The organism is Klebsiella sp. 10 (assembly GCF_018223925.1).
GTDB classification, from domain to species: domain Bacteria; phylum Pseudomonadota; class Gammaproteobacteria; order Enterobacterales; family Enterobacteriaceae; genus Klebsiella; species Klebsiella pneumoniae.
On the sequence record NZ_JAGRRB010000013.1, the window covers coordinates 57,672 to 99,662 of the forward strand.

The following is a 41,991-nucleotide window of genomic DNA, read 5'->3' on the forward strand; positions in this document are numbered from 1 at the left end:
CCATCAGCCTGGCGCCACCCATAATCTGCCGCACGGGGTATGCAACGCCATCCTGCTGCCGATCATCGAAAACTTTAACCGCCCGAACGCGGTGGCGCGCTTTGCCCGCGTGGCGCAGGCGATGGGCGTCGATACTCGCGGCATGAGCGATGAAGCTGCCAGCATGGAGGCCATCAATGCCATCCGCACGCTGAGCAAACGCGTAGGGATCCCCCAGGGTTTTAGCCAGCTTGGCGTCAGCAAAGCCGATATCGAAGGCTGGCTGGATAAAGCGCTGGCCGACCCATGCGCGCCGTGTAACCCGCGCCCCGCCAGCCGCGATGAGGTTCGCGAGCTCTATCTGGAGGCCTTATGATCCGTAAAGCCTTCGTCATGCAGGTGAACCCCGACGCGCACGAGGAGTACCAGCGCCGCCATAACCCCATCTGGCCGGAGCTGGAAGCAGTGCTGAAAGCGCACGGCGCGCACCACTACGCCATCTATCTCGATAAAGAACGCCATCTCCTGTTCGCGACGGTGGAGATTGAATCGGAAGCCCGCTGGGAAGCGGTCGCCAGCACGGAGGTATGCCAGCGTTGGTGGAAATACATGCGCGAGGTGATGCCCAGCAACCCGGACAACAGCCCGCTGAGCGAGGAGCTCAAAGAAGTGTTTTATCTGGCGTAAAAATAACTGGCCTCCCTCCAGACGGGAGGCCGGTCGATTAAACGGTCATTGCATTATCGCGCAGCGGCTCGGTTTTCGCCTTACCCGCTAACGTAAACGCGGAGATTAAGGTAACCGTCAGAGCAATACCGCCGAGGATCATATAGGTCTCCTGGAAACCGATCCGATCGTACATATTGCCGGCGAAGGCGGAGAGGAAGATCGCCGCCACCTGCTTGGCGAACTGGAAGCCCACCAGGTAAATGGTCGCCGACAGCCGGACGTCAAACACGCCGGTGATGTATTTAAAGGCGCCCACCAGCAGGAACGGCACCTCCAGCGCATGGAGCATTTTCAACGCTACGACTTCCGCGGCGGTGGTGGCGAAGGAAGAGCCAATCATTCTTGCCGCCATCACCATCCCGGCGATCAGCAGGGTATTCTTCGCTCCGATACGGTTAATAATCCACGGCGAGCTGAACATAATGATGGCGTTACATATTTCTCCCGCGGTGGTGGCGAAACCAAAGGCGCGGGTGCCCGCTTCCGGGGTCGCGAAGAACGATTTGAAGAAGGTGGCGAACTGCTGATCGAAAACGTCATACACGCAGGCCACGCCGATAACATACAGAATAAACATCCACATCTTACGCTGGCGGAACATGCGCACCGCCGTTTTTAAATCGATCGCCGGGCGATTGGCGCCGAGCGAATCCATCACCTGCGCGGACTGACTGGCCTGCGGTTTGGCGATGGCCACCAGCACCACCAGCAGCAGCGCGGCGGCTGACCCCATCCAGAACACCCATTCGGGATTAATGCTGAACAGCATTCCGGCGGTAGTCGCGCACAGCGCCCATCCCAGGCAGCCAAAGGTGCGCGCCTTGCCGTATTCAAACCCGCTGTTGCGGCTTACCCGTTCGATATAGGCCTCCATCGCGCCGGCGCCTGCGGAGAATGCAAAGCCGATATAGGCGCCGCCGCTCAGCGCCCCGAGCCAGATATTGGTTTTCAGCAGCGGAGCGAAAACATAAAGGAAGAAGGGAGCAATCAGCACCAGCAGAACGGTCACGATCCACATCAGGTGTTTTTTCAGCCCCAGCTTGTCAGAGATCACTCCGAGGATCGGCTGGAAACAGATGGCGAACAGCGACAGGCTGGAGAAAACGAGGCCGGTTTCGGTTTTATTCAGGCCGATGACGTCCGACAGCCAGATCGGCAGAAACGGAAAGCAGGTGGCCATGATGAAGAAGTAGAGAAAGAAGAACAGCCCGAAAATCCAGAAGTTGGGGTTGTTTTTGTGGGTACAGACGGTCGGGTTCATTATATTTTCCTCAAGAAGGGCCGCAGCGCGGCCCGATACCATCACACGCGTTGCAGACCAATCAGAATGGCGCTTTCCGGGTCGAGGATGGGTAGCGCCAGCCCCGCCTGCTGCAGCCACTCACCGCTCACCGTCTGCGGCGTCGTCATCCATGCCGGCAGCTTCCGCATGGTGTGGCCGCCCTCGCCGGTGATCTGAATGTTCGGATGATCGAGGAGCGTCACCTGATAGCGGGCGCTCGCCTCCAGGCCCGCCAGGCGCAGCGGCGCCATCAGGGTGTAGTCCGGCATCGCCAGCTGGCTAACGAGGAAGATCGCCTGCGCTTTATCCGGGCTAACGACGCCATGGGCAAGGGTGGTGGCGTCCGGCATATCTATTCGCCACTGCACGCCGTGATGGATCACGTCGCGCCACTGTTTATGCAGGGCTGCATATTTTCGGTATCCGGCGCGCTCTTCTTCATCGGCGCTCACCGGATCCAGCTCAAGGCCCATATGACCGAACAGCGCCGTCAGGCCGCGAAAGGCGATACTATGCTGGCGGAAGGTGGCATGACAGTGGCGATTGCCAATGTGCGCGCCCATTACCTCGGGTGGAAAGAAGTAGCTCATGCCGCGCTGGATGGTGTTGCGCTCAAGGGCGTCATTGTTGTCAGACGCCCAGAAGCGATGGCTGCGTTTGAGGACTTCATAATCGATCCGTCCGCCGCCGGAGGAGCAGGATTCAAATTCAATGTGCGGGAAACGGGCCACCAGCGTATCCAGCAGGCGGTAGAACTGGCGCGTTTGCGCGTCCGCAGCGGCGCGTCCCTGATGCCCAGGCTGCACCAGCTCGCGGTTCATATCCCACTTCACGTAGTCCACCGCATGCTCGCCCAGCAGCCAGCTCATCCGCTCCAGCAGATAATCAAACGCTTCGGGAATGTTGAGGTTCAGGACAAACTGATGGCGGCCGGTCAGCGGGGTATAGCCCGGCAGCGCCAGCACCCAGTCCGGGTGCGCCCGGTACAGATCGGAATCCGGGTTAATCATTTCCGGCTCCACCCAGATACCGAATTCCATACCCAGAGACTTCACGTGATCGATAACCGGCGTCAGGCCGTAGGGGTATTTTTTCTCATCGAGATACCAGTCGCCAAGCGCCGCCCAGTCGTCGTTGCGCCCTTTAAACCAGCCGTCATCGATAATAAAGCGCTCGACGCCCAGGGCCGCCGCTTCGTCGGCCATACGCATGATGTAGTCCGGGTCGTGGTCGAAATAGATCCCCTCCCAGGTGTTGAGATGCACCGGGCGCGGTTTGTTGCCCGGGAAACGAATAATCCGTTCGCGCAGATAACGATGGAACTGCTGGCTCATGCCGTTCAGCCCATTCGCCGAGTAGCTGGCATACAGGTACGGCGTCCACAAGGTTTCCCCTTCCGCCAGCGCCATTTCGCCCGGCAGATAGAGCGCCTCGGCCTGCAGATAGCGACGGCCATCGGTTTTCACCTCCGCCCGCAGGCGATGGTTACCGCTCCAGGCCAGATGCACGCCCCAGACTTCACCCTGCATCTCGCTAAAGGCGCGGCTGCCGGTGATCAGGGCCGGGAAATGTTCGTGAGAGGTGCGCCCGCGGCGGTTCTCCAGCACAAAGCTGTCGTGCTCAAGCGTCAGGCGGTGAGGCTGAAACTCGCGGATCCAGCGGCCATGGAAAGCCATCACCTCGCGAGCGCGTTCGGCGACCGGCAGCGTGACCGCCAGGCGATCCACCTGCCATGGGCTGGCGCGCAGATTGGTCACGCCATGGCGCACGCTCAGCACGCCGCTGGCATCCAACGCGATCTCGCTCTGCAGGCGCAGGCCGGCCTGCGGATCTTCGCTGACCAGGGTCAGCGTCTGGCCCTCGTGCCGCACTTCGCTGGTGGTGAACAGCGGAGAGGCATCCAGCCCCTGACGATGGCCTTCAATGCCCGGCGCGCCAAACAGACCATGGCCCAGCTCCGCCATTAAGGTCACTGGCGAATCAACATCCAGTCTGCCGTTGGCGACCGGGCGCGTCAGGCTGTCGGCATCCTGCGGCGAAAAGTGGCTTAAATGCGGTCCCCAGTAGACAATTTCGGCGAAAGGGCGGGTTTTAATCACAACATCGGCACCGGCGCTTTGCAGGTGAATCAGCGAATCAGACATCAGACATCTCCATTACAAGGAATGTCTTACTGTTGATCCGAAACGTTTCGGATGCCAACCAAAACGTTTCGGATCCGTGATCGGCTTCAGAATTACGGGTTAAAAAGGGGTAAGATCAGGCGGTTTCACCTGGGAAAAATTCCGGCTGCCATAGCACCTGCAGCGTGGCGAGATCCTCCCCGGCGATTAAGCGACGCACCATATCAGCAATCTGCCGTCCCACGCCCTGGCGCGTGGACTGGATCACCGCGGCGACATCGGTCTCAATGATGCTGTCCTGCGGCAACCCGTCGTACACCACCAGGGCGACGCGGTTGTCGCCGGTTAAACGCCCCAGGTGGGCGAGCGCCATCGCGGCGCCATCGCCATGGGTGTTGCAGTCGGTGATAATCGCGGTAGGCGGCTCAGGCAGACGCAGCAGCTCCAGCGTGGCCTGATAGCCGCCGCGGCGCGTCGCCGGCACGCTACGCAGCCATGCATCGGATAACCCCGCCTCGCGCAGGGCATCGAGGTAGCCGTTACGCCGTTGCAAAATAAACGCCTGATTGTTGTTCTCGCCCAGCAGAGCGATACGCTGGTGGCCCTGTTGAATCAGATGGCGGGTGGCGCGGCAGGTGCCGGCATAGTTATCGAAATCAAACCAGGCGTAGGGCTGCGCCAGGCGGCTACGGCCGAGCGCCAGAAACGGAAAGCCGGAGGCCTGCAGCTGCGCCAGCCGCGGATCGTCATCCAGAGTATGGGCCACGATTAATGCATCGACGCGACGGCCCTGCACCATGCGCATATAGCCATGTTTATCCGCCTGCTCATCATCGGCGATCAGCAACAAATCAATGTCATGGCGCGCCAGCTCATGGCTGATCTCCCCGACCATCTCGAGAAAAACGTTATTGTTGAGCGGCGCGGGGCGGACAGGAAAGACGAGACCAACGGCATCGATGGTGCCCATTTTCAGACGGCGGGCGAAAGTGTTGGGGCGATAGCCCCGGCGCTGCGCTTCAGCCTCAACCCGGGCGCGGGTCTCCTGCGACACATCGTCGTAGCCGTTCAACGCCCGGCTGACGGTCGTGACGGAGATCCCAAGTTGTTTGGCAATGGCTTTCAGCGACATAAAAATCCCTGTTTTCGCATAGGAAAGCTAGTTTCCCGCAATATGGCTATGACGTCCAGCGAGCGCGCGTCCCCCGCCGACGCGATGTCAGTTTTGCTCAGCGATCAGCAGGGCCTGCGTATCCGGCTCCAGCGCCTGAAAAACATGCTCCTGATCCGCCGGGTAGCAGATATAGTCGCCCTCGCCGAGCTCTTCCGGCGCCGACGTCAGCCCTACCCGCGCCCGCCCCTGGGTGACGATAATATGTTCCACCGAGCCTGGCGGATGCGGATGCGAAATGCGGTCGGCGCCGGGCTGGGTGAGCAGCAAATAGATGTCCCGACGCGCGCCGGGCGGACAGGCGGCCAGCAAAATGGCCTGATAGTTCGCCTGCTCTGCCACCACTTTGGTCCCCTCGCCGCGGCGGATCACCTGCGTTTTGTTCACCTGCGGCTCAAGCAGCCTGGCAAATGGAATATCCAGCGCTACGCAGAGCGACCACAGCGTTTCCAGACTCGGGTTGCCGTTGCCGGACTCCAGTTGCGATAGCGTGGATTTTGCGATACCCGCCCGACGCGCGACTTCCGCCAGCGAAAGCCCGGTCCGCGCCCGCTCCCGCACCAGACTTTTGGCGATAACGCTGATTGGCTGTGTCATACCCGCCCCTTGTTTTTTATATCGAACAATTCGTTCGCCTTGAAAAACGATCATTATGTGTTCATTATAATGGAAATTCGTTCGATATGGCTAAGTGATATGAAACAAACTCTCTCCAGTCTCAGCGGAGACACGATAAAAGCGATTGTTTTGGTCTGCCTTGCCGTCGGGGTGGTGGGCATGTCCTATGGGTCGCTGGCGGTGGCTTACGGCTTCCCTTTATGGGTGCCGCTCTTGCTTTCGGTGTCGGTGCTGGCGGGCGCCTCTGAATTTATGTTTATCGGCATTGTCGCCAGCGGCGGTAGTCCGCTGGCCGCCGCCGCCGCCGGCCTGTTAGTCAATGCGCGTCATATCCCGTTCGGGGTGACCGTACGCGAACTGGTTGGTCGGCGCGCCTTAAGCTTTATCGGGTGCCACATTATGAACGACGAGAGCGTGGTCTTTGGCTTGTCGCAGCCCACCCCCGCGCAGCGCAAAGCGGCCTACTGGCTGTGCGGCGCTGGCGTCGCGCTGATCTGGCCCCTCGGTACGCTAACCGGCGCGGCCGTCGGCAAACTGCTGCCAGCGCCGGAAACCATCGGGCTTGATGCGGTCTTCCCGGCGATCCTGCTGGCGCTGGTGATCCCGGCCTTTAAAAACCGCACTACGCTGATCCGCGCCGCCAGCGGCGCCGCGCTGGCGCTTGCCGCCGTACCGTTTGTGCCCACCGGGCTGCCGGTGCTGCTTTCGCTGTTCGGTTTACTGTCGAGGAAAAAATAATGGGCAATATGACGCTGTTTATCGCCGGTATCGCCATCCTGTCGCTGGGAACCTATCTGATGCGCCTCGGCGGCGCGAAGCTCGGCAATCGGCTGGCATTTTCCGAGCGCTCGCAGGCGCTGCTTTCCGATGCGGCGACGGTGCTGCTTTTTTCCGTCGCCCTGGCCACCACTTTCTATGAGGGCGCACATTTCGCCGGTATGGCGCGCGTTCTGGGCGTTGCTTTCGCTGTGTTCCTCGCCTGGCGCAAGGTCCCGCTGATCGGCGTGATTATCGCCGCCGCCGTGGTGACCGCGCTGCTGCGCCTGGCGGGTATGCCCTAGGACGAGTAAGCGTAATCTGTAAAACCGCTGTGCTGTCCGGCGATCGTGCCTTCAAGCCACTCAATAACCGGTTCGATTTGCAGCGGGTGCCGCTGGTCTATCGTCAGTACAGGTCCTAACGACATGGGCTGCGCCCGCCCGGCCAGCTGGGCCAGCTCCGGCAAATACTCTTCTCCAGGGTGGCCCGGCGGCCGCGTCGCCAGCCGCGAGGCATAGCGCGCGACGGCCAGCTCCGGAGAGATATGGTTCCAGACCTCAATCACCTGCTCCACGCCCGCCTGCTGTAGCAGTCTCTGCAAGGTCTCCCGCGGCTGAAAGCCGAACCAGGCGTCGATCAACCAGACCATGCTGGCAGGCGATGCGCCGACAATCGACCAGATCACCTCATACGCCGCGCAGCCCAGCTGGCGATTCATCGGCCGGTCGACAGGGGCCAGGCGCGCCATAAACGGCTCTTTGATGCCGTCGATCGTCAATACCGGCAGGCTAAAGGTCTCCGCCAGCAAACGGGTAATGGTGCTCTTCCCCGACGCCGGAATGCCGTTGATTAAAATGGCCGTTTTGCAGCCTGGGGTCAGATGTCTGTTCATAGTAATGCGACAACCTCCTCCCGGCTGCGGGCCGTCCGCAGTTTGGCCATGGTGTCATTATTATCCAGCAGCGCGACGATGGAACGGATGCCCTCCTCGATATGCGCATTGCTGTCCCGGGCGCCAAACATAATAACAATGTCCGCTTTTTCACTGTCCGCAAAGGGAATAGGCTTTTCCAGCACCACCAGGCTAAAGCAGTTGCGTCTGACGCCGCATTCGGGGCGGGCATGGGGGATGGCAATCCCTTCATCAAAAACGTAATAAGCGCCATGATTTAAAGTATTGTCGATCACCGCCTGGCTATATTCCTTCGAAATAAAGCCTTTTGCCTCCAGCGGGCGGGCAGCCAGCTTTATTACCCGCTGCCAGTCGGACTCCACAACGCCAACCTGAATGGCATCGGCCTCAATAAGCAGTTCTTTTATGGTCATTCTCTGTTCCTAGATATTGCGGCGAATAATATTGCGTAAATTATCAATCTGCAGAAACAGCGCATCGATACCCTGCCGGTGGCTCTTACTTTTGGCATATACCGATAATGCCCGGTTGTAAGTCAACATCAATGTTTTTTGCACGTCGCTATTATCGGGCTGGCGCTGTAATTCGCCTTCCAGTCTGGCGATCTCTTCCGCCAGCTGACGGGACTGTTGATCATAATCCTGCAGCGGGTTTTGCTCTTTTTTCCACAGCGTTTTCAATGATTCAAACATAGCAAGCTCCCTCCCTGGCGGAAGACAGGGCAACAAAAGATATGTGTCGGTAAAAACGCTACTTAAATAGCGCCATTTTTTCCATTAATACGGCAGTAACTGCCTGGTTGGCGGGAATTAAAAATTTCCGTACGCTGTCATTTACTTTTCCTTTCTCAAACGTTGATTTACAGCGGTCGACCCACTGCACGTTCATTTCCGTTCCGACGTTCACTTTATTAATCCCTTCGGTGACGGCCAGCCGCATATCCTCATCGCTGACACCTGTGCCGCCATGCAGCACCAGCGGCACGCCCGTCGCTTCGCTTATCGCCTTCAGCCGCGCATGCTGTATCTGCGCTTTACCGGTGTACAGGCCATGCACAGTGCCCACGGAGACGGCCAGCATATCGACCTGTGTCTCCTTCACAAAACGCGTCGCGTCTTCGACGGTAGTAAAACAGATATCTTCGGCAGCCACCGCTTTTCCATCCTCTGACCCGCCGATCGCCCCCAGCTCACCTTCTACCGTAATATTCCGCGGCCGGGCCATTTCCACCACAATCCGCGTGTTACCGATATTTTCCTCGAGGCTTAAGTGAGACCCGTCGTACATCACCGAAGAAAAGCCCGCATTCATTGCCGTCTCGATGGCTTTAATATCGGAGCAGTGATCGAGATGCAGGCAGGTCGGGATATTTTCACTGTCTGCTAATGAACGCACGGCATCGACCAGTAACCGATACCCCAGATACTCTGCGGTACCGGTTGATATTTGGATCATTAATGGGCTGCGGCTGTTTTGCGCGGCTTTAAAAAAAGCCGGTAACATCTCAATACAGTGCAAGTTAAACGAGCCAATCGCTTTAAAATCTCTTTCCTGAGCGATTTTTAAAATCTCATTAAAATTATACAGACTCATGAACACTTTCCCCTTTCGGCTTAGCGGATTTACCGTTTACAAACCATGCCAGTGCGGCGACAAACACAATAAACAAGGCGACAAAGAGCCAGTTATTCTGGAAGGCGTGGCCTAATACCAGACCGGAGCTGATGACGTCTGAATCGCTGAAGGTGACGCCCGTAAAGCCGTAGCTCTCCAGCATGGGTACCAGAATGGCCGGCAGAAATGTGATAAACAGGCCGTGAATCACCCCGCCGATCATCGCCCCGCGACGTCCGCCCAGCGCATTGCCAAATACCCCTGCCGTACCGCCGGCGAAAAAGTTGGTTAACAGCCCGGGGAGAATCATCGCCAGGCCGAACATCGGGAAAACCAGCATGCCGATAATCGAGCCGACAGTCGTTGCCAGAAATCCAACAATCACCGCATTCGGTGCATAGGGAAATAGCACCGGGCAATCGAGAGCGGGCTTTGCATCCGGGACAATACGCATCGCGATACCGCGAAAAGCCGGCACCAGCTCATTGAGTAATAAACGCACGCCGCTATAGAGGACAAAGACCCCGGCGACAAACTGAATGGACTGCATGAAGGCATACATCAGGTAATTAATGCCGCCGGAGAACTGCGCGATGTACTGAGGCCCCGCCGCGATAGCCGGGATGAGATACATCGGCACCATCACCACCGCCATGGCCAGATAGGTATCCTGCAGAAACTTAAAGTTATCAGGCAGTTCGAGATCTTCCGTGGAGCGAGAGCCTTTTCCGACAACTTTAGCGACCGCAGCCTGCACCAGATAGCCGATAGTACAGAAGTGCCCCAGGGCCACATCGTCAGACCCGGTAATGCGCCTGACCACCGGCTGCGCCAGGGCCGGCATTAACACCGCCATCACGCCGCCGAAGATGCCCCCGGTTAAAATCAGCGGTACGCCGGTGAGCCCGGACTTATAGCCAATCACGGCGCCGATCGTCGCCATCCACAGCAGCGCCTGGCCGGTCAGAAAAATATATTTCAGCGGCGTCAGCCGGGCGATAATAATATTGACGGCAAAGATCACCAGCAGCGTCAGCGCCACCTCCGAACCTAATTCCCGATTCGCTAACCCGGCGATGGCGGCCACATCGGTAATATAGCCTTTCATGCCAAATCCCTGGGTGAAGATATCATTCAGGAAGGTCAGCGTGGCGACAATGATGTTTATCCCGGCCATCATAATTAAGAAACCGAGCAGCGTTTTAAATGTCCCTTCCGCGGTTTTGCCTGGCGATTTCTTTTGCAGGATCAGGCCAAGCATGGCAATAAAAGCAATAAGAATGGATGCCTGGCCGAGTAAATCCTTAACGATAAACGCAACGAAGCTATTCATAATCAGCCACCTTCAGATGACGTTCTTTTAAGAATGCGACGATCTTAGTTTCAATCTCCTCTTTATCAGTAAGTTTATTCAACACCACGACACGTTTAATTTCTTCTTCACTGGCATCGGCGGTTAAGATGTCGGCAAAGGTTTTTTGCGTCAGAATCATATCCGATTTAAAAGCCCCAGCTTCGGAAACGGTGGTGTGTTCAATATGAGCGGGAATTTCCAGCTTCTTTAAAACTGCCTTCGCCGTCATTTCAATGGCAAAGCTTGAACCGAGGCCGCAGCCACATACGCATAAAATTTTCAGCATGGAGGGTCTCCTCAAATAATATTGAGTTGCTTGGCAAGTTTATAATGATGTCCTTCAGTATCGACCAGACGTTTTTTCATACTGACTAAATCAATCGGAATAGGTTTGTTACTGGAATTAATTATTATGGCTTTATTTTTCATACCTGACTGAATACAGCGAACCACTTCACTGGCCATAATAGTGCCCTGATAAATCTCTTCGCAGGTTGGATCACCGCTGCGTAAACCATAGCCGACGATCGTTTTACGGATACGGACACCTATTTGTGGTTCCAGCTGTTTAATCATGGTATCAATCGCCCCCTGAAAGCCGGGAGAGTACTCTTTGGTATAGCCTTCTGAGCAGAGGATAACGACGCTATTCTGCGTACTCAGCTTCCGGGTAATCCGTTCCGCGAGCACGGCCAACGGCATCTGTGCCTCCGGGATCAGGGCAATATCCGCATTACATTTAATGGCGGACTGCAACGTTAGTTCTCCACAATAGCCTCCTAATATCTCAACCATAAAAACCCGACCGGGCAGCGCTCTTCCGGTATTTCTTAAACGAGAGACTTCTTTAATAATTTGCTCACAGGCCGTGGAAAAACCAATCGTATAATCACTGCCATACACATCATTATCGATAGTCATTCCCACACCAAAGCAATTAATCTCAAATTCACTAAGGGTATTCAGAAACTGCAGGCTGCCATCCCCCCCGGCCATAATGAGCACATCAATACGCAGAGATTTAAGTTTTTTTGCAATGCTTTCATATTCACTGCGCTGCAGTTTGCGACTGGTTCGCCCCGAGGTAATGATCGGCACCGCGGTAATTGAATAATCAACCAGATCGCGCCACGCCATATCCTGATGACTTTTCTCCAGTAGCCCTGGAATACCGCCATTAAACAGCGTGATATCGGCATTAGCCTGCCTGGCTATCTGGAATATAAAATTATTCATTCCAGAAACATCCCCGCCGCTAATAACGATGCCAATTTTCATGACGCATCCTCGCTCATTTGCCTGACAACATTTTTCCCTGAGTACAAGCCTTCTATTTGCAATGAAGATCACATAATGCGTATTAAATTACCGCAGTGAATAGTTGACAGGTACGGCGAAACGCCTATTTTTGTGATACACATCCCATTTAAAGAGAGTGATCTCCATCGCTTTCTGTTTTTTATTTCTTTAAATTTCATGGCGTTAAAAAATCGAGATATTCAGGCGTGCTGACCTTTCCTTTGCCATAAAAAGGAGGATTTAAGAAAAGAACGGAAACGTGATTAGTGCCACATTTTTTTCGTAGCAGAGGAAAATATTGGCAAATTTCGCAGAGACGGGAAGCGGAAAACAAAAACAAAAAAAGCGCCCTGAGGCGCTCTTTCGACAGTTGCTATACGCTTATTTGTTCAGTTCGGCAGTCATATGCACGCGGTTGCCGGTAAACGCTTCGGTGATTTTGTAAGACGAAGCGCCGGCAGCCTGCGCCTGTGCGGCGATTTTCGCTTCCGCGCCGTCCATTGTGGAGGCGGTTGCGGTCACGGTTTCAGCAGCGAAGGAAGCGAAAGAGGCGGCCATAGCGATTACTGCGACAAAAGTTTTGATGCTTTTCATGATATAAACCCTTTCATTTAGTTGTTTAGATAAGGCGCTGTGCCTTGATGTGTTAAATAGTATCCCGCACATCGCTAAACAAAAAGCGGAAGGAATTGCTGTCATTGTTCAAATTTATTGACCAATATTTAACCCGCAATTAAACGCTGCGGATGGGTGTAAACTGTCGCCCTGCCCGGCTTGCAAAAGCCCACCAGCGTCAGATTGCAGCGCTCGGCAACTTCCACTGCTAAGGTGGTGGCCGCCGAGACCGCGAACAGGATCTCGACGCCGCACATCGCCGCCTTCTGCACCATTTCATAACTGGCGCGGCTGGAGACCAGCGCGGCGCCATGCTGCCACCCCTCGCCGACTTCCGCCCGCCGGCCCAGCAATTTATCCAGGGCGACATGCCGGCCAACGTCTTCAAACCCCCCCGCCAGTTCGCCCGTCAACCGGACCCACGCGGCCGCGTGAGTACAGCCGGTGAGCCGGCCAACCGGTTGAAAGTCGTTAAGATGCGCCAGGGCCTGATCGAGATTGGCTAAATCGAACGACTGAGTGAACGGCAGCGGCTGGACCGGCTTACCAATATCATTGAGCTGCTCGACGCCGCATACGCCGCAGCCGGTGCGCCCGGCCAGCGCGCGACGCCGGGCTTTGAGGCCCATAAAACGCCGGCTGGAGAGCTCAATCTGCACCTCAAGGCCGTTGCACACCGCTACCACGTCCATGCCGAAAATCTCCCGCTGGTGCTCGATAATCCCTTCGGATAAGGAGAAGCCGACGGCGAATTGCTCCAGATCTTTCGGGGAGGCCATCATCACCACGTGGGAGATACCGTTGTAGACCAGCGCGACGGGCACCTCTTCCGCTAACTCATCTGGCTGAGGGTGTTGCAGATCCTCGCGTTTCCAGAGGGAGACCTGGCGATATCCTGTGACATTCGTCACATTTTTGATTTGTTCGAGAGGCTTCTTGTTCACTTTGCTTTAACCGTATTGGAACAGGCATACACACAATGTGGTATTCTGTTTTTATCCCTTCAGGAATGAGGGAAATTTGCCCTAATTCTGAACCTTTGCGGCCTTCACCGCAAAGCAAATAACTACATGTGACAATGTCGAAACAAGGAGCGAACCATGCAGGTCAGCAGAAGGCAGTTCTTTAAGATCTGCGCTGGCGGTATGGCGGGAACCACGGCAGCAGCGCTGGGCTTTGCCCCGGCAACTGCGCTCGCGGAGACACGGCAGTACAAATTGCTGCGCACGCGCGAAACCCGTAACACCTGCACATACTGTTCTGTCGGCTGTGGGCTGTTGATGTATAGCCTCGGCGACGGCGCGAAAAACGCCAAAGCATCCATTTTCCATATCGAAGGCGATCCGGATCATCCGGTCAACCGTGGTGCGCTCTGTCCGAAAGGGGCTGGTCTGGTGGACTTTATCCATTCTGAAAGCCGCCTGAAATTCCCGGAATATCGCGCGCCAGGCTCCGATAAATGGCAGCAAATCAGTTGGGACGAAGCGTTCGATCGCATCGCCAAGCTGATGAAAGAGGACCGCGACGCCAACTTTATCGCGCAAAACGACGCCGGCACCACCGTCAACCGCTGGTTGACTACCGGGATGCTGTGCGCCTCCGCCTCCAGTAACGAAACCGGCTATTTAACGCAAAAATTCACCCGCGCCCTCGGGATGCTGGCGGTGGATAACCAGGCGCGTGTCTGACACGGACCAACGGTAGCAAGTCTTGCTCCAACATTTGGTCGCGGTGCGATGACCAACCACTGGGTTGATATTAAAAACGCCAACCTGGTCGTAGTGATGGGCGGTAACGCCGCAGAAGCGCATCCGGTGGGGTTCCGCTGGGCGATGGAAGCCAAAATTCATAACGGCGCCAAGCTCATCGTTATCGATCCGCGCTTTACGCGTACGGCGTCGGTGGCTGATTTCTATACCCCGATTCGTTCCGGTACCGACATTACCTTCCTGTCGGGCGTGATCCTGTATCTGCTGAATAACGAAAAATTCAACCGCGAATACACCGAAGCCTATACCAACGCCAGCCTGATCGTGCGTGAGGACTACAGCTTTGATGATGGTCTGTTCAGCGGCTACGATGCCGAAAAACGCCAGTATGACAAAACCAGCTGGAACTATGAACTGGATGAAAACGGCTTCGCCAAACGCGATACCACGCTGCAGCATCCACGCTGCGTCTGGAATCTGCTAAAACAGCACGTTTCCCGCTATACGCCGGATGTGGTCGAAAACATCTGCGGTACGCCGAAGGCCGACTTCCTCAAAGTCTGTGAATACATTGCTGAAACCAGCGCGCCGGATAAGACCGCATCGTTCCTGTACGCTCTCGGCTGGACCCAGCACTCCATCGGTGCGCAGAATATCCGCACCATGGCGATGATCCAGCTGCTGCTCGGCAACATGGGGATGGCGGGCGGCGGCGTCAACGCCCTGCGCGGCCACTCCAATATCCAGGGTCTGACCGACCTCGGCCTGCTCTCCACCAGCCTGCCAGGCTACATGTCGCTGCCGAACGAAAAACAGGCCGACCTGCAGACCTACCTGACGGCTAACACGCCGAAGCCGCTGCTGAAAGACCAGGTCAACTACTGGGGCAACTATCCGAAGTTCTTCGTCTCCATGATGAAAGCCTTCTTCGGCGACAAAGCCACCGCGGAAAACAGCTGGGGCTATGACTGGCTGCCGAAGTGGGATAAGAGCTACGACGTTCTGCAGTACTTCGAGATGATGAATCAGGGCAAAGTGAATGGCTATATTTGCCAGGGCTTTAACCCGGTCGCCTCGTTCCCGAACAAAAACAAGGTCGTCGCTTCCCTGTCGAAGCTGAAGTTCCTCGTGACTATCGACCCGCTCAATACCGAAACGTCCACCTTCTGGCAAAACCATGGTGAGTCGAACGATGTCGATCCGGCGAAAATCCAGACCGAAGTGTTCCGTCTGCCCTCCACCTGCTTCGCCGAAGAGAATGGGTCTATCGTCAACTCCGGCCGCTGGCTGCAGTGGCACTGGAAAGGCGCGGACGCCCCGGGGATCGCCGTCACCGATGGTGAAATTCTCGCCGGTATCTTCACTCGCCTGCGTAAGATGTATGCCGAAGAGGGTGGCCCGGCGCCGGAGCCGGTGCTCAACATGACGTGGAACTACTCCACGCCACACGAGCCGGCATCGGAAGAAGTGGCGATGGAAAGCAACGGTAAAGCGCTGGCGGATATCACCGACCCGGCAACCGGCGCGGTGATCGTCAAGAAAGGCCAACAGCTGAGCTCCTTTGCGCAGCTGCGAGATGATGGCACCACCTCCAGCGGCTGCTGGATCTTCGCCGGGAGCTGGACGCCGGAAGGTAACCAGATGGCGCGCCGCGATAACGCCGATCCATCCGGTCTCGGCAATACCCTGGGCTGGGCCTGGGCCTGGCCGCTCAACCGCCGCATCCTGTATAACCGCGCCTCCGCGGACCCGCAGGGTAAACCGTGGGATCCGAAGCGTCAGTTGCTGAAATGGGACGGCGCCAAATGGGGCGGCGTGGATATTCCGGACTACAGCGCCGCCGCGCCTGGCAGCGACGTCGGTCCGTTTATCATGCAGCCGGAAGGGATGGGCCGTCTGTTCGCTATCGACAAGATGGCGGAAGGACCTTTCCCGGAACACTACGAGCCGTTTGAAACGCCGCTCGGAACCAACCCGCTGCACCCGAACGTGGTCTCTAACCCGGCCGCTCGCGTCTTCAAAGGCGATCTCGAGCAGATGGGTAAGGCCGAGAAGTTCCCGTACGTCGGCACCACTTACCGTCTAACCGAGCACTTCCACTACTGGACCAAGCATGCGCTACTTAACGCCATCGCCCAGCCGGAACAGTTCGTGGAGATCGGGGAAAAACTGGCGAATAAGCTCGGCATCGGCCACGGCGATACCGTGAAAGTTTCCTCCAACCGCGGCTATATCAAAGCCAAGGCGGTGGTGACCAAACGTATTCGCACGCTGAAAGTTGACGGTAAGGATATCGATACCATCGGCATTCCTATTCACTGGGGCTATGAGGGCGTGGCGAAAAAAGGCTTTATTGCCAATACCCTGACGCCGTTCGTCGGTGATGCGAATACGCAGACGCCGGAGTTCAAAGCTTTCCTTGTGAACGTGGAAAAGGTGTAACGGAGACGACTTATGGCTTACCAATCGCAAGATATTATTCGTCGTTCCGCGACTAACGGTTTCACCCCCGCGCCTCAGGCGCGGGACCACCAGCAGGAGGTGGCGAAGCTTATCGACGTCACCACCTGTATCGGCTGTAAAGCCTGTCAGGTGGCCTGCTCCGAATGGAACGATATTCGTGATGAAGTCGGTCACAATGTCGGGGTGTATGACAACCCGGCGGACCTGACCGCCAAGTCATGGACGGTCATGCGCTTCTCGGAGGTGGAACAAAACGACAAGCTGGAATGGCTCATCCGCAAGGATGGCTGCATGCACTGCGCGGACCCGGGCTGCCTGAAGGCCTGCCCGTCAGAAGGCGCGATCATTCAGTACGCCAACGGCATTGTCGACTTCCAGTCCGAGCAGTGCATCGGCTGCGGCTACTGTATCGCCGGCTGTCCGTTCGATGTACCGCGTCTGAACCCGGAAGACAACCGCGTCTACAAATGTACCCTGTGCGTAGACCGCGTGACCGTCGGCCAGGAGCCTGCCTGCGTGAAAACCTGTCCGACCGGCGCAATCCACTTTGGCTCCAAAGAGGATATGAAAACGCTGGCCGGCGAACGCGTGGCTGAGCTGAAAACCCGCGGTTATGACAATGCGGGCCTGTACGATCCGGCCGGCGTCGGTGGCACCCACGTCATGTACGTGCTGCACCATGCCGACAAGCCGAATCTGTACCACGGCCTGCCGGAAAACCCGGAGATCAGCCAGACCGTCAAGTTCTGGAAAGGCATCTGGAAACCGCTGGCGGCCGTCGGCTTCGCCGCGACCTTCGCAGCCAGTATCTTCCACTACGTCGGCGTCGGTCCGAACCGCGCGGAAGAGGAAGAGGACAATCTGCATGAAGAGAAAGACGAGGTGCGCAAATGAAAAGACGTGACACCATCGTGCGCTACACGGCGCCGGAACGCATCAACCACTGGGTCACCGCCTTCTGCTTCGTCCTGGCGGCGGTGAGCGGGTTAGGCTTTTTCTTCCCGTCCTTTAACTGGCTGATGCATATCCTCGGCACGCCGCAGCTGGCGCGAATTCTCCACCCGTTCGTCGGGGTGGTGATGTTCGCGTCGTTTATCATCATGTTTTTCCGTTACTGGCATCACAACCTAATCAATCGGGATGATATCTTTTGGGCGAAGAATATTCGTAAGATCGTCGTCAACGAGGAGGTGGGCGATACCGGGCGCTATAACTTCGGCCAGAAATGCGTATTCTGGGCGGCGATTATCTTCCTGGTACTGCTGCTGGTGAGCGGTGTGATCATCTGGCGTCCGTATTTTGCGCCGGCTTTCTCAATCCCGGTGATCCGATTTGCGCTGATGCTGCATTCATTTGCCGCAGTGGCGTTAATTGTGGTTATCATGGTGCATATCTACGCCGCCCTCTGGGTGAAAGGCACCATTACCGCGATGGTGGAAGGCTGGGTTACCAAAACGTGGGCGAAGAAACATCACCCGCGCTGGTACCGAGAGGTCCGCCAGAAACAGGAAAAGTCATCTGAATGAGTATTCGCATAATCCCGCAAGACGAGCTGGGTTCGAGCGAGAAACGCACGGCGGAAGCAATTCCGCCGTTACTGTTCCCCAGGCTGAAAAATCTGTATAACCGCCGCGCTGAACGCTTGCGCGAGCTGGCCGCTAATAACCCGCTAGGCGATTACCTGCGCTTTGCCGCGCTGATTGCCCATGCCCAGGAAGTAGTGCTGTACGACCATCCGCTGCAGATGGATCTCACCGCCCGCATTAAAGCGGCCAGCGAACAGGGCAAGCCGCCGCTGGATATCCACGTCCTGCCGCGCGACAAGCACTGGCACAAGCTGTTGCACTCGCTGATTGCCGAGCTGAAGCCGGAAATGAGCGGCCCGGCGCTGGCGGTCATTGAGAATCTGGAAAAAGCCTCTGAGCAGGAGCTGGAGCAGATGGCCAGCGCGCTGTTTGTTTCCGATTTCGCCTCCGTCAGTAGCGACAAAGCGCCGTTCATCTGGGCTGCGCTGTCGCTCTACTGGGCGCAGATGGCCAGTCTGATCCCAGGAAAAGCGCGCGCCGAATACGGCGAACAGCGCCAGTTCTGCCCGGTGTGCGGCTCGATGCCGGTCTCCAGCATCGTGCAAATCGGCACCACTCAGGGGCTGCGCTATCTGCACTGCAACCTGTGCGAAACTGAGTGGCACGTAGTACGCGTCAAGTGCAGCAACTGCGAGCAGAGCCGCGACCTGCACTACTGGTCACTGGACAACGAGCAGGCGGCGGTGAAAGCCGAAAGCTGCGGCGACTGCGGAACCTACCTGAAGATTATGTATCAGGAGAAGGATCCGAAAGTCGAAGCCGTCGCCGACGATTTGGCCTCCCTGGTGCTCGACGCCCGCATGGAACAGGAGGGCTTCGCCAGAAGCTCAATTAACCCGTTCATGTTCCCCGGCGAAGGGGAGTAAGTTCTGCAGTATGATTTCGGGCGGCTCTTGTCGCCCGTTTTCCTTCTTGTGACACGAACGTGCGCAGGGATTATTCACACGCGTCACTGACCGTTATCAGAGGCCAACCTTTGGCTGGAGATATTCGTTTCAGACGAGTCTGTCGCTCACTTGTCGTCCTCCTGCCACTCGAATTATTCAGGGTGGATTTCGTACGGCGTGACTACGCCAGGAATACCGGCAAAATCCTTCGTATTCCGCGTAATTAGTTCCAGACGATGGAGTTGCGCCGTCGCCAGAATGATGGCATCCGGCAGCTTAAGCTTATACTCCTGCCGCAGCGCAACGCTTCGCTCTGCAATATCCTGTGAGATGTTAATGATATTAAAGGTGCTCAGCGCCATTCGCGTGCGCTGCTCCTGGTGATATTTTTTAGCGCCAACCATCACCTCCATCCAGGTAATCAGACTGATCGCATTCTGCGGTGGCCAGGCCTCCAGCGCCTGTTTGGCTTCGCGACGCCCGCTAAATAAATCAATAAGAATATTGGTATCAAAAAGCGCAGATCCGGAGGTCATTACCACTCCTTGCGTAGCTGACGTTGATATTCCATGCCGTCTTCTTCGCAGTCTTGCCACAGACCCAGCGCACTGGAGATGGTATCTTTAGCTCGATCTTGTTTCTCCAGATATTGTTCAACCGCTTCACGTAACAGTTCCGCTCGCGGAATGTTACGCTGCACTTTGAGGTCATCGAGACGTTGAATGACATCGTCTGATAAATCGAGAAGAATTCTGCCCATATCCCTTTCAGCCATCATGCTCATATATACCTCAAGTATATCACCAGTGATGAAGTTATGAGCAATCTAGAGCTTTTGGAATCGGAAACAAACAGGATTTTGTCAGGTAAACTCTTTTTTGCGAGCCGCTTTCCATAATGCACAGGCGACCTCAACAGGCCTGTCTTTTCGCCATAATCCAGGCTATAACACTGGATATTAAAACAGTATAAGGAACTTCATATGGCGCTGGAAAAAGGGATTGCTTCGCTGGTTGAGGCATTTATTGCGGCAGGTCGTCCGTCATCACGCGATCAGCATATTGATGATCGGAGGGCCGGCTATATCGCCAGTGCGGTACTCGCCGGGGAGACGGAAACGCGAGTGCGGGTGGAGGATATCACCCTGGAGGGTATGCACTTCCGCGTCGTTTCACCGCCCACTGCCGACGGCCTGCTACCCACGCTTATCTACTACCACGGCGGCTGTTTTGTCAGCGGCGGCTTTGCCACCCATGACAATCAATTGCGCCAGCTTGCCTGGTTCAGTGGGTGCCGGGTGATCGCCGTGCAGTATCGTCTGGCCCCGGAGTACCCTTTTCCGGCGGCGCACGATGATGCAGAACGAGGTGCCACGATTATTCACCAGCACGCAAAACAGCTTGGCGTGGATGCTTCGCGCATCACCCTGGCCGGCGACAGCGCCGGCGGGCATCTCGCCCTGGTCACGGCTCTGCGCCTGAAAGCGGCGGGAACATGGCAGCCTGCACAGCTTATCCTGATTTACCCGATGCTCGACGCTACCGCCAGCATGGCAAGCTACGCCAGCAACGGCGAGGATTACATCATTACCCGGGACACGCTGCTTAGCGGCTACGAAATGTATTTAGCGGCCACACCCGCTACCCATCCGGATGCCAGTCCGCTGTGGCGCGAAGATTTTCACGGTCTGCCACCGGTCCACATCCTGACGGCGGAGTTCGATCCTTTACGTGATGAGGGCGAAGTGCTGTACCGAAGGCTGACGGAGCAAGGGGTGGAGAGTTCCTGTCAGCGCTATCTGGGGGTGATCCACGGCTTCTTTCAGCTGGGAGGCGTCAGCAACGCCGCGCGTGATGCCATGCGGGATATCGCCTGGCGTGTGGCATCGCCAGGACGATAACTGCCGCAGGCGCTTACTCTTCCTCGTTGCCGCCCTCTTCGTACGAGCCAAAGGGCTTCGCCGGCAGCACGATGTAGATCCCCTCGAAAACGGCGCCCTGTTTATCGTCGCCAAAAAGCTCCACCTGCATTTGCACGCGGGCTTTACGCCCGCGCGCCAGTCGGTCGAGATCGCCGCTCAGAGAACCGAGGTCGGCGATGGCGCTGGGGCGGCCGCTAATAGGCTGGCTGTAGCGGATATGCGCATCCGCCAGAATAATGGTGCCTCCCAGGTGCCGCTCGCGCAGCATCAGCCAGATAAGCCCCCATCCGGTTAAGGTAGCGAGCGAAAACAGGCTGCCGGCGAACAGCGTATGGTGCGGATTCTGGTTCCCCGCCTCCGGCATGGTGGTAATAAATTTCTGCCCGGTGTACTGCTGAATACGTACGCCCATTTTTTCACTCAGCGGAATATGCTGATACCACGCCTGCTGGAGCTGTGCGCACCAGTCGCCGCGGTGCAAAATATCGTCCAGCGACGCGACCGGTTTGATCATTAGAAAATGACGGATCGGCGTGGTGGTCGGGGTGGTGATCTCACCCTGATTGACAAATCCGAGCTTGGCGAAAAATTCCACCGCATCTTCGCGCGCGCTGCAGGTAACCCGCTTAACCCCTTCCTGACGCGCGACGGACTCCAGGGTCATCGCCATCAGCGTACCCAGCCCTTTATCCTGCACCGAGGGATGCACAGCCATAAAGCGGATGGAGGCTTCATTCTCCGCATTGATATATAGCCGGCCGACGGCAACCAGGTTGCCCTCTTCATCCACTACCATCTGATGATGCGCCATCGCATCCCAGGCGTCACGTTCCGATCCCTTAGGCTGATGCAGCGGCTTACGCAGCATCTCCCAGCGGAACTGGTAGTAGCTCTCTAACTCTTCTGCTGTTTGCGGTACACGAAGGTGATACATAGTCGTACTCTCTTTTGTTACCCGCAGCCTGCCCGGAAGCTGGGTCATACCTGCAACCAAAAGGTCACGGGACCATCATTGACCAAAGAAACCTGCATATCCGCAGCGAATCTTCCGGTCTGGGTGTGCATTTCCTGCTGGCGACAGCGGGCGACGAAATACTCATACAGCGCCTCAGCGCGGTCAGGGGCAGCGCCTTTCGAGAAGCTCGGTCGCATCCCCCGCTCGGTATCGGCCGCCAGCGTAAATTGCGAAACCACCAGCACGCTGCCGCCCGCCTGCTGGACATTCAGGTTCATTTTCCCTTCCGCATCGCTGAAGATGCGGTAGCCCAGCACGCGTTCACAAAGGCGATTCGCCTTTTGTTCATCATCGTCTTTCTCGACGCCCAGCAGCACCAGAAGCCCCGGGCCAATTTCGCCCGTCACCTCGTCCGCCACGGTAACGCTTGCACGGGATACGCGTTGAATTAATGCAATCATGGTTGTTCTGTTTCTTCTGTTTTAAGTTTGCGGTATTCACCGAGAGTGACAGTAATTTCAGCGCCAAGCAAGACGATACACCAGGTCCAGTACACCCAGACGAACAAAATCGGCACCACCGAAATCACGCCATAAATTAGCTGATAGGACGGAAAGGTGGTGATATAGAGGGCAAACGCCTTTTTACCTGCCTCAAACAGCAGCGCCGCCACCAGCGCCCCGATCACCGCGTCGCGGTTACGTACCTGGGTAGTTGGTACAATACTATAGAGCAGCCAGAACGCTGCCCAGGAGAGGATCAGCGGAAATAGGCGGAGCAGATTATCAATTACGCCGTCCAGGTCGCTTGCCCAGCGCAGCGACAGCAGATAGGAACTGATCGCCAGGCTGGCGCCCGCCAGCAGCGGGCCGAGGGTCAGGATCATCCAGTAAACGGCAAAGGAATAAACTTTGGGGCGGCTGCGCGTGCTGCGCCAGATGGTGTTTAGCGCGCTGTCGATCGAGTACATCAGCAGCAGCGAGGTGACGATCAGGCCAAAGGCGCCTACGGCGGTCATGCGGCTGGAGTTGGCCACGAACTGCTCGATATATCCCTGGATTACATCCCCGGTCGCCGGAATAAAATTGGCGAAGATAAAATGACGGATCTGCACGCTGACTTCGGAGAACATAGGAAAGGCCGCAAACAGCGCGAACACGACGGCAATCAGCGGCACCAGGGACAGTAATGACACATAGGCGAGGTTCCCCGCCAGGGTGGTCATATGATCTTCATCAATGCGCCGCCACAGCAGCTTTAGCCACGCCAGCAGCGGCCGGGTATGGTGGAGTAATTTTTGATGAACGGTTTTTAGCATAGCTGTTTCGCGAAATAGTCAGGGATGGTCTCCTTACCAGTCACCAGGATACTGGTGATCCCCAACCGGTTGGCCCCTGCTATATTATCGACGTTATCATCAAAAAAGACCGTATCCGCGGCGGAAAACCCCTCTTCTTCCAGTACTCGCAGATAAATTTGCGCTTCAGGCTTACGCAATCCCATCTCCTGCGACAGATAAATGCGATCGGCGGCCGCGCGCACTTCCGGGTATTCATCGGGCCAGAACGTGGTGTGCAGACGATTGGTATTGGAGAGCACCACCACCCGATGCCCCTGGGCACGAAGTTTATGCATGATGGTAATCACCTCCGGGCGCAGCGCGACAAACACCGCCTGCCAGCCGTGAGCAAACTGTTCATAGCTGAGGGGCATATTCATTTCATGGCACATGGCGGCGGCAAAGTCTTCATCGCTGAGCTCGCCGCGCTCATGCTGATGGAAAGCCTCACCCATGGTGAAATGCTGCTTCAGCGTCGCCAGCGGGATGCGGGTTAAATCGCTCCAGGCTCCCAATACCCGGTTGAAGTCAATGTCGACAATCACATTACCTAAATCAAAGATATAGAGCATTTTTGTCTCCTTCCGCGCCGTGGAAAATTAACTTTAGCGGGAAAGGCTGGATTTGACTATTGGCGTGTGATGCAGGAATGAAAAAAAGAAACCCCGCCGGAGAGGCGGGGTTTAGCGAACAACAAGAAGAAAAAATTACTCTTCTTTTGCACCGCGCATCGCGCGTTTACGGTCGTTCTCGGTCAGGTGACGTTTACGGATACGGATAGAGGTCGGAGTAACTTCTACCAGTTCGTCGTCATCGATGAACTCCAGAGCCTGCTCCAGGGTCATCTTAACCGGCGGAACCAGAACCGTGGCTTCGTCAGTACCAGACGCACGCATGTTGGTCAGTTTCTTACCGGTCAGGCAGTTTACCGTCAGGTCGTTGGAACGGCTGTGAATACCGATGATCTGGCCTTCGTAAACTTCAGCGCCGTGGCCGAGGAATAGCTTACCGCGATCCTGCAGACCGAACAGCGCGAACGCTACCGCTTTACCCTGACCGTTGGAGATCAGTACGCCGTTGTTACGCTGGCCCACTTCGCCCGGACGAACGTCGTCGTAGTGGCTGAAGGTGGAGTAAAGCAGACCGGTACCGGAGGTCATGGTCATGAACTCTGAACGGAAGCCGATCAGACCGCGGCTTGGGATCACGTAGTCGAGACGTACGCGGCCTTTACCGTCCGGATTCATGTTTTTCAGGTCGCCTTTACGCTCGCCCAGCGCCTGCATGACAGAACCCTGATGCTGCTCTTCGACGTCCAGCGTCACGTTCTCGAACGGCTCTTGTTTACGGCCGTCGATTTCACGGAAGATAACTTTCGGACGGGAAACCGCCATCTCGAAACCTTCACGACGCATGTTTTCAATCAGAACGGACAGGTGCAGTTCACCACGGCCGGAAACGCGGAACGCATCAGCGTCTTCGGTTTCTTCAACGCGCAGCGCCACGTTGTGCACCAGCTCTTTATTCAGACGGTCCAGGATCTGGCGAGAGGTAACGAACTTACCTTCTTTACCGCAGAACGGAGAGGTGTTGACGTTGAAGAACATGGAAACGGTCGGCTCATCAACGGACAGGGCCGGCAGCGCTTCGACATTCTGCGGGTCGCAGATGGTGTCGGAGATGTTCAGCTCGCCCAGACCGGTGATCGCGATAATGTCGCCAGCTTCAGCTACGTCGCTCTCAATTCGCTCCAGACCCAGGTGAGTCAGCACTTTACCGACTTTACCGTTACGGGTTTTGCCTTCGCTATCGATGATAGTGACCTGCTGGTTCGGCTTCACTTTACCGCGCTTGATGCGGCCGATGCCGATAACACCAACGTAGTTGTTGTAGTCCAGCTGGGAGATCTGCATCTGCAGCGGACCGTCAAGATCAACGTCCGGCGCCGGCACGCGATCGACAATCGCCTGGTACAGCGGGGTCATGTCGTCAGCCATGTCTTCGTGATCCAGACCCGCGATACCGTTCAGCGCGGACGCGTAAACGATCGGGAAGTCCAGCTGTTCGTCGGTCGCATCGAGGTTAACGAACAGGTCGAACACCTGATCGACAACCCAGTCCGGACGCGCGCCCGGGCGGTCAACTTTGTTGATGACCACGATCGGCTTCAGACCGTGGGCAAAAGCTTTTTTGGTCACGAAGCGCGTTTGCGGCATCGGGCCATCAAAGGCATCTACCACCAGCAGCACAGAGTCAACCATGGACATAACACGCTCAACTTCACCTCCGAAGTCGGCGTGCCCTGGGGTATCAACGATGTTGATACGGTAATCATTCCATTTGATTGCGGTGTTTTTCGCGAGGATGGTAATCCCACGCTCTTTCTCCAAATCGTTGGAGTCCATCACACGTTCTTGTGCTTCAGTACGTGCGTCGAACGTACCGGATTGCTGTAGCAGCTTGTCAACCAGGGTAGTTTTACCATGGTCAACGTGCGCGATGATGGCGATATTACGCAGATTTTCGATCACAACTTTGCCTCAGGCATTAGAAATAGCGCGTTATTGTACACGTATTAAGCGAAGGACTGAACAGGATCACAAACATCCTCCGCAAACAAGTATTGCAGAGTTTCTTTGTGACCGCTTTCACGGAGCGATAAAAGGGCACCGTAACAAAAATTGCACCAAAATGGTGCTCAATGTTCACACTGAAGCACTATTTTGGTGCATTATCTCCATCATGGTGCAGTCCTTTTGCACTATGGTGCGCATGATACAGCGTTTTATGGGGCATTTAAAAGTTGGCACAGATTTCGCTTTATATTTTTTAAGGCAACAACGCCACTTTTAAGCAGTATGAAGTTTTCGTTACCACGACGACAATGACCAATCCGGGAGAGTTTAAGTATGTCCGCTGAACACGTTTTGACGATGCTGAACGAGCACGAAGTGAAGTTTGTCGATCTGCGCTTCACCGATACCAAAGGTAAAGAACAGCACGTCACGATTCCGTCTCATCAGGTAAATGCCGAATTCTTCGAAGAAGGCAAAATGTTTGATGGCTCCTCGATTGGTGGCTGGAAAGGTATCAACGAATCTGACATGGTCCTGATGCCGGACGCGTCCACCGCGGTCATTGACCCGTTCTACGAAGAACCGACCCTGATCATCCGCTGCGATATCCTCGAGCCAGGCACCCTGCAGGGCTATGACCGTGACCCGCGCTCCATCGCGAAACGCGCTGAAGAGTACCTGCGCGCCACCGGCATCGCTGATACCGTCCTGTTCGGGCCAGAACCAGAATTCTTCCTGTTCGACGACATCCGTTTTGGCGCCTCTATCTCCGGCTCCCATGTCGCGATCGATGACATTGAAGGTGCGTGGAACTCCTCCACCAAATACGAAGGCGGTAACAAAGGTCACCGTCCGGGCGTGAAAGGGGGTTACTTCCCGGTTCCGCCAGTAGACTCTTCTCAGGACATCCGTTCCACCATGTGTATGATCATGGAAGAGATGGGTCTGGTTGTTGAAGCCCATCACCATGAAGTAGCAACCGCAGGTCAGAACGAAGTGGCAACCCGCTTCAATACCATGACCAAAAAAGCGGATGAAATTCAGATTTACAAATACGTTGTTCACAACGTCGCTCACCGCTTTGGTAAAACCGCGACCTTTATGCCGAAACCGATGTTCGGCGACAACGGCTCCGGCATGCACTGCCATATGTCTCTGGCGAAAAACGGTACCAACCTGTTCTCCGGCGACAAATACGCCGGTCTGTCTGAGCAGGCGCTGTTCTACATCGGCGGCGTAATCAAACACGCTAAAGCCATCAACGCCCTGGCGAACCCGACCACCAACTCCTACAAGCGTCTGGTCCCGGGTTACGAAGCGCCGGTTATGCTGGCTTACTCTGCCCGTAACCGCTCTGCCTCTATCCGTATTCCGGTGGTGACCTCTCCGAAAGCGCGTCGTATCGAAGTGCGCTTCCCGGACCCGGCTGCCAACCCGTACCTGTGCTTTGCGGCGCTGCTGATGGCTGGCCTTGATGGTATCAAGAACAAAATCCATCCGGGCGAAGCAATGGATAAAAACCTGTATGACCTGCCGCCGGAAGAAGCGAAAGAGATCCCGCAGGTTGCCGGTTCTCTGGAAGAAGCCCTGCAGGCCCTGGATGCTGACCGCGAGTTCCTGACCGCTGGCGGCGTGTTCACCAATGACGCTATCGATGCCTACATCGCCCTGCGTATGGAAGAGAACGACCGCGTACGCATGACTCCGCATCCGGTTGAGTTCGAACTGTACTACAGCGTCTAATTTTGCTGTAAATCCAGGGTATGTCGTGTTGTGGCGCGAGATGCCCGGGATATTTTGTTGCCGTGGAAACTTTCAGCCCATCTCAGGATGGGCTTTTTTCTCCACCAACACGCTGATCTCGCGAGCTTTTTACCGATAAAAAGCTATACTGCACTAAATTGGTGCATTCATTTTCAGGAGACTGTCGAATGGCAACAGGCACACTGCCCGATGCTGGGCAGATCCTTAACTCCCTTATCAACAGTATTTTACTGGTCGATGATGACCTGGCGGTGCACTTTGCCAACCCTGCGGCGCAGCAGCTGCTGGCGCAGAGCTCGCGCAAGCTGTTTGGCACCCCATTACCTGAGCTGTTGAGCTATTTTTCGTTGAATATCGGGCTGATGCAGGAGAGCCTGCAGGCGGGCCAGGGGTTTACCGATAACGAAGTGACGCTGGTTATCGATGGCCGTTCGCACATCCTGTCGTTGACCGCCCAGCGGCTGCCGGAAGGCTTTATTCTGCTGGAAATGGCGCCGATGGATAATCAGCGCCGCCTGAGCCAGGAGCAGCTGCAGCATGCGCAGCAGGTCGCCGCTCGCGACCTCGTCCGCGGCCTGGCGCATGAGATAAAAAACCCGTTAGGCGGCCTGCGCGGCGCGGCCCAGCTGCTCAGCAAAGCGCTGCCCGACCCGGCGCTAACGGAATATACCAAAGTGATCATTGAGCAGGCCGACCGGTTAAGAAATCTGGTCGACCGCCTGCTCGGACCACAGCATCCGGGCATGCACGTTACCGAAAGCATCCACAAAGTCGCCGAACGGGTAGTTAAACTGGTTTCCATGGAGTTGCCGGACAACGTGAAGTTGATCCGCGATTACGACCCCAGCCTACCAGAGCTACCCCACGACCCGGATCAAATTGAACAGGTGTTGCTGAACATCGTCCGTAATGCGCTGCAGGCTCTGGGGCCGGAAGGGGGCGAAATTATTCTTCGCACCCGCACCGCTTTCCAGCTGACGCTGCACGGGGTGCGTTATCGCCTCGCCGCCCGCATCGACGTTGAAGATAATGGCCCGGGTATTCCGCCCCATCTCCAGGATACGCTGTTCTATCCGATGGTCAGCGGCCGCGAAGGCGGTACCGGCCTGGGCTTATCTATCGCCCGTAGCCTTATCGATCAGCACTCCGGCAAAATTGAATTCACCAGCTGGCCGGGTCATACCGAATTTTCGGTATACCTGCCTATTCGGAAGTAGAGGTGTTTATGCAACGAGGGATAGCCTGGATCGTTGATGACGATAGCTCCATCCGCTGGGTGCTTGAACGCGCGCTCACCGGAGCCGGCTTGAGCTGCACAACGTTCGAAAGCGGCAATGAGGTGCTAGATGCCCTCACCACCAAAACCCCGGATGTACTGCTGTCAGATATCCGTATGCCGGGAATGGATGGTCTGGCGCTGCTCAAACAGATTAAGCAGCGCCATCCAATGCTTCCGGTCATCATAATGACCGCGCATTCCGATCTGGACGCCGCGGTCAGCGCTTATCAGCAGGGCGCGTTTGATTATTTGCCCAAACCTTTTGATATCGATGAAGCCGTCGCCCTCGTCGACCGGGCGATAAGCCACTATCAAGAGCAGCAGCAGCCGCGAAATGCGCCGATAAGTAGCCCAACCGCCGACATCATCGGCGAAGCGCCAGCTATGCAGGATGTCTTTCGCATTATTGGCCGCCTGTCGCGCTCATCCATCAGCGTGCTGATCAATGGCGAATCCGGTACCGGTAAAGAGCTTGTCGCACATGCCCTGCATCGCCATAGTCCACGCTCAAAAGCGCCGTTTATCGCGCTGAATATGGCGGCGATCCCCAAGGACCTGATTGAGTCCGAGCTGTTCGGCCATGAAAAAGGAGCCTTTACCGGCGCCAATACCGTCCGTCAGGGTCGCTTTGAACAGGCTGACGGCGGTACGCTGTTCCTGGATGAAATTGGCGATATGCCGCTTGATGTCCAGACTCGTCTGCTGCGCGTGCTGGCGGATGGTCAGTTTTATCGCGTGGGCGGTTACGCGCCGGTCAAGGTCGATGTGCGGATCATCGCCGCTACCCACCAGAACCTGGAACAGCGCGTGCAGGAGGGGAAATTTCGTGAAGATTTGTTCCACCGCCTGAACGTCATCCGGGTGCATTTACCGCCGCTGCGCGAGCGCCGGGAAGATATTCCACGCCTGGCCCGCCATTTCCTGCAGATAGCCGCCCGCGAGCTCGGCGTTGAAGCCAAACAGCTGCATCCGGAAACGGAGACAGCGCTGACCCGCCTGGCGTGGCCAGGCAACGTCCGTCAGCTGGAAAACACCTGTCGCTGGCTCACCGTCATGGCCGCCGGCCAGGAGGTGCTGACGCAGGATCTGCCGAGCGAACTGTTTGAGACCACGATTCCTGATAGCCCAACGCAGATGCAGCCTGACAGCTGGGCTACGCTGCTGGGTCAGTGGGCCGATCGGGCGTTGCGATCCGGTCATCAAAACCTGCTCTCAGAAGCGCAACCCGAAATGGAGCGCACGCTGCTAACGACCGCCCTGCGCCATACTCAGGGGCACAAGCAGGAGGCTGCGCGCCTGCTGGGATGGGGACGTAATACCCTGACGCGTAAGCTAAAAGAGTTGGGTATGGAGTAGGGTTCAACAGCATGATGAAAAATAGCCGATCGGCGCAAAGTGCTGCTATTTTGTACTTTACTGTTCCGATGAGTTGAGTATGATCGTCCCCGGCATTAGGGGAGAGCATCATGTTTGAATCACTGGTGAGTATGATATCGAGCGGCGCCGCTGCGAGTCACACGCCACAAACGGCAGTCGCTGCCGTGCTGTGCGCTGCGCTGGTCGGGCTGTTCAGCTAATTGTTCCCCCTCTCCTGCGGGAGAGGGGGAAAATATTAAATAACCCGTGAGAACTGCTGCATCCGGGCCTTTTGCCGTAGGTAGGCATCAAAGCACATACAGATGTTGCGGATCAGCAGGCGACCTTTCGCCGTCACCTGAATGACCTTATCATCCACAGCCACCAGCCCGTCATGCGCCAGCGGCGCCAGCAGTTTCAGATCCTCGGCGAAATAAGACGCAAAATCCACGTCCCACTGCGCCTCGACCGCCGCGATATCCAGCTGGAAGTTACAGATCAACGCTTTAATCACGTCGCGACGCAGACAGTCATCGCGAGTTAACGCGATCCCGCGCCACAGGGCGTTCCCTTGCTCTGCTACCTGCTGGTAGTACTGCTTGAGCTCTTTTTGGTTCTGGGCGTAGCTGTCGCCAATCATGCTGATCGCCGAAACGCCCATCCCCAGCAGATCGGTATCGCCCTGAGTGGTGTAGCCCTGGAAATTACGATGCAGTACGCCGTGACGTTGCGCGACCGCTAATTCATCATCGGGACGGGCGAAATGGTCCATGCCGATAAACTGATAGCCTGCCGTCGTCAGCGAGCCGATGGTTTCCTGCAGGATCTCCAGCTTCTGCTCAGCGGAGGGCAGATCGGCATCTTTAATCTTCCGCTGAGCGGCAAAGAGCGTGGGCAGATGCGCATAGTTAAACACGCTCAGGCGGTCAGGATTGAGCTCGGCGACCTTTTGCAGGGTAAAGGCGAAGCTCTCCGGCGTTTGCTTCGGCAGGCCATAAATGAGGTCGATATTGGTCGAGGTAAAACCAATCTCCCGCGCATGGTTGAGCAAATCAAAGATGAACGCTTCGTCCTGCTCACGGTTAACCAGACGCTGAACCTCTTTATTGAAGTCCTGTACGCCCATACTCAGGCGGTTGAAACCCTCAGCGCGTAAATGATCGAGGACATCCAGTTCGATCTCACGCGGATCGACCTCTATGGAGATCTCGGCTTCCGCGCTGAAATGGAAATGGCTGCGCAATAGATCCATCAGGCGACTGATTTGCGCCTTATTGAGATAAGTTGGCGTGCCGCCCCCCCAGTGCAGTTGCTTCACCTGGCGAGTGGCAAACAGCGGCGCGCGGTGGATGATCTCCTGTTCAAGGACATCGAGATATTGATCGGCCTTATGCTGCTGGCGGGTGACTATCTTATTGCAGCCGCAGAAATAACACAGCTTATGGCAAAACGGGATATGCACGTACAGCGACAGGGGACGCTGTGGGTAACGGGCCACAGCGGCATCGAATTCCGCCGCGCCAAATTGCGGTGAAAACTCCAGCGCGGTGGGATACGAGGTATAGCGCGGCCCGGAATAGTTATATTTCTGGATCAGGGCCAGATCCCAGTCGATTATCTGCTCAGACATGCTCACTCCTTCCGATGGTGCCGCCGACGGGTACGCCGTCCCGGCCCCACCGCACCGCGGGTCATGAGCCGGTTGCGCAGCCATTTCTGACGCCGCGACAACCGTCGTAGTTTAACGAATAACCACAGCAGATAACATATAACCAGAAGGGTTATAAGGAGTACCGGGAATCCGATGGGATGCAAATGTTAGTTTCCACCCTTCAGCAGACGCATCATATCTTCCTGACGCTCTTCCTCTTCTTCATCTTCATCATCGTAAGAGAGGCCGAGCTGCTGCATCAGCTCATCAATGCGATCCAGTTTGGCGTCCACCCAGCTCTGCTCTTCAGCATTCAGGGTGCCGCCCTCTTCCAGACGTTCCAGCAGCGCGTCCAGGCGCTCATCATTCTCCAGCAACTCCAGCTCAGCCTGCGGTGAAAGCATAGGTTTCTCGCTCTTTGGTTTATGCTGCTTGGGAGCTGGAGCGCTGCTTTCGCTCACGCCCAGCGGGATCGGTTTTTTGCTACCCACGCGCGGATCTTGCGCCTGACGCTGTTTTTTACCCGCTGAAGCCGCATCGCCGCCGTTCGCGCGACTGCCTGCCGCGTGGCCACGATGTTTCTTCTGCCGTTTGCGATCGCGAGCTTCCTGATTTAACTCTTCACGCGACTTGCGGCCGGATTTGCCACGGGTGGCGGATGTCGGTTTTTTCATGATGTGTAATCTTCAGACAGTAGTATTCAGTATAGAATTGAGGCGGAATCTAGCAGAAAGCAAGCAAAGAAAAAAGGCGACAGATTACTCTGTCGCCTTTTTCCTCACTGACCACCCTTAACGGGCTCTTCTTTCCCTGTTCGCTAACGACTCACCCTGTCTTTCCCTTAGCGTCCAACGGTCCCTGTTTCTTCCTTTTCCCTATAAAACGTCTCCAAGACGCGCGTCATCCTGACTATCCTGTGGTCTTCGCCTCCTGGCGCTTCCTGACTCCTCGTCCTGAGTCCTAATCCTTTCAGCATCCCCGCCGTTGTGTATTACTTTACCTTGTTGACAAAAATCGACAACCAGTCTGGCAGTTAAAAATCTATTTTCAGAATTCTCTATTTCTATAATTGATTAATTTTCAACACCTTAAATATGTTTTGTCTTATTTTCCTCAGGTATGTCCTATACAAAGAATAGTCAATGTCTCACAAACCATATGGTTTTTACTTACAGGAACGGCGTGCGGTAAAAACAGCCTTTTTCTGCTGTTCAGGTATAATCCCTGCCATAGCCTGTTTTAACGGAGACGACCGTCTTGACCAACTGGAATTATCAACTGACGCACTTTGTCACTAGCGCGCCAGATATCCGCCATCTTCCTGCCGATACCGGTATTGAAGTGGCGTTCGCCGGCCGCTCCAACGCGGGAAAATCCAGCGCGCTGAATACGCTGACTAATCAGAAGAACCTGGCGCGTACCTCCAAAACCCCGGGGCGTACGCAGCTGATTAACCTGTTCGAAGTCGCTGAGGGCAAGCGCCTTGTCGACCTGCCCGGCTATGGTTATGCGCAAGTACCCGAAGAGATGAAGATCAAGTGGCAGCGCGCGCTGGGGGAATACCTGGAAAAACGTCTGTGCCTGAAGGGTCTCGTGGTGCTGATGGACATACGTCACCCGCTTAAAGATCTCGATCAGCAGATGATCGAATGGGCGGTAGAGAGCGATATTCAGGTGCTGGTACTGCTCACCAAAGCCGATAAGCTCGCCAGCGGCGCGCGTAAAGCGCAAGTGAATATGGTGCGTGAAGCGGTACTGGCCTTCAATGGCGATGTCCAGGTTGAACCCTTCTCTTCGCTGAAAAAATCTGGCGTCGATAAGCTGCGACAGAAGCTGGATAGCTGGTTTAACGAAATCCCGCCGCAAGAAGCCGTCGAAGACGCCGAGTAACCCCCGCTTTTTCCGGATAACGGCGCGTAGCGCCCTATCCGGACGTTCATACTACGTTGTTTTCACAGCCTAAAACTTTTCTTTCGCGCAATAAAAAACGCCCCGGTCATAAATGACCGGGGCGGCTAAAATATTCAGCCAAATCCGATTACGTGAAGTAAAAGGTCTGAAAGATAGAACATCTTACCTCTGTACCCTACGCGAATAACTTTACTCTTCTTTCGCTCACGGATAAAGCATTTTTTGTAGTTTTTTTTCACTATTTACATAGCAAATTCAAATGATCCTCACAAAACTCTATAAGTTATGTTGCTTACTTACAGAAAATCGCGTTGCGCTTTGTATACTTAGTGCGCTTGATCCCAGTTTTCGCCGCTGCCCACTTCCACCAGCAACGGTACCGCCAGCGTAGTGCTGTTCTCCATCAGTTCGTGGATCTTTTTCGATACGGCATCGAGCTCATCCTTATGCACTTCAAAGACCAGTTCATCGTGAACCTGCATGATCATCCGCACGCGAGGTTTCTCGCTCCGCAGCCATTCATCAACGGCAATCATCGCCCGCTTGATAATATCCGCAGCCGTCCCCTGCATCGGGGCGTTAATCGCCGCACGCTCCGCGCCGGCACGACGAGCGCCATTGCTGGACTTGATATCCGGCAAATAGAGTCGACGGCCATCCAGCGTTTCAACATACCCTTGCTCCTTCGCCTGTGCGCGGGTGCGCTCCATATACTCCAGGACGCCCGGATAACGTTCGAAATAAAGATCCATGTACTTCTGCGCTTCTTTACGCGGGATGTTCAGCTGGCGGGCCAGGCCAAAGGCGCTCATGCCGTAGATCAGACCGAAGTTGATGGCTTTCGCACTGCGCCGCTGTTCGCTGCTGACGCTGTCCAGCGGTAAGCCAAATACTTCAGCCGCCGTCGCCCGGTGAATATCCTTCCCTTCCGCGAAGGCGGTCAGCAGGCCTTTATCCCGCGACAGGTGCGCCATAATGCGCAGCTCGATTTGCGAGTAGTCCGCCGAGACAATGACGTAATCTTCCGGCGCGATAAACGCCTGGCGAATACGGCGCCCTTCTTCGTTACGCACCGGAATGTTTTGCAGGTTTGGATCGGTAGACGACAAACGGCCGGTGGCGGTGACCGCCTGATGATAGGAGGTATGCACGCGGCCCGTTTTGGGGTTAATCATCAGCGGCAGCTTATCGGTATAGGTCGACTTCAGCTTCGCCAGCCCACGATACTCCAGAATCACTTTCGGCAACGGATAATCGAGCGCCAGCTCTTCCAGCACCTCTTCAGAGGTGGACGGCGCACCGCCCGGCGTCTTCTTCAGCGGCTTGATACCCTGTTTTTCAAACAGGATCGTTTGCAGCTGTTTGGTGGAGGAGAGATTAAACGCTTCCCCGGCGATCTCATGTGCTCGCTGCTCCAGCTCAACCAGGCGCTGGGCAATTTCCTGCGAGTGCGCATGCAGCACGGCGGGGTCGATTTTAACGCCGTTGCGCTCAACGCGAGACAGCACCGGCACCAGCGGCATTTCAATATGCTGGAAGATATTCAGCGGGCCTTCATGCTGCTGTAGCTTCGGCCACATCTTCAGATGCAGCTGGAGCGTAACGTCGGCATCTTCCGCCGCGTAGCGACCAGCCTCTTCCAGCGCAATCTGGTTAAAGGTGAGCTGATTCTTACCCTTGCCAGCGATCTCTTCGAAGGTAATGGTTTTATGTTTCAGCCAGCGGTCGGAAAGACTGTCCATATCGTGGCGGCCCGCCACGCTGTCGAGAATGTAAGACTCGAGCATGGTATCGAACGCAATCCCGCGCAGCTCAATGTCGTAATTAGCCAAAATGCCGCGATCGTATTTGAGATTTTGCCCGACCTTGAGCACCTTCTCATCCTCCAGCAGCGGTTTAAGCAGCGCCAGCACGCGCTCGCGCGGGATCTGATCCGGCGCATCAAGATAATCATGCGCTACCGGGACATAGGCGGCCACGCCTGGCTCAACAGCGAATGAAAGACCAACCATGTTGGCGGAGATGTTATCCAGGCTGTCGGTTTCCGTATCAAAGGCAAAGAGCGGCGCCTGCTTCAGCTTATCGATCCAGGTGAGCAGCGTAGCCTCATCAAGGATAGTGACATAATGCTCTGCTGAAAGTGCAGTAGCGGCTTCAACCTCTTCTTCCGCTTCTGCCGCTGCTGCAGGTAATGCAGGTTTCGCAGCCGGTTTGCCCCCCTTAGCCTGCAGCCATTTTCCGGCCTCAACGTCGGTGGTCCAGCGCTTAAATTCATACTGTCTGAACAGCGCCAGCAGATCGTCTGCCGCCGGCGGCTGCACCTCCAGCTCTTCGCAGGTGAGCTCCAGCTCGACGTCGGTTTTGATGGTCGCCAGCTGATAAGAGAGATAAGCCACGTCCTTGTTCTGCTCGAGCTTCGCCGCCATCGTTTTCGCGCCGCGGAAGCTCAGTTCAGCGATCTTCTCCGGTTCCGCATACAGCGTATCAAGGCCGCCGAGGCCTTGCAGCAGCGCCTGGGCGGTCTTTTCGCCCACGCCCGGCACGCCGGGAATGTTATCCGAGGAGTCGCCCATCAGCGCCAGGAAATCAATAATCAGCTCCGGCGGGACGCCGTACTTAGTAACCACCTCATCCGGTCCGAGGATAGTGTTGGTCATGGTATTGATCAGGGTGATGCCCGGCGTCACCAGCTGGGCCATGTCTTTATCGCCGGTGCTGATCAGGACTGGGCGACCTGCCCTTTCCGCTTCCCGCGCCAGGGTGCCAATCACATCGTCAGCTTCGACGCCCGGGACAGCCATCAGCGGCAGTCCCATCGCTTTCACCATCTTATGCAACGGCTCAATCTGCGCGCGCAGATCGTCCGGCATCGGCGGGCGGTGAGATTTGTAATGCTCGAACAATTCATCACGGAAGGTTTTCCCTTTCGCATCAAAGACCACGACGGCATGAGTCGGTTGATACTGCAGTATCAAACTGCGCAGCATATTCAGTACGCCGTACATAGCCCCGGTGGGCTCCCCTGCGCTGTTAGTCAGCGGCGGAAACGCATGATACGCCCGATAAAGATAGGAGGAGCCGTCAACGAGGATGAGAGGGTTTTCTGGGATCTGAACCATAATTTCCGTGCCTGTTTATCAGATTATGGATAAAGGATGCCACAGACGGGCATGAAATCCTGAATTTTTCCCGCAATTCGCGGAAAAGATTCAACGATCGTCGCGATCGCGCGACAACTTAGCTTGTGGATAACTTTGTGCATAGTTTTACAACGTCAGCTTATCCGCCCCTGAAAATAAATGAATAAATAGTATTATTTACTATTTATCAACCACTTAAAAACAGATCAACGATCCTGGCATTAATTTGATGACCTAATCTTCCATGTGGATAGAAGATCCTTGTTTTTTTCTGTTCTGGTAAGACCCGTCATTTGCCGCGTTTTCTGGTAAAATCAGCCTCTTGCGCAGCTTAAAGGCGCTCTTTGTCAGCCTAACTTTCTGAATAAACTAACTATGTCGAGATTACTCGCTGCGATAACACTTCCGCTGAGTATCGCCTTAACCATCTTAGTCACCATTATCTGCTCTGTACCGATCATCGTCGCCGGGCTGATTAAACTGCTGGTCCCCATTCCAGCGGTATGGCGCTCTATATCCGTTTTTTGCAATTTTATGATGTACTGCTGGTGCGAAGGGCTGGCGCTGCTGTTGCATCTCAATCCCTGGCTAAAATGGGACGTCCAGGGTCTGGAAGGCCTGAACAAAAAGAACTGGTATCTGCTGATCAGCAACCACCACAGCTGGGCAGACATCGTGGTGCTGTGCGTGCTGTTCCGCAAGCATATTCCGATGAATAAGTACTTCCTTAAACAACAGCTGGCGTGGGTACCCTTCATTGGCCTCGCCTGCTGGGCGCTGGATATGCCTTTTATGCGCCGCTACTCGCGCAGCTATCTTATTCGTCACCCGGAGCGCCGCGGTAAAGATGTCGAAACCACCCGCCGTTCGTGTGAAAAATTTCGCGCGCATCCGACGACTATCGTCAATTTTGTGGAAGGCTCGCGTTTTACCGAAGAAAAAAAGCGCGAAACGCGCTCTCCTTACCACAACCTGTTACCGCCGAAAGCCGCTGGTATCGCCATGGCGCTCAACGTACTCGGTTCGCAGTTCGATAAACTGCTGAACGTCACGCTGTGCTACCCGGATAATCATACAAGACCATTTTACGATATGTTAAGCGGCCGCCTGACGCGCATCGTGGTCCGTATCAATCTGGTCCCTATTGGCGAAGAGCTGCACGGCGATTACGTTAACGATAAGAACTTTAAGCGCAGCTTCCAGCGCTGGCTGAATGGCCTATGGGAAGAGAAAGACCGTCAGTTGACTGACATCATGAGGGACAAAGAACGGTAGCTATTGCAAAACAGATAAAGTAACGCCGGTCAGTGACCGGCGTTTTTTTTATTTCTTCTCTACCAGTTGCTTCACGGTATCCGCATACTGAGCGACGAAGACATCCATATTGCTGGTGTCCATCCCCTGCGGATTCAGCTGGTATTTACCATTAACATACATAGCCGGTACGCCCTGCAGCTGCAGATCGGCTGCCGCTTTCTCTTGCTGAGCGACTAGAGATTTCACCACGAAGCTATTCCATGCGGCATCGTAGTCTTCCCCTTTCACGCCAGCGTCGACAAACACTTTACGAATGTCAGCCACACTCTGCACAGTCTGGTTTTTCTGCACGGCTTCGAACATCGGCGCAGTAATTTTGTCTTCAACGCCCAGCGCGATGGCCACCGCCCATGCCTGCGTCAGATCCTTGCCCAGCGGACCCAGGAACTCAACGTGGTATTTGGTCATTTTAGTGCCTTCCGGCAGTTTCTGGCGCACATTGTCAGAGACATGCAGCACTTCTTCAAACTGGTAGCAGTGCGGGCAGTAGAACGAAAAGAACTCGAGCACCTGCGGCTCGCCAGCAATCGGCTTATCAAGGGTGATGTACTGCTTGCCGTCGGTGATCTGGGCAGCGGATGCACTAAAAGCCAGAATCATACCAGCCAGCGCCAGCCAAACTTTTTTCATGATTTACTCTCTCCTGGATATATCACATTAATACATTGGCGTTAACTGAAGCGGGGGTTCCTGTAGAACCTTCACCTGCTCAAGAAAAGTCGACGTCTGCCCCCGCCAGTAATCCTCCCCGGTTAACCAGGGGAAATTGACCGGGAAAGCGGGATCGTCCCAGCGTCTGAGCAACCACGCCAGATAATAAACCAGTCGCATAGCGCGTAAAGGTTCAATCAGCGCGATTTCATCGCTGTTAAAGGGGCTGAATTCCTCATAGGCCTCGACAATAGTCTCCAGCTGCATACGCTGTTCAGCCTTATCGCCGTTGAGCAGCATCCACAGATCCTGAATCGCCGGGCCGGTGCGCGCATCGTCTAAGTCGACAAACAGTGGTCCGTCGCGCCAGAGGATATTACCGGCATGGCAGTCACCGTGCAGGCGCAACGTGTTCCCGCGGCCGTGCCATTGCTCCATGACGGCAGCAATGAGTTTATCGGTCGCCTTCAGGAAATCGGCCTTCAGGCCAGAGGGGATCAGCGTCGCCTGCTCAAACACCTGACGCGGTTCCAGCAGGTACTCCTGCACGCCAATTTCCGGGCGGGCAGTAAAGCGCTGTTTGCAGCCCGTCTGGTGCAGGCGCCCCAGATAGCGGCCAACCCATTCCATCTGATCAAGGTTATCCGCTTCGAACTGACGACCGCCAAGGCTTGGGAAAACGGCAAAGTAGAATCCCTGATGCTGATGAAGCGTGCTGTCATTAAATAAGAGCGGCGCAGCAACGGGCACTTCATCTTCTACAAGCTGAAGCGCAAACTGGTGTTCTTCAAGGATCTGTTCTGCGGACCAGCGCTCAGGACGATAGAACTTTACCACATAGCGATGGCGCTCTTCGTCCTGGAACTGATAAACGCGGTTCTCATAGCTGTTTAGCGGGGTGAGACCGGAGTCCACCCGCATACCCAGATCGAATAACCCATCGATAATGGTATCCGGGCGAAGCGTCTGAAAAGTAAAAGCCTTATCGTGCATCCTGACATCCGATAATCGTACGAATAGTTCAGGATATCATCTCATTGCACTTTACGCGGTAGCGCTTACAACCTTTTACTCTTTTATTACCCCGCGGGCGCGCAGCAGCGCGGTTTTAAAGTCCTCTTCATAATCCTTCTGAATACCCGGGATGACAGCATCTTTGGAAGAGTCGCGCATCTTCAGGTGATAGATCAGAATATCGTCGGAAAGATCGCTCAGTTCGCCATCATAGCCGGCCTCTTTCGCCAGCTTCTGCAAAAATTGCATCAGGTTCAGTTCAGGCTCTTTTTGCCAGGCTGGCTGGAGGAGTTCAATTACTTCATTCAGACGTTTACATTTCATGGTCATGCTCCTTACTCTTGATAGGGACAAGTTAACAGGGTCAATCCCACAATGAAAGAGGCGATATTCATATGCAAAGCGAGGCGATAACCGGCGTCGTGCTGGCGGGCGGCAGGGCCACGCGGATGGGCGGCATTGATAAAGGATTACAGGCGCTAAATGGTCGCCCTCTCTGGCGACACGTCGCGGAAGCATTAGCCCCGCAGGTAGATGAGTTAGTCATTAGCGCCAATCGTCATCTTGAACAGTGGCGTGCCAGCGGATATCCGGTCTTTCGAGACATACAGGAGGGTTATCAGGGGCCGCTGGCCGGAATGCTTGCTGTGATGCAGCAGGTCGCGAGCCCATGGTTTGTTTTTTGCCCCTGCGACACGCCGTTCATTCCGTCCTTTTTGGTGGAGCGCTTTATCCAGCAGAGAGGGGACGCACCGGTCGTTTGGGCCCATGACGGCGAACGGGATCATCCTGCCGTTGCATTAGTTCATCGTCAAATCATTCCGGAACTGGAGGCTTATCTGGCACATGGAGAGCGCAGGGTGATGGTTTTTATGCGACAAATGGGTGGGCGCCCGGTGAATTTCAGCGATGTGAAAACTGCTTTCATTAATGTAAATACGCTCGAAGATTTGCAGCAGATGCAGGAGCCATCATGATCCCATTACTGGCGATCGCCGCATGGAGCGGTACCGGAAAAACAACATTATTAAAGCGTCTTATCCCTGAGCTTTGCGCTCTAGGATTACGCCCGGGACTGATAAAGCACACCCATCATGATATGGACGTGGATAAGCCGGGCAAAGATAGCTATGAACTGCGTAAGGCGGGCGCTGCGCAAACTATTGTCGCCAGCGAACAGCGGTGGGCATTGATGACCGAGACGCCAGAGAAGCCGGAATTAGATCTCACGTGGCTGGTCAGTCGAATGGATGCCAGCAAACTGGACCTGGTTTTAGTGGAGGGGTTCAAACATGAACCCGTGCCGAAGATCCTGCTTTTTCGGCAAAACAGCGGCCATCGTGTAGAAGAGCTGGTAATTGATGAGCATACCATCGCCGTGGCCAGCGATGTATCGATCGCGACCTCACTTCCGCTGCTGGATTTAAATGATGTACCACAGATCGCGACATTTATTGTGAGTTGGTTAGAGAGGCAATAGTCATTTATCGACGGTGATATAGGAGGGATTTTCCCGGAGGCGGTGCTGCGCACCTTGTCCGGCCACAGGGACGTAGCCCCGTGTCGGATCCGTAGCCCCGGCAAGCGCAGCGCCACCGGGGGGACATGCCGGCACGCTGGCCGGACGACAGAAACGCAAAAAGCCCATCCGGCAGGATGGGCTCTTCACTTGTTTGATGCCTGGCAGTTTATGGCGGGCGTCCTGCCCGCCACCCTCCGGGCCGTTGCTGCGCAACGTTCAAATCCGCTCCCGGCGGATTTGTCCTACTCTGGAGAGCGCTCAACGACAAACAACAGATAAAACAAAAAGCCCGGTCTTTCGACCGGGCTTTCTGCTTTATTTGATGCCTGGCAGTTCCCTACTCTCACATGGGGAGACCCCACACTACCATCGGCGCTACGGCGTTTCACTTCTGAGTTCGGCATGGGGTCAGGTGGGACCACCGCGCTAGTGCCGCCAGGCAAATTCTGTTTTATCAACACGTCTTACCGACGTATCGATTAATCTGTATCAGA

43 protein-coding genes and 1 rRNA gene (1 of these 44 cut by a window edge) are annotated in these 41,991 nt (G+C 55.5%); 17 read left to right on the top strand and 27 right to left on the bottom strand.

Going from position 1 to position 41,991, the window contains the following annotated elements:
- Window positions 1-355, top strand: the 3' portion of a protein-coding gene (gene fucO / locus KHQ26_RS15570; RefSeq protein ID WP_002882871.1) for a lactaldehyde reductase. It extends 794 nt beyond the left edge of the window; only the last 355 of its 1,149 coding nucleotides appear in the window; its start codon lies beyond the left edge, outside the window; its stop codon occupies window positions 353-355.
- Window positions 352-666: an L-rhamnose mutarotase gene (gene rhaM / locus KHQ26_RS15575; protein ID WP_023313786.1), complete on the top strand. Its 315-nt coding sequence runs from the start codon at window positions 352-354 to the stop codon at window positions 664-666. Before fucO ends, rhaM begins: the two co-directional genes overlap by 4 nt.
- A 37-nt stretch (window positions 667-703) precedes the next feature.
- Here rhaM and KHQ26_RS15580 read toward each other — a convergent pair whose 3' ends face one another.
- The 4 genes from KHQ26_RS15580 to KHQ26_RS15595 all read right to left on the bottom strand — a co-directional run bounded on the left by KHQ26_RS15580 (window position 704) and on the right by KHQ26_RS15595 (window position 5,881).
- Window positions 704-1,969 carry an MFS transporter gene (locus KHQ26_RS15580; protein ID WP_004210464.1) on the bottom strand — a complete coding sequence of 422 codons (1,266 nt, stop codon included), beginning with the start codon at window positions 1,967-1,969 and terminating at the stop codon, window positions 704-706.
- 41 nt (window positions 1,970-2,010) lie between these two features.
- Window positions 2,011-4,134 (bottom strand): alpha-galactosidase, encoded by a 2,124-nt coding sequence (locus KHQ26_RS15585; protein WP_004151861.1) that lies wholly within the window; start codon window positions 4,132-4,134, stop codon window positions 2,011-2,013.
- 115 nt (window positions 4,135-4,249) lie between these two features.
- A complete protein-coding gene (locus KHQ26_RS15590) occupies window positions 4,250-5,245 on the bottom strand; it encodes a substrate-binding domain-containing protein (RefSeq protein WP_004146243.1) in 996 nt (331 codons plus the stop codon).
- An 87-nt stretch (window positions 5,246-5,332) separates the two neighbouring features.
- On the bottom strand, window positions 5,333-5,881 hold the full coding sequence (locus tag KHQ26_RS15595) for a helix-turn-helix domain-containing protein (RefSeq protein ID WP_002882865.1): 549 nt from the start codon (window positions 5,879-5,881) through the stop codon (window positions 5,333-5,335).
- 99 nt (window positions 5,882-5,980) lie between these two features.
- Between KHQ26_RS15595 and KHQ26_RS15600 the strand changes: the two genes are divergently transcribed.
- Window positions 5,981-6,640 (top strand): AzlC family ABC transporter permease, encoded by a 660-nt coding sequence (locus KHQ26_RS15600; protein WP_004195589.1) that lies wholly within the window; start codon window positions 5,981-5,983, stop codon window positions 6,638-6,640.
- Entirely contained in the window at window positions 6,640-6,963 is a 324-nt protein-coding gene (locus tag KHQ26_RS15605; protein ID WP_002882863.1) for an AzlD domain-containing protein, read from the top strand. Before KHQ26_RS15600 ends, KHQ26_RS15605 begins: the two co-directional genes overlap by 1 nt.
- Here KHQ26_RS15605 and KHQ26_RS15610 read toward each other — a convergent pair.
- The 9 genes from KHQ26_RS15610 to fdhD form a co-directional block, all read right to left on the bottom strand.
- Window positions 6,960-7,553, bottom strand: coding sequence for an AAA family ATPase (locus KHQ26_RS15610; RefSeq protein ID WP_016947353.1), 594 nt, complete (start codon window positions 7,551-7,553; stop codon window positions 6,960-6,962). The two genes, KHQ26_RS15605 and KHQ26_RS15610, sit on opposite strands and share 4 nt — an antisense overlap.
- Window positions 7,550-7,987, bottom strand: a complete 438-nt coding sequence (locus KHQ26_RS15615; RefSeq protein WP_020804530.1) for a PTS sugar transporter subunit IIA — start codon at window positions 7,985-7,987, stop codon at window positions 7,550-7,552. The genes KHQ26_RS15610 and KHQ26_RS15615 overlap by 4 nt, the downstream gene beginning before the upstream one ends.
- Before the next feature lie 9 nt (window positions 7,988-7,996).
- Window positions 7,997-8,266 carry a hypothetical protein gene (locus KHQ26_RS15620; protein WP_020804543.1) on the bottom strand — a complete coding sequence of 90 codons (270 nt, stop codon included), beginning with the start codon at window positions 8,264-8,266 and terminating at the stop codon, window positions 7,997-7,999.
- A 58-nt stretch (window positions 8,267-8,324) separates the two neighbouring features.
- On the bottom strand, window positions 8,325-9,167 hold the full coding sequence (locus tag KHQ26_RS15625; RefSeq protein WP_002882856.1) for a class II fructose-bisphosphate aldolase: 843 nt from the start codon (window positions 9,165-9,167) through the stop codon (window positions 8,325-8,327).
- The gene (locus KHQ26_RS15630; RefSeq protein WP_004150366.1) at window positions 9,154-10,521 is read right to left on the bottom strand and encodes a PTS sugar transporter subunit IIC; all 1,368 of its coding nucleotides are present in this window, start codon (window positions 10,519-10,521) and stop codon (window positions 9,154-9,156) included. The genes KHQ26_RS15625 and KHQ26_RS15630 overlap by 14 nt, the downstream gene beginning before the upstream one ends.
- The gene (locus KHQ26_RS15635) at window positions 10,514-10,828 is read right to left on the bottom strand and encodes a PTS sugar transporter subunit IIB (protein WP_004151864.1); all 315 of its coding nucleotides are present in this window, start codon (window positions 10,826-10,828) and stop codon (window positions 10,514-10,516) included. The genes KHQ26_RS15630 and KHQ26_RS15635 overlap by 8 nt, the downstream gene beginning before the upstream one ends.
- 11 nt (window positions 10,829-10,839) lie before the next feature.
- Window positions 10,840-11,820 (bottom strand): 6-phosphofructokinase, encoded by a 981-nt coding sequence (locus KHQ26_RS15640; RefSeq protein WP_002882831.1) that lies wholly within the window; start codon window positions 11,818-11,820, stop codon window positions 10,840-10,842.
- A gap of 402 nt (window positions 11,821-12,222) precedes the next feature.
- Complete coding sequence (locus KHQ26_RS15645; protein WP_002882830.1) at window positions 12,223-12,435, bottom strand: YdgH/BhsA/McbA-like domain containing protein; 213 nt, start codon at window positions 12,433-12,435, stop codon at window positions 12,223-12,225.
- A gap of 128 nt (window positions 12,436-12,563) precedes the next feature.
- On the bottom strand, window positions 12,564-13,400 hold the full coding sequence (fdhD, locus tag KHQ26_RS15650; protein WP_020804537.1) for a formate dehydrogenase accessory sulfurtransferase FdhD: 837 nt from the start codon (window positions 13,398-13,400) through the stop codon (window positions 12,564-12,566).
- Window positions 13,401-13,556: 156 nt separating this feature from the next.
- Between fdhD and fdnG the strand changes: the two genes are divergently transcribed.
- Genes fdnG through fdhE form a run of 4 tightly spaced genes read left to right on the top strand, consistent with a single transcriptional unit; the run spans window position 13,557 to window position 19,080 of the window.
- On the top strand, window positions 13,557-16,607 hold the full coding sequence (gene fdnG / locus KHQ26_RS15655) for a formate dehydrogenase-N subunit alpha (RefSeq protein WP_085955160.1): 3,051 nt from the start codon (window positions 13,557-13,559) through the stop codon (window positions 16,605-16,607).
- 12 nt (window positions 16,608-16,619) lie between these two features.
- Window positions 16,620-17,522: a formate dehydrogenase subunit beta gene (fdxH, locus tag KHQ26_RS15660; protein WP_002882822.1), complete on the top strand. Its 903-nt coding sequence runs from the start codon at window positions 16,620-16,622 to the stop codon at window positions 17,520-17,522.
- Window positions 17,519-18,154, top strand: coding sequence for a formate dehydrogenase cytochrome b556 subunit (gene fdoI, locus KHQ26_RS15665; protein ID WP_002882818.1), 636 nt, complete (start codon window positions 17,519-17,521; stop codon window positions 18,152-18,154). Before fdxH ends, fdoI begins: the two co-directional genes overlap by 4 nt.
- On the top strand, window positions 18,151-19,080 hold the full coding sequence (gene fdhE / locus KHQ26_RS15670; RefSeq protein WP_004150358.1) for a formate dehydrogenase accessory protein FdhE: 930 nt from the start codon (window positions 18,151-18,153) through the stop codon (window positions 19,078-19,080). Before fdoI ends, fdhE begins: the two co-directional genes overlap by 4 nt.
- A 173-nt stretch (window positions 19,081-19,253) precedes the next feature.
- On the opposite strand, the gene KHQ26_RS15675 is transcribed toward fdhE, so the two are convergent.
- Complete coding sequence (locus tag KHQ26_RS15675; protein WP_002882817.1) at window positions 19,254-19,637, bottom strand: type II toxin-antitoxin system VapC family toxin; 384 nt, start codon at window positions 19,635-19,637, stop codon at window positions 19,254-19,256.
- Complete coding sequence (locus KHQ26_RS15680) at window positions 19,637-19,879, bottom strand: CopG family transcriptional regulator (RefSeq protein WP_004150355.1); 243 nt, start codon at window positions 19,877-19,879, stop codon at window positions 19,637-19,639. The genes KHQ26_RS15675 and KHQ26_RS15680 overlap by 1 nt, the downstream gene beginning before the upstream one ends.
- 204 nt (window positions 19,880-20,083) lie before the next feature.
- Between KHQ26_RS15680 and KHQ26_RS15685 the strand changes: the two genes are divergently transcribed.
- Window positions 20,084-21,001: an alpha/beta hydrolase gene (locus tag KHQ26_RS15685; protein WP_004178029.1), complete on the top strand. Its 918-nt coding sequence runs from the start codon at window positions 20,084-20,086 to the stop codon at window positions 20,999-21,001.
- Between the two features lie 13 nt (window positions 21,002-21,014).
- On the opposite strand, the gene fabY is transcribed toward KHQ26_RS15685, so the two are convergent.
- The 5 genes from fabY to typA form a co-directional block, all read right to left on the bottom strand.
- Entirely contained in the window at window positions 21,015-21,956 is a 942-nt protein-coding gene (gene fabY / locus KHQ26_RS15690) for a fatty acid biosynthesis protein FabY (protein ID WP_004178031.1), read from the bottom strand.
- Between the two features lie 44 nt (window positions 21,957-22,000).
- Complete coding sequence (gene dtd, locus KHQ26_RS15695; protein ID WP_002882809.1) at window positions 22,001-22,438, bottom strand: D-aminoacyl-tRNA deacylase; 438 nt, start codon at window positions 22,436-22,438, stop codon at window positions 22,001-22,003.
- On the bottom strand, window positions 22,435-23,295 hold the full coding sequence (locus KHQ26_RS15700; RefSeq protein WP_004146232.1) for a virulence factor BrkB family protein: 861 nt from the start codon (window positions 23,293-23,295) through the stop codon (window positions 22,435-22,437). Before KHQ26_RS15700 ends, dtd begins: the two co-directional genes overlap by 4 nt.
- Entirely contained in the window at window positions 23,289-23,888 is a 600-nt protein-coding gene (yihX, locus tag KHQ26_RS15705) for a glucose-1-phosphatase (RefSeq protein WP_004151865.1), read from the bottom strand. Before yihX ends, KHQ26_RS15700 begins: the two co-directional genes overlap by 7 nt.
- Before the next feature lie 135 nt (window positions 23,889-24,023).
- Window positions 24,024-25,847, bottom strand: a complete 1,824-nt coding sequence (gene typA, locus KHQ26_RS15710; RefSeq protein ID WP_002882755.1) for a ribosome-dependent GTPase TypA — start codon at window positions 25,845-25,847, stop codon at window positions 24,024-24,026.
- 378 nt (window positions 25,848-26,225) lie between these two features.
- Between typA and glnA the strand changes: the two genes are divergently transcribed.
- From glnA to KHQ26_RS15730, 4 genes are all read left to right on the top strand, one after another.
- A complete protein-coding gene (glnA, locus tag KHQ26_RS15715; RefSeq protein ID WP_002882753.1) occupies window positions 26,226-27,635 on the top strand; it encodes a glutamate--ammonia ligase in 1,410 nt (469 codons plus the stop codon).
- A gap of 188 nt (window positions 27,636-27,823) precedes the next feature.
- Window positions 27,824-28,873: a nitrogen regulation protein NR(II) gene (glnL, locus tag KHQ26_RS15720; protein ID WP_004146229.1), complete on the top strand. Its 1,050-nt coding sequence runs from the start codon at window positions 27,824-27,826 to the stop codon at window positions 28,871-28,873.
- Window positions 28,874-28,881: 8 nt separating this feature from the next.
- Window positions 28,882-30,291 carry a nitrogen regulation protein NR(I) gene (gene glnG, locus KHQ26_RS15725; RefSeq protein ID WP_002882749.1) on the top strand — a complete coding sequence of 470 codons (1,410 nt, stop codon included), beginning with the start codon at window positions 28,882-28,884 and terminating at the stop codon, window positions 30,289-30,291.
- Window positions 30,292-30,401: 110 nt separating this feature from the next.
- Window positions 30,402-30,512, top strand: coding sequence for a YshB family small membrane protein (locus tag KHQ26_RS15730; protein WP_004152951.1), 111 nt, complete (start codon window positions 30,402-30,404; stop codon window positions 30,510-30,512).
- Between the two features lie 35 nt (window positions 30,513-30,547).
- Here KHQ26_RS15730 and hemN read toward each other — a convergent pair whose 3' ends face one another.
- The gene (gene hemN, locus KHQ26_RS15735; protein ID WP_002882745.1) at window positions 30,548-31,921 is read right to left on the bottom strand and encodes an oxygen-independent coproporphyrinogen III oxidase; all 1,374 of its coding nucleotides are present in this window, start codon (window positions 31,919-31,921) and stop codon (window positions 30,548-30,550) included.
- 188 nt (window positions 31,922-32,109) lie between these two features.
- Complete coding sequence (yihI, locus tag KHQ26_RS15740) at window positions 32,110-32,616, bottom strand: Der GTPase-activating protein YihI (protein ID WP_002882743.1); 507 nt, start codon at window positions 32,614-32,616, stop codon at window positions 32,110-32,112.
- Window positions 32,617-33,199: 583 nt separating this feature from the next.
- Between yihI and yihA the strand changes: the two genes are divergently transcribed.
- Complete coding sequence (gene yihA / locus KHQ26_RS15745) at window positions 33,200-33,832, top strand: ribosome biogenesis GTP-binding protein YihA/YsxC (protein WP_002882734.1); 633 nt, start codon at window positions 33,200-33,202, stop codon at window positions 33,830-33,832.
- Between the two features lie 347 nt (window positions 33,833-34,179).
- Here the strand turns inward: yihA and polA are convergent, their stop codons facing one another.
- Entirely contained in the window at window positions 34,180-36,972 is a 2,793-nt protein-coding gene (gene polA / locus KHQ26_RS15750; RefSeq protein ID WP_004178036.1) for a DNA polymerase I, read from the bottom strand.
- Window positions 36,973-37,368: 396 nt separating this feature from the next.
- On the opposite strand from polA, the gene KHQ26_RS15755 reads away from it, so the two are divergent.
- Window positions 37,369-38,268: an acyltransferase gene (locus KHQ26_RS15755; protein ID WP_004150336.1), complete on the top strand. Its 900-nt coding sequence runs from the start codon at window positions 37,369-37,371 to the stop codon at window positions 38,266-38,268.
- Window positions 38,269-38,316: 48 nt separating this feature from the next.
- On the opposite strand, the gene dsbA is transcribed toward KHQ26_RS15755, so the two are convergent.
- The 3 genes from dsbA to KHQ26_RS15770 form a co-directional block, all read right to left on the bottom strand.
- On the bottom strand, window positions 38,317-38,940 hold the full coding sequence (dsbA, locus tag KHQ26_RS15760) for a thiol:disulfide interchange protein DsbA (RefSeq protein WP_004146224.1): 624 nt from the start codon (window positions 38,938-38,940) through the stop codon (window positions 38,317-38,319).
- 27 nt (window positions 38,941-38,967) lie between these two features.
- Window positions 38,968-39,954, bottom strand: a complete 987-nt coding sequence (locus KHQ26_RS15765; protein WP_002882726.1) for a serine/threonine protein kinase — start codon at window positions 39,952-39,954, stop codon at window positions 38,968-38,970.
- Window positions 39,955-40,029: 75 nt separating this feature from the next.
- Window positions 40,030-40,299, bottom strand: coding sequence for a YihD family protein (locus tag KHQ26_RS15770; RefSeq protein WP_002882612.1), 270 nt, complete (start codon window positions 40,297-40,299; stop codon window positions 40,030-40,032).
- Between the two features lie 71 nt (window positions 40,300-40,370).
- Between KHQ26_RS15770 and mobA the strand changes: the two genes are divergently transcribed.
- Window positions 40,371-40,952 carry a molybdenum cofactor guanylyltransferase MobA gene (gene mobA, locus KHQ26_RS15775; protein ID WP_004178039.1) on the top strand — a complete coding sequence of 194 codons (582 nt, stop codon included), beginning with the start codon at window positions 40,371-40,373 and terminating at the stop codon, window positions 40,950-40,952.
- Window positions 40,949-41,455 (top strand): molybdopterin-guanine dinucleotide biosynthesis protein MobB, encoded by a 507-nt coding sequence (gene mobB, locus KHQ26_RS15780; RefSeq protein ID WP_002882596.1) that lies wholly within the window; start codon window positions 40,949-40,951, stop codon window positions 41,453-41,455. Before mobA ends, mobB begins: the two co-directional genes overlap by 4 nt.
- Before the next feature lie 366 nt (window positions 41,456-41,821).
- On the opposite strand, the gene rrf is transcribed toward mobB, so the two are convergent.
- A 5S ribosomal RNA gene (gene rrf, locus KHQ26_RS15785) occupies window positions 41,822-41,937 on the bottom strand.
- Window positions 41,938-41,991: the final 54 nt, after the last annotated feature.

What these genes read in the sequence shown, in the direction of transcription:
- rhaM (WP_023313786.1), top strand. Translation starts at nt 352, where the DNA reads ATGATCCGTAAAGCCTTCGTCATGCAGGTGAACCCCGACGCGCACGAG.
- KHQ26_RS15580 (WP_004210464.1), bottom strand. Translation starts at nt 1,969, where the DNA reads ATGAACCCGACCGTCTGTACCCACAAAAACAACCCCAACTTCTGGATT.
- KHQ26_RS15585 (WP_004151861.1), bottom strand. Translation starts at nt 4,134, where the DNA reads ATGTCTGATTCGCTGATTCACCTGCAAAGCGCCGGTGCCGATGTTGTG.
- KHQ26_RS15590 (WP_004146243.1), bottom strand. Translation starts at nt 5,245, where the DNA reads ATGTCGCTGAAAGCCATTGCCAAACAACTTGGGATCTCCGTCACGACC.
- KHQ26_RS15595 (WP_002882865.1), bottom strand. Translation starts at nt 5,881, where the DNA reads ATGACACAGCCAATCAGCGTTATCGCCAAAAGTCTGGTGCGGGAGCGG.
- KHQ26_RS15600 (WP_004195589.1), top strand. Translation starts at nt 5,981, where the DNA reads ATGAAACAAACTCTCTCCAGTCTCAGCGGAGACACGATAAAAGCGATT.
- KHQ26_RS15605 (WP_002882863.1), top strand. Translation starts at nt 6,640, where the DNA reads ATGGGCAATATGACGCTGTTTATCGCCGGTATCGCCATCCTGTCGCTG.
- KHQ26_RS15610 (WP_016947353.1), bottom strand. Translation starts at nt 7,553, where the DNA reads ATGAACAGACATCTGACCCCAGGCTGCAAAACGGCCATTTTAATCAAC.
- KHQ26_RS15615 (WP_020804530.1), bottom strand. Translation starts at nt 7,987, where the DNA reads ATGACCATAAAAGAACTGCTTATTGAGGCCGATGCCATTCAGGTTGGC.
- KHQ26_RS15620 (WP_020804543.1), bottom strand. Translation starts at nt 8,266, where the DNA reads ATGTTTGAATCATTGAAAACGCTGTGGAAAAAAGAGCAAAACCCGCTG.
- KHQ26_RS15625 (WP_002882856.1), bottom strand. Translation starts at nt 9,167, where the DNA reads ATGAGTCTGTATAATTTTAATGAGATTTTAAAAATCGCTCAGGAAAGA.
- KHQ26_RS15630 (WP_004150366.1), bottom strand. Translation starts at nt 10,521, where the DNA reads ATGAATAGCTTCGTTGCGTTTATCGTTAAGGATTTACTCGGCCAGGCA.
- KHQ26_RS15635 (WP_004151864.1), bottom strand. Translation starts at nt 10,828, where the DNA reads ATGCTGAAAATTTTATGCGTATGTGGCTGCGGCCTCGGTTCAAGCTTT.
- KHQ26_RS15640 (WP_002882831.1), bottom strand. Translation starts at nt 11,820, where the DNA reads ATGAAAATTGGCATCGTTATTAGCGGCGGGGATGTTTCTGGAATGAAT.
- KHQ26_RS15645 (WP_002882830.1), bottom strand. Translation starts at nt 12,435, where the DNA reads ATGAAAAGCATCAAAACTTTTGTCGCAGTAATCGCTATGGCCGCCTCT.
- fdxH (WP_002882822.1), top strand. Translation starts at nt 16,620, where the DNA reads ATGGCTTACCAATCGCAAGATATTATTCGTCGTTCCGCGACTAACGGT.
- fdoI (WP_002882818.1), top strand. Translation starts at nt 17,519, where the DNA reads ATGAAAAGACGTGACACCATCGTGCGCTACACGGCGCCGGAACGCATC.
- fdhE (WP_004150358.1), top strand. Translation starts at nt 18,151, where the DNA reads ATGAGTATTCGCATAATCCCGCAAGACGAGCTGGGTTCGAGCGAGAAA.
- KHQ26_RS15675 (WP_002882817.1), bottom strand. Translation starts at nt 19,637, where the DNA reads ATGACCTCCGGATCTGCGCTTTTTGATACCAATATTCTTATTGATTTA.
- KHQ26_RS15680 (WP_004150355.1), bottom strand. Translation starts at nt 19,879, where the DNA reads ATGATGGCTGAAAGGGATATGGGCAGAATTCTTCTCGATTTATCAGAC.
- KHQ26_RS15685 (WP_004178029.1), top strand. Translation starts at nt 20,084, where the DNA reads ATGGCGCTGGAAAAAGGGATTGCTTCGCTGGTTGAGGCATTTATTGCG.
- fabY (WP_004178031.1), bottom strand. Translation starts at nt 21,956, where the DNA reads ATGTATCACCTTCGTGTACCGCAAACAGCAGAAGAGTTAGAGAGCTAC.
- dtd (WP_002882809.1), bottom strand. Translation starts at nt 22,438, where the DNA reads ATGATTGCATTAATTCAACGCGTATCCCGTGCAAGCGTTACCGTGGCG.
- KHQ26_RS15700 (WP_004146232.1), bottom strand. Translation starts at nt 23,295, where the DNA reads ATGCTAAAAACCGTTCATCAAAAATTACTCCACCATACCCGGCCGCTG.
- yihX (WP_004151865.1), bottom strand. Translation starts at nt 23,888, where the DNA reads ATGCTCTATATCTTTGATTTAGGTAATGTGATTGTCGACATTGACTTC.
- glnA (WP_002882753.1), top strand. Translation starts at nt 26,226, where the DNA reads ATGTCCGCTGAACACGTTTTGACGATGCTGAACGAGCACGAAGTGAAG.
- glnL (WP_004146229.1), top strand. Translation starts at nt 27,824, where the DNA reads ATGGCAACAGGCACACTGCCCGATGCTGGGCAGATCCTTAACTCCCTT.
- glnG (WP_002882749.1), top strand. Translation starts at nt 28,882, where the DNA reads ATGCAACGAGGGATAGCCTGGATCGTTGATGACGATAGCTCCATCCGC.
- KHQ26_RS15730 (WP_004152951.1), top strand. Translation starts at nt 30,402, where the DNA reads ATGTTTGAATCACTGGTGAGTATGATATCGAGCGGCGCCGCTGCGAGT.
- hemN (WP_002882745.1), bottom strand. Translation starts at nt 31,921, where the DNA reads ATGTCTGAGCAGATAATCGACTGGGATCTGGCCCTGATCCAGAAATAT.
- yihI (WP_002882743.1), bottom strand. Translation starts at nt 32,616, where the DNA reads ATGAAAAAACCGACATCCGCCACCCGTGGCAAATCCGGCCGCAAGTCG.
- polA (WP_004178036.1), bottom strand. Translation starts at nt 36,972, where the DNA reads ATGGTTCAGATCCCAGAAAACCCTCTCATCCTCGTTGACGGCTCCTCC.
- KHQ26_RS15755 (WP_004150336.1), top strand. Translation starts at nt 37,369, where the DNA reads ATGTCGAGATTACTCGCTGCGATAACACTTCCGCTGAGTATCGCCTTA.
- dsbA (WP_004146224.1), bottom strand. Translation starts at nt 38,940, where the DNA reads ATGAAAAAAGTTTGGCTGGCGCTGGCTGGTATGATTCTGGCTTTTAGT.
- KHQ26_RS15765 (WP_002882726.1), bottom strand. Translation starts at nt 39,954, where the DNA reads ATGCACGATAAGGCTTTTACTTTTCAGACGCTTCGCCCGGATACCATT.
- KHQ26_RS15770 (WP_002882612.1), bottom strand. Translation starts at nt 40,299, where the DNA reads ATGAAATGTAAACGTCTGAATGAAGTAATTGAACTCCTCCAGCCAGCC.
- mobA (WP_004178039.1), top strand. Translation starts at nt 40,371, where the DNA reads ATGCAAAGCGAGGCGATAACCGGCGTCGTGCTGGCGGGCGGCAGGGCC.
- mobB (WP_002882596.1), top strand. Translation starts at nt 40,949, where the DNA reads ATGATCCCATTACTGGCGATCGCCGCATGGAGCGGTACCGGAAAAACA.